Genomic DNA, 57,671 nt, shown 5'->3' with positions numbered 1-57,671 from the left:
ATCGTCGTCGCGGGCAGCAGAATTGCAGCGCTGGGCGACGGCCCGCCCCCCGCCGGCGACTTCGATGAGCGAATCGATCTGTCCAGCTCGGTGGCAATGCCTGGACTGGTGAATGCCCACCATCATTTCTTCCAGACTCTGACGCGCGCCCTGCCGCGGGCTCAGCGCGGTCACCTGCTCGACTGGCTATCGGTGCTCTACCCCGTCTGGGGCCTGATGCAGCCGGAGGATCTCGCTGCAGTGGCTTCAGCCAGCGCAGCTGAGCTGCTGCTCACCGGTGCGACCACCACCGTCGATCACTTCTATCTCGTTCCGCGCTGCGAGGACGCGTATCTAGAGACCGAAGTCGAGGCGCTGGGCCGCATGGGCATCCGACTCCATCTCGTGCGCGGCAGCATGACGACGATCGAAAGCGATCTGGAGGCACGCCTCAGCATTACGCTCGGCCCACGCGCCGGCGGTATTATCGATGACCCAGCACCGGTACTCGCCTCGATGCGCCGGGCAGTGGAACGCTGGCACGACGCATCGGCGGGTTCGATGCTCACCGTCGCGCTCGGCCCGACGACACCGACCTGGGGCGATCCGGATTTCATGCGAGCAGTAGCGCAGCTGAGCGACGAGCTCGCCGTCGGGATCCATATGCACGTGCATCCGCAGAGTACCGACCGGATGCTGTGCCGGGATCAGTTTGAAAAAGGTCCGGTCGAATGGCTTGATAGCCTCGGCATGCTGGGACCGCGAACCTGGTTCGCCCATGCCACGCGGATGAACGATAGCGAGATCGCTCTGCTGGGCGAGCGCGGCGTCGGTGTCGCCCATTGCCCGCGCATGATCATGCGCCTGGGCGCCCGTATTCCTTATATTCACCGCATGCGTGCGGCCGGCATGCCGGTCGGCATCGGTGTCGATGGCGCCGCCAGCAATGATAGCGGCTCAATGCTCAATGAACTGCGATTGGCCTTGCTGTTGCACCGTCTCGCCGATGGTGGCGGCGAGGTCGCGCCGGAGTTTTGGATGACGCCACAGGACGTGCTCGGAATGGCCACGCGCACCGGGGCCGCATTGATCGGCCGCAGCGACATCGGTGCGATCGCGCCCGGCATGCAGGCCGATATCACCGCCTTTGACATGCGCGGCGTCGGTTTCGCCGGCGCGCGCGCCGACCTTCTGTCCGGACTGCTTCTTGCCGGAGACAATACCACGAGTTCGCTCACCATGGTCGGAGGGACGCCGCTGGTGGTGGACGGCAATCTGCTTCGGCAGGACGAAGAGGCACTGCGAGCTGCTGCGGATCGCGCAGCCGAGCGGGTTATCGAACGCGCGGCCCGCCTCACCGGCATCGACTATCTCGCATTCACGGACGGCCGCGCCTGATTGGGCCGCCCTTTCCAGGGTCATCAACACATGCGTGCACTCGTAGTCACGGCTCATCCTCTTGAAGAGAGCTTCAATTGCGCTCTACGCAGGACGATCGTCCAGGCTCTCAATGAGGCTGGACACGAAGTCGATGTGTGCGATCTCTACGCGGAGAACTTCCAGCCCGTTCTCGATGCGGGCATGCGCAGCCGCTATTTCGATCCTGCGGTCAATCGTACCGGCGTCGAGCACTATGTCGAGCGCCTGTTCGCGGCCGAGGCGCTGATCCTTTGCTTTCCGGTGTGGTGCTTCGGGCCACCGGCCATCCTAAAAGGATTCATGGATCGGGTCCTGATCCCGGGCGTCTCCTTCGCGCTCGGGGATGACGGTCGCATGCATCCCAATCTACGTCACATCCGCCATCTCGTCGGCGTGACGACGTATGGCCGTTCGCGTCTCGACGCATGGTATATCGGCGATCCGCCGCGACGCATCATCACGCGCTATCTGCGCTGGTTCATGGCGAAGGATGTTCGCGTTCGTTACCTGCCGCTGTACAACCTGCATCGTAGCGACGCATTGCATGCGGCGCGGGATCACGCTCCGTTTCTGCAGCGGGTGAGCTCCGAGATGCGGAAACTCGGTTGAGGACATAACGTGAGCAGATCGACTGCGATAGATCGTCTCGGCAGACGCGTAAGCGTTCGCGGTGCCCTGTCCGACCGATACTTCCTCGGTGCCGAGCCAGCCCGGCTTTCCTGCCGATCGGCACAAACTCTATTGATCGCCGGACTCTCGCTTGCGTGCGGGTGCCGGCCGCCCCCTTCCGTTCCGCCCCCTGCAAGCCATCGGTTCTGGTTGAAGCTCGGAGATCAGGCGTGATCCGTATCGGCAACCGAAAAGGTCGAAGCCACGACTCGCCCGCCGAACAGTACGGTGCGCTCGCGTGCCCCACCGGCGACGAGGCTTTCGACGTCATCCGAGCGCGCAACGAGAAGATCAGCCCGCGCACCCACGCGCAAGCCAGCATCGAGCTCCATCAACCCGGCCGGGATGCGGCTTACCATATCGAAAGCTTGTCCGAGATCGTTGATGCCGAGATGACCGGCCAAAAGGGTCCAGCGCGCAATCTCGAGAAGATCGCCGGAGCCTGTCGGCACGAAAGCATCCTGGATATTGTCGGAAGCGGCTGCCACCGGCACGCCGCGCGCGATCAGTTCGCCAACACGCGTGAGCCCCCGCGGCGCCAATCGATCGGCGCTGCGCCCCTGCAGGAAGAGATTGGCCGCGGGCAACGTCACGACGGCAACCCCGGCCTCGTGCAGGAGGTCGATCGTGCGCAGCGCATCATCGCGCGGCATCGCGCCGAGAGCGGAAGAATGCCCCGCAACGACGCGCCCGGCGAGGCCGCGCTCACGCGTCATGCGGGCAAGTGCGTCGAACAGCACCCTGCCAGCATCAATATGCTCGTCGATATGCATGTCGAGCGGCCGGCCGGTACGCTCTGCCGTGTCGAAAAGCAGTTCCATGAAGGCCAGCGGCTCGCGAGAATAGGCTGGCACGCCGCCGATCACGTCGGCGCCGAGCGCCAGCGCAGCGGACAGCCACTCTTCGCTTTCAACGAGCATCGAGGGCGCCTCGCCGGTCAGATGCGCCACCACCTGGATGTGCATCCGATCGCGGCATCGCTCGCGCATGGCGACCATCGCCTCGATCCCGCGCAGTCCAGTCTGCGGATCGATATTGGTATGCGTGCGGATCGCAACCGTGCCGAGGGCGCTGCAGTTCTCGACGGTCCGCAGCGCGCGCGCGATCATGTCCTCCGCCGTGATCGTCGGCGCGATGCCCCTGTACGCCGCGATGGCGCCCTCCAGCGTTCCTGCCGGATTATTGATCAGCGCGCGGGTGCGAGACTTGTCGAGATGCTGGTGGATGTCGACGAGACCCGGCACCACGAGGCGGCCCTCAAGGGCCATCACCTCCGCGCCGTCCGCGGGCAGCCCTCGCCCTATTGCGGAGATGCGACCGTTCGTTCCGATCCGGATGTCGAGGAGCTCCGGCGCGCTTGCGCCTTCTCGGCAGATCCGTCCACCCCTGAGAAGGAGTTCGAGGCGCATTCGGACGAGCTCCCGGCGCTAAGGGTTTTCAAGAAAGAGGCCAGAATGTTCCGACCGCCGCACAAAGTGCAGGAAATCGGCGATGCCGTCGCTGAGCATGGCCAAGTGATTGCGCATCAGGGTACCGGCAGTGGCGGCATCATTGTCGATGATTGCCCGCAGCACCTGCTCGTGCTCAAGCTGGGAGGAGATCATCCGTCCGGGCTGGAAAGTAATCGTACGGCGGTACGGCGCGGTTTTGAGCGACAGCCTACGCAGTTCATCCTGCAGCACGCGATTATGGCACGCCTCAGCGATGGCATTGTGGAAATCGATATTGGCGTCATAGAAGGCATCGGCATCGCCGCTGATTGCCGCCTTACCGCAGGCTTCGTGCGCCTTGCGCAACACATCACGCTGCTCATGCGTGATCCGACGCGCCGCCTGCACGCAAGCCAGCGCCTCCAGTTCGGCAACCACGCTGAGCGCATCGAGCAGCTCCGCAACCGACATCTGCGCGACCTGAAGTCCCTGACGCCCACGCGCGACGGCAAGACCGCTCGCCGAGAGCCGCTGCAGTGCCTCGCGTACCGGCGTCCGGGAAACCTGGTAGCGATCGGACAGCTCGCGCTCGTCGAGCCGCGAGCCAGGACGGACACGCCCCCGCAGGATCTCCTCTTCCATCCGCTCGGCGATGTCGCTCGCCAGGGAGGAATCCTCGCCGCGCGACGGCTTCGGCGATTGTTTCGCAGGCGGATTGGTCTCGGCGACTGGCCGCGCGCGACGCGGACGGCTGGATTGGGCAGTGGTGCGTGCAGTCATGAGGCGCAGCAAGCCTTGCAATGAGGGATTCGAAGTAGAGCATGTTTGTACATCGCCGCAGCCAGAAAAACCACCTCGCACGCGATTGCATGCCAAAAACGCTTGTTGGCATGCACGTTTCAGCTTAAACAGAGCGAAAGTCGAGGCCCCGTCCCATGAAGCGCTTTGAGACCCGCAACGCCCATTTCGACCGGCTGGTGAACACCCCTGGCCTGAAATGGTTGGGCCAGAACACCAACCACATTCCCGCCCATCCGGCCGTCATCGACGCCATGGTCGCCTGCGCGCGGGACGAGCAGTTTCACGTCTATGCCCCGCCTGCCGGCCTCGAGGCGCTGCGCGCTGGCATCGTCGCCGATGTGGGGCTACCCGCGCAGGCCGCCCTCGTCTCGGATGGGGCCGTCGCCTCGCTCTATCACGTCTGCCACACCCTGCTGCGCGCCGGCGACGAATTCATCACAACCGACCCGACCTGGAACTGGCCGATGGCGTTTGCTCGTTCGGTCGGCGCCACGGTGACCCAGATCCCGATTTATGGCGCGGAGCACAATTACCGGCTCCATCCGGCTCGTCTGGCCGCGGCGATCACACCGCGCACGAAGATGATATACATCGTCGATCCGAACAATCCGCTCGGCGTAGCCTGCACGAAGGCTGAGATCGAGGAGATCGCTAAGATCGCGCGCACGGCCGGAGCATGGCTGGTGCATGACTGCACGTATCGCGACTTCGCGCACGAGCATCACCTCGCCGCTTCGATCTATCCGGAGCGTACGATCACAATCTACAGCTTTTCGAAATGGCTCGGTCTTGCCGGGCTCCGTGTCGGCGCAATCATTGCGGATCCCGAGGTCCTCGAGCAACTTGCAGCCGCCCCGCCCAACAATCTCGGCTCAAGCATTTTGTCGCAGCGGGCTGCCCTCGCCGGTCTTGCGATCAAGGCCGAGTGGTTTCCGCAGGTACTGGACATCACGCGCCGCAACCAGGCCATGATCTACGATGGCCTGCCCCGCGTGGAAGGCCTCTCGATGCCCGTATATCCCTCAAACGGCAACTTCATCGTGATTGAATGCAGCGCCAGCGGCGTACAGCCGGAGGCGCTGGCCGCCGCCTATGGCGAGCGCGGAATCATGATCCGCCAAGGCGCCTACCACACCCCGAATTTCGGCGACCGGTTTGTCAAGGTCTCGACATCGGTGCCGCAGATCTGGGTGGAGGAATTCGTTGAGCTGCTGCCTGCGATGATGGAGCGGGCGCGCGGAATCAACCTGGACACGCCGCTGTTCTGACAACCGTAGCTGAAGGGTCGGCGCGATGGATTTGCAATTGGGTGGCAAGAAGGTTCTGATCACGGGCGCCTCGCAGGGCATCGGCGAAGGTCTCGCCCATGCCTTCGCCACCGAGGGCTGCCATCTTCACCTCACGGCGCGTTCGGCCGAGAAGCTTGCCACGCTGGCGCGAGAAATTGGCGAGCATAACAACGTGACGATCACTTCGACCGCCCTCGACATGACGGAATCCGGCGCCCCCGAGCGCATCGTCGACGAAGCGGGGAACGTCGACATCCTGATCAACAATGCCGGCGTCATTCCCAGCGGCACGATCTTCGACATCGGGCCGGAGAAGTGGCGCGATGGCTGGGCTCTCAAAGGGTTCGGATATGCCGACATGATCCGCCTCGTCTATCCGCGCATGAAGGAGCGCGGCGGCGGCGTCATTCTCAACAATATTGGCAATGGTGGCGAGATCTGCGATCCGCAATATATTGAGGGTGCCGCCGGTAATGCCTCGATCATGGCGATGACGAGGGCTCTCGGTGGTCGCAGCCTCGACGACAATATCCGCGTCGTCGGCGTCAATCCAGGTCCGGTCGACACGACGCGGATCTACAACATGCTGCGGAAGTTCGCGGAGAATACGCTGGGCGATCCGGCACGGTATGGCGAATTGCTGGCAAAATATCCGCTCAAGCGCCCCGCGAAGATCCACGAAATCACGGACTTATTCCTCTTCCTGGCTTCCTTCCGCTCCGGCTACACCTCGGGCACCATCGTCACGGTCGACGGCGGGATCGCCTCACGGCGCTCGGTCGTTTGATTAAACTGAATAGCAGGACCCTGCCATGGCAATCGCGACAACATCCGATGGCGTGAAGTTGCACTACGAGAGCGCTGGATCAGGCACGCCAATCGTGTTCGTCCATGAGTTCGGCGGCAACCACTGGAGCTGGGAGCCGCAGATGAACTTCTTGACGCGGCGTCACCAGTGTCTAACCTTCGCGGCGCGCGGATTTCCGCCGTCTGAAATCCCTCAAGACGTAACGTCCTACTCACAGGCGCGCGCGGCGGATGACATTTTCGACATCATGGACTCCGCCGGCTTGGCCAGAGCTCATCTAGTCGGCCTGTCCATGGGCGGCTTCGCCGTTCTGCATGCTGGCCTGCGCCGGCCCGAGCGCGTCCTGTCGGTCTGCGCAGCCGGCGCCGGGTATGGCGCCGAAAAAGCCCATGAAGAGTACTTCAAGGGCATCTCCGAGCAGGTCGCCAAGAACTTTGAAAAGCAGGGCTCGGAGCTTTTCGCGAAAACCTATGCCGAGGGCGCCTCGCGCGTGCAGTTCCAGGAGAAGGACCCGCGCGGTTGGGCGTTGTTTGCCGAACGGCTGGGTAAACATTCATCCAAGGGCGCCGCCAACACCATGCGCGGCGTCCAGATGCATCGACCTTCGCTCTACGATCTAGAGCCGGAGTTCAGCAAGATGAAGCCGCCCGTGCTCGTAATGGTCGGCGATGAGGATGACCACTGCTTGCAACCTGGCATTTTCCTGAAGAAGACCGTGCCCGCCTGTGGCCTTGCCGTATTTCCGAAGAGCGGCCACACGCTTAATCTGGAGGAGCCAGCGCTGTTCAACCTTCTGCTATCAGAATTCCTCGCCCAGGTCGAAAGTGGTCGCTGGAACAAGCGCGACCCGCGCGCCAATCCGGCGCAGATCATGCGGACGGACTGAGGCGATGCGCCCGTCCGATCGCGTAGATTGCGCGCGGCTGTTGGGACGGCTGTCGGAGCTCGCCCGCTTTGGTGCGCGCGAGGATGGCGGCGTCGATCGCCAGGCACTCACAGCCGCTGAAATCCTTGCTCGCGCCGAGCTGGTGCGCTGGGGACGAGAACTCGGCCTTCGTCCCTACACTGACGCCGCCGCCAATCTCTTTCTTCGTCTGGAGGGCGCGGAGCCGTCACTGCCGCCGATCCTTACCGGCTCCCATATCGACAGCCAGCCGACTGGTGGCAAGTTCGACGGCGCCTACGGCGTGATCGCCGCGCTGGAGACGGTGCAAGCCATTCGCGACGCCGGCTTGCAGCCCCGACGCTCAATCGAGGTGGTGGCTTGGACCAACGAGGAAGGCTCTCGCTTCTCGCCCGGCATGACCGGCTCGGATCTCTTTACCGGCACGCGTCAGCTCACCATCATCGAAAGCGACACCGACGCCGCGGGGGTCCGGCTCGGCGACGCACTCGCCGGCGTTCTTGGTGCCGATGTGGATATCCCGCTCAGGCCGTTCCAATTTGAGGTCGCAGCTTTCATCGAGGCCCATATCGAACAGGGCCCCCTCCTCGAACGCGCCGGCATTCCGGTTGGCGTTGTCACGGGCATCCAGGGCACCCGGCGCTACCGCGTCCGCGTCCACGGTGAGCCGGCGCACGCGGGCACCGCCGACCGTGCTGAGCGCAAGGACGCGTTAATGGCTGCAGTCCGCATGATCGCCGCCATCGATGCGGCCGCATCGAGCCCTGCCGACACCAAGCTCACTGTCGGCCTGTTTGAGATCAAGCCCAATGCCCCCTCCGTAGTACCGGCGGACGCGTTGTTTTCAATCGACCTGCGTCATCCCGACAATGCAGTAGTCGACCGGCTCGATGCCGAGATCCGCAAGATCGTCGAGCGTGAGCGCGGCCCCTGTACCGTCGAGCTGAAACAGATCCAGCACTCGCCGTCGCTGACCTTCGATCCCGCGGTCCGTGGCACAATCGCGCGCTGCGCGCAGGTGCTCGGGATTCCGCATCAGGATATTCATTCGGCAGCCGGTCACGACGCGCGACAGCTGCATTATGTCTGCCCGACAGGCATGATCTTTGTGCCATGCCGCGACGGCATCAGCCACAACCCGGCCGAATGGAGCGAGCCAGACGACCTCACCGCCGGCACGCGTGTCCTTGCCGATACCGTGTGGACGCTCGCGAGCGAAGCATGACCAGCCCGCCTACCGGGTCATTGATCGGTACCCCCGTGCGGCGCCGGGAGGACCTTCGCTTCGTGACTGGGCGGGGCTGCTATACTGACGATCTGTGGCCCAAAGGGATGCTGCATGGCCTGGTCGTCCGCGCTCTCCGCGCACACGGTCGCGGCCTGTCAATCGATGCCTCTGCGGCGCGGACAATGTGCGGTGTGCATCTTGTCCTCACCGGGAGCGATCTCGCGAGCGCTGGCCTGGCACATGTTCCGGTTGACCTACCGCCGCCGGGCGCGACTTTCGAGACGTGGCACGCTCGCCCGCAACCGGTTCTGGCCATCGAGGAGGTACGCTACGTGGGCGACCCGCTTGCTTTCATTGTTGCCGAGAGCATAGCGGCGGCAAAAGACGCTGCCGAGGCGCTCATCATCGACATGGAAACATGCGACCCATTACCGAGCCTATCGGCCGGCGCATCGGACTTTTCGTACGAGGAAGGCGATGCCAACGCCGTGACAGCGCTGATGGCAGCTGCCCGTCGCATTGTAGAGCTCGATATTCCTGTGCACCGGGTCGACGCGCTACCGCTAGAGCCGCGCGGCTGCCTTGGCCATTTTCAGGATGATACCTTCACGCTGCACGTCTCGACACAACGCGTTCAAATCCTGCAGCGCTCATTGGCAGACCGGATCTTCCATGTGCCCCGCGAACGCATGCGCGTCGTCGCGCCGGACACTGGCGGCGGCTTCGGCCAGAAAAACGGCGTCTACCCTGAATACGTCTTGTGCCTTGAGGCTGCGCGCCGCCTCTCTCGTCCCGTGAAATGGATACCCGAGCGCAGCGAGGCGATCAGCTCCGGGTGTCACGCGCGCGACAATCACTTTCATCTTGCCGCTGCCCTCGACGATGAAGGCCGCATCCTGGCAATTGAGGCGACTCGACGAATGAATCTCGGCGCCTATGCATCGTCGCGATCGATGGTGCCGGTGCAGAACGGCCTGACGCACCTGACGGGCGTCTACCCTGTTTCTCAAGCCCACGTGCGTGTCGATGGTGTTTTCACCAGCACTGCGCCGACCTGCTCGTATCGCGGCGCTGGCCGCCCCGAGAATGTCTATGCCTGCGAGCGTCTTGTCGACGTCGTCGCAAGAACCTGCGGCAAGGATCCGATCGCATGGCGGCGTGCAAATTGCCTAAGCAGCAAGCAGCAGCCATTGACATCGCCGCTCGGTACCACTTTCGAGGGTCACGACTTCCACGGCCTGCTCGAAGCGGCGCTAGCGCGGCTGGATTACGATCACTTCCGCGCACGGCGGCGAACGAGCGCTAGCTCAGGGTGGTTGCGCGGGTTCGGTGTCGCGCTGTTCGCGGAAGATCTCCACGGCTCCAACGAGCCGATCCCCGCACGGCTTGAGTGGAGCGGCGAGCGACTGGAGCTAGTCGTCGGGACGGGCTCGGCCGGTCATGGACACGAAACGACGTTTCTCCAGATGACCGCGGAGCGTCTGGGACTGCCAATGGAGCGTCTCGGCTTCGTGCAGTCCGATACGGCACGCATGAGCGAAGGCGTCGGAACGGCCGCGTCCTGGTCCACTACCCTCGCCGGTTCATCCGTGCATTTGGCAGCGGCCGCAGCTATCGAGAATGCCTGCGAGATCGCCGGCGAACTCCTCGAGGTCTCGCCTAACGACATCGAATTTGCCGAGGGTCGATTTCGCGTGGCCGGCACGGATCGCTACGTCCGCTGGGACGATATCTTCGCTCACGCGCCGGACTTCACGGCAGGTGCGGCGTTCGCCGGGACAGGACATAATGTCACCGCCTCGTGCCATGCTTGCGAGATTGAGATCGAGAAGGAAACAGGGACGGCTCGCCTGCTCACCTATGCCATCGCGCAGAATTCGGGAGTTGTCATTAATCCGATGATCTTCATCGGCCAGCTTCATGGTGGTATGGCCCAGGGCCTAGGCCAGGTCCTGATGGAGCACATCGTCTATGACGAGGCCGACGGCCAGCTCCTCTCCGGTTCGCTCAGCGACTATGCGTTGCCCCGGGCCACTGACCTGCCATACATCGCGACGGACATCCAGCCGTCCCGGGCGCTCGATAATCCGCTCGGCGTCAAAGGCGTCGGGGAGGCCGCCGCGACCGGATCGCCGGCCGCAGTCGCCAATGCCATCATCGACGCGCTCGCCCCGCTCGGAATTTTACATCTCGATCCGCCATTCACCAGCGAAAAGCTTTGGAGAGCCATTCGCGATCATCGCAAGCGATAGCGTAAAGAGCTGCAGGTCTCATTGTTCCCTAGACGCTTACGCCGCTGAAACCGCAGTAACTTATCTGGCGGCTGGCGGACGCCACTCTCGCACGATAGCGTACCACAAACGCGCCGCTACCCTTGTTTGCTTCTGGCTCTTCTGCCAACTACCTAAAGCCCCCCCGAGGACGTCCACGCAAAGGCCGCGACTGATAAGCTTTTGGCAACAACCTTATCAGTCCGCCAACTGGGTCCGTTTTGCTCGAACGCTTATCGACCTCCAAACTGACTCATTTCGAAAGCCCCGTGAGTCGTCCTGGATGATCCTGTGCGTTCCGTAGCTCAATCCCGGGGCAATGGCAAAGCGAGTGGAATCTCCGAACGCAGTTAGTGCCTTCGCCTGTTTGAACTTTGAAGCCGCCCGTTGCTCTCGCGGCGATATCCCGCTCCACCTGGGCGATCCGCGACGAGCACCTCTGTTGTGGAACCCGCGTGGAAAGATTGTGCTAGCCTTCAGGGACAAAGCGCCCCTCAAGAGTGCCACACAACATTAGATCGCCGGGCCGAAACGTTCTATTAACTCAATAGGCCACGGGATCGTTGTAACAGTTTAATACTGACTGGCAGACGCTACCAGTGAGGATGATGCCCGCGATCCGCTGCATCTTGCCCTTGAACTCTAGGCCTGCTGACGGCGGAGCGAATGCCATCAAGCGAGTGGCCGTCTTATGTCCCTTTGCGGCAATATCAGCCGAGAGTGGAAAGGCTCCGAGGTCTCACATGGGTCAACAGCGGTCATAGGGGCGGCCATGACAGACTGCAAGGCACGCTCGACGTTCATTTCAACTGGAAAATATCTTTCAAGAACGCCTTAACGTCTTCGTGGGATTTGTTCGCCGCCGCTTCTTGGTAGTAGGCGCCCGTAAATCCTTTTTCAAAACAAGAATCGCTTGGCGAAAGCGGTCGCTTCGTCTCGTTGTTTAGAATTACGCCATTCTCGCCTTCTTCAAGACGGCATTGTCGGATGGTGAGCCCCTGCTCAACTCTGAGCGGTGTCCGGTACACCGGGGCGTCGAATTGGTGGTATGCGTCCGGGTATTCGATCATACTTGCGCTCTTGCCCGCTTTCGAAAGTCGCTCCGCGTACTCGCGGCACGGCGCTAGGGGAGTAAGATCGTCAGCTGTCCCGTGCAGCATGAGGATCGGTTTCTTCACGTCCTCCTCGTCGCGAAAGCGCGTATTGCAAATTGCGTAGGCGGATATGTGTCCGACAAACTGCAGGTCCGGGTTACCGTACATTTTCTGAAACCGAGACATGCTGGAATAGAGCGCGGCGGAAGCGCCCTGCGAGAAACCCATCACTGCAATCCGCGAGGGGTCGATCCTTGGCTCTTTGGCGACTACTTCGAGCGCGCGGTAAGCGTCGATAATCCTGGTCAGAAAGGAGATTTTGCCTGGGTCGGCCGGATAATTGACGAGTCCGCGACCGGCATAACTGTCAACTGCGAATGTGGCTATGCCTATTTCATTCAAGACTCGCGGCCATTCCTCGTAGGGCGCACCTTCTGTGATGGGGCCACTCGCTGAATGAAGCAGAATGACGACTGGTTGTCTCGCAGACCCCAATTTAGCAAACCGCAGTTGCCCGGCGAGTGCGATTGGCGTGCCTTTTTTGCCCATCAGAAAATCAGCGGCTGATACGGTTTCTGAGGGGATCGAATAGAACGCTTCCCGCGCGAATTGTGCTTCAGCTTTTTCGCAAATCAATGACAACAACAACAACGCTCCGGCGAGCGCAATGACCAGATTCATGACTACCTCCAAAACTATTCCAACAAAAAAAGCCACTAAGGATAGCACGGATGAGGAGCGCCTCAAGGGGGGCAAGAAGGTATGACGACGGCAACAAGCTGTCTCTGTTGAGTCACAAGCGGTCCTGCACCGGCTGATCGCGGCAGGTCAGCCATGAGCCGATAGCGGACGAACCGCGGACATTCCGGATCTGCAGCTTTGCGCCACAAAGAGACATCAGGCTCTATATCTCGGATTCCAGTTACCGCTCGACCCCCGGGACGATGACCATGTTGTCAGGTCCCCTGGCTGGCGTTGATTCTCAGTGGAAGAAGGGCTTGGTACTCCGGGGACTCATACCAAGTACGAGCGGCCACGACCGTGGGAAACTCTATGATAAGAAGACGCGTAGGATTCCACCCCTTAATCTGGAATCCCGGCAACTCGCATAGCTCTATCAAACTTCTCACGCATTTCTGGCGGTTGCACCACGAAAATGTCCGCCGCTCGGGAAAGACACATGCTGGGGTCAAACTTCAAAAACTCGCTCGCGGCGCTCTTTGCTTCAATCAGGTCTCCCGCCCCGACGCAGTTCACGATGTATGCTCCGAATGACTGATGATGCGGAAAGACCTGCATAATCTCCTTCGCGATCCGACTTCCCTCGTCGTAGCGGTCTAGAAAGAAAAGACCGAATGCAACTCCACTCAATGAGAATGGTCTTAAAGGATCGAGAGGACTTAATCTCAATACGTGTTCGAAGCTCTCAATGGCGCGTTCTGCTTTGCCCAGCATGATCGAAATCCACCCTCGCGCGAGCCAAGCGACAGACAAGTTTGGGTTCAGCGTAACGGCGCGGTCAGCGAGTGACGCAGCCCGGTCATATTGCTGGCACACATAGGCCATTGGGTGAGCACACCTGGCTAGAACAAAGGGGTCCTCGCTCGTGATACTGAGTGCGGTATTTGCATCTCGAAGCGCGTCGGCGCGAATTTCATCAGTGGCTATGACGCCTTTGCTCGCCTGTTCCGCACCATACGTGAAGGCTGACATGGCGTAAGCGGCGGCATACTCCCGGTCCTGTTCGGTCGCCTTCTTGAACAGGCCTCGAGCCTCGGAGAGCTGCCTACGATAAAACAATGCCATGCCGCGTAAGTATGTATCGTAACTGTCGCTCGTACTCGTCCCTTTCTGCTTGGCGCGTTCAATCTCCGCTCGTTCTATCGTTGGCGTAACTGAGGACACGACTTTCGCGGTTATGCGATCTTGCAAGTCGAATACGTCGCGCAACGCTCCGTCAATCTTTTCGGCCCAGAGATGAGTACCGGTGGACGCGTCGATCAACTGGCTAGTTACCCGAACACGGCCAGCCACCTTCCGAATGCTCCCTTCTAGGACGTATCGCACACCAAGGTCTCGCCCGACCTGCTTGATGTCTATTGCCTTGCCCTTATAGGTGAACGTCGAGTTGCGAGCGATAACGAAGAGTGACTTGAACGTAGAGAGCGCGGTGATTATGTCCTCAACCATGCCATCGGCGAAGTAGTCCTGCTCGGGATCACCACTCATGTTTTGAAACGGCAATACAGCGATGGAAGGCTTGTCGGGAAGGGCCAAGGTCGGAGAGTAGCCCGCATGGGAAGCCGGCTGCGCCGTCACAGACCTTTGCCCTCCAAGCCGGAGCCGCCACGTCCGCATGGGCTCAGCGATGTTCTTGAGAAACTGCGGTCCCAAATCGTCGCAGGCGAAGTCGATCTTGCCGCGGATTTGTCGATAGGCGTCATCCGAAAAGCAGACACCGCCGGGTTCGGCAATGCCCTCCAGTCGAGATGCAATGTTGACGCCATCGCCGAAGATGTCGTTGTCGTCGATCATTATGTCGCCGACATGTATGCCGATGCGGAATGTGATCCTGATATCTTGTGGTATGTTCGCGTTTTGGGCGGACACACTGTGCTGGATTTCAACAGCGCTTCGCGCTGCATCCACCGCACTTGCAAACTCAACCAGCATGCCGTCGCCGGTCGTCTTGACGACGCGGCCCCGGTGGGCGGCAATTGTGGGATCAATGACAGCCCTTCTCACCGCCTTGAGCCGCCCCAGTGTGCCTTCCTCGTCGGCACCCATCAGAAGACTATAACCAGCGACATCCGCCGCCAGCACCGCTGCGAGTCGTCGTTCTACCTGCTCGCCGGCCAAGGAGCACCCCCAGACCATTCCCTAACTCATCCCTAAATCAAAGCATAGCTGGCCACTCGCGAGCTAGACCGAACTTCTGCCTTGGGCCACAGCGCCGATCACGCCTAAGCTGGGATCTCAGCTTTGAATCTGTAAACCAACGTTTTGTGAGTACGCGTCGTAGGGCCCTGCTCACGTGTGGAGGGATGGAGCAGGCTCATGTGGAATCGGGGACATAAGTTTTTACTGCTCCTCAAGCTGCACCATGATACCGCGACTGCTCCATCAGTCTGGGCTGCGCCGGTGATGTCCCCTCAGGCGACAATTAGCCCATACGGCTTTACTTCAGGAACTTGAAAAACTACTGCGATAGAAAGCGGTCTATCTCCTCGAACATTGCTGGAAGCCCTGGGCTCTGCTCAAGAGGTATATGATCGCGCCCCGGTAGCCCCACAAAGCGGGCGTTGCGTATTCCCGCTGCTAACTCGCGGCCGAGAGCAATAGGCACGCGCTGATCTTCCCGCGTATGCAGCACAAGTGTGGGCGCCTCGATTGACGAAAGCAGAGGGCGAACGTCCAAGTTAGCTACAGCCTGCATGTAGCGCACTGCGCAGTCAGAGGATGCGCTTAGACGTTGCAGTTCGTTGAACGCGTCTTGTTGTTCCCGGGTGGCTGTGGGTGTCATTGAAGACGTAAAAAGCTGTCTGAAGGTCGGATCCTCCGTTCCCCAGCCGAGTTGCGTTAGCTTGATCATGGCGGCTAACCGTTCATGATCGGCGGCGGGCACATTGGAACGCTTGTTCGCTCCAGCGGCGAAACCTCCATAGAGAATCAGATGCGAGACGCGTTCCGGGTGTTTTGCGGCATAAGCAATGGAAACCGCGCATCCCTGCGAAAATCCAAAGAGTGCGAATCGCTCCAGACCGGCAGCGTCGACCACCGCTTCCATATCGGTGAGCCAGTGATCCAAAGTAATCCCACATCCCAATCTGACATCCCGTTTCCTCGAGCGTCATACCGGACGAACGTAGACCGCTTTGCGAGCCCTAAATACAGGTGGCGATGGACTGGCAGCTCCCACTCGTACTCCAAATGGCTCATCCAGTGAGCCGATCGCATTATGGTCGGGCCAGAACCGACGCTTGCGTAAGCGAGCCGCACTCCGTCAGGAGCCGTGCAATACCTGACTTCTTGCCGCAGCTCGCGGTCAGCCAAGAAACGATGGGAAGCGTCTGCCTCCTCATGCAGACCAATGCGGTAGACTTCTACAGGGCGCTTGATGTTTTTAAGCCGCTGCCGCCCAAGTTCACGGATCAAAATGTCGTCGAAACGCCCGTCTATCTGGTCGAGTACTGGTCGTGAAATGCAAACGCCGCCGTTTTCGGCGATGCTTTCGAGTCGTGCAGCTATATTGACGCCGTCGCCGAAAATGTCGTCGTCATCTACTATAATCTCACCGAGGTTGATGCCGACGCGAAAATCAATACGTTTGTCCGTTGGGCAATGGCTATTGCGCTCAGCCATTGTTCGTTGAATCTCAATCGCGCTGGAGACCGCATTCACCGCGCTCGCAAACTCGACGAGGAATCCGTCACCGGTCGTCTTTACAAGGCGACCTCGATACTTTCGTAACGTTTGATCCCAAACTTCAGTCCGAAGCATCTTAAGGCGGGAAAGCGTCCCGTCTTCATCATCGCCCATCAATCTGCTGTATCCTGCGATATCCGCCGCTAGGATGGCTGCAAGGCGTCGCTCGCCCGGGATTTGCATCGAAGGCCCTCAGTCGGATGAACCAGCAAACCATAGCTGTTAAAACAACCAAAGTAGATCAGGCTTCTTGGCTCGAAATTATGGATGATTGGAAATGCGCCTTATACGCAGAGGCCATGCCAACTTTCTGGCCTGCGGGCTCTCTTGAGCTTTTCGGTTTTGCAACTCGCAAAATAGACCCAAGTCGATTTCGACTTGGGTCTATGCTCATTGCTATTTTTTGCTGGGGTCATCCGCCGGGTTGACATAGGTGATCGCAAAGGGGCCTTGGCCGTGAACTTGGATAATGGCTGGCGTACTTGACCAGGCGAAGTGATTCATTTTTGCAGGTGCTTCGGCCCACCCGCCTGCAGCCAGCTTCACTCCCTTTTTTTCATCGAGCTTATCACCCATTCCCAGATTGAACGTTCCAGAAATAACCGTCACATATTCCGTTGTTGGATGATTGTGGGCCGGTATTTTATAGCCTGCTGGCACTTTCAACCGAACGGCATAAAGTCCATCTTTGGACGGATCGCCCGACAGAACAGTCATTTGTGCACCTTTAGGAAAGACCGGTGGTGCGGGTCCCCACTTAACTTCGCTTGGATTTACCGGCATCTTCATATCTTGTGCCAGGGCTGCAGTTGCAGCTACCGACGCGATCCCTAAAGCAATCAACCGAAACATCATCATTTTTCTCCCTTCAAAATGCGACGATCAAGCGAGCAAACGGTCGCCGCCGCTAAGATTAGCATAGTTGCTGAGTTTCGCGGGCGCCGAAAGCGGCAATCCAAGCCGAGGCACGTCCGGACGCCTGCTGCGGCAAGGACAAATTACCCCGCATTTACCGAGGGTGGGATGCCGGCGCTGCGGCCGGACGGTCGAGATCCAAAAGGCGAACGCCACTCGCCTGTACGGTCCGGACGCGGTCTGGAAGAACGTCGGACAGCGGCTGCTGGACGCCACCCGTTCGCAGCGGACATCCACCTGTGCGAGGAGCACGGTTGGGAGGGACCGCGGGGATCCGCATGCGTGGGAGCGCGCATTGGATCTCGCAAGGCAGGAGCCACCGGACGGCATTTCTCCAGAAGCGGCAGTCGCGGAGATCCGGAACGTGCTGGACGATCGGGGACACTTGCCCCGAGTGCCCGCCCGAGGATTGACGAGAATCGCAGCTCCAGCTTCGAAGGTTCAGCGCCCACGCGCGTCCTGGACGAGTTTGCCGGGCTGTCCTCAGTATCTGCACAAGGACCTGGTGGGACGCGCCCCCAAGAAGCATGCTAGGCTGCACGTCTTCTGCTCTCAGTTCATTGTCCTGAAAGGTTCATTATGCCCGCCTATTTCATTGTCCAAAATACCATCAAGGACGAAGCGCAGTACCAAAAATACGTGCAGGCCGTCGTCCCGTTCATAGCCAGCTTTGGCGGAAAGCTTGCAGCCAGACGAGCCAATGTGGAGGTGCTGGAAGGCGAACACGATCAGCGCCCCGTCGTCATGTTCGAGTTTCCGAGCATGGAGGCGATCCACGCGTTCTGGGATTCGCCGGACTACGTTCCGATCAAGAAACTGCGCGAGGGTATAGCCACCATGAACATCTGGGCTTTTCCCGGCGCCTGATCGGTCACGCTGGTGACGGCGAAGAGGCTAACCGGTGGCCGCGAACAGATCCCATTTGCCCGGCAACCCCTTCAATTCGTAAGAACCGCGCTCGCTGAACTTGAGTCCCGCCCCTGCGACGAGGTCGGTCACCACTCGCGAAACGAGCACCTCGTCCGGCCCAGATTGCGACATGACGCGTGCCGCCGCGTGAACGGCGATGCCCCCAATGTCGCTGCCCCGCATCTCTATCTCGCCAGTGTGCAGGCCAGCGCGTACCGGCAAGCCGATCTGACGAGCGGCACTGCTGAACGACAGCGCGCACCGGATCGCACGACCGGGCCCGTCGAAGGTGGCGAGCACGCCATCTCCGGTAGTCTTCACCAGATTGCCTCGATGCCGGTCGATGAACTGACGCGCAAGCGCGTCGTGCTCGTCGAGGCGGCCACGCCACCGCTGGTCGCCTATTTCGGCCGCCTGCCGCGTGGAGTCGACAATGTCGGTGAACATGACGGTCGCGAGAATGCGCTCGAGATCGGCGTCGCCCGCCTCGCGGTGGCCCGTCACGAACTCCTCGATGTCGCCGACCACCGTCTCAGTGTCCCCGGTCCAGAATGCGTGATCTCCTGATGGATACTCGACATACTTCGCTCCGGGTATTCCCGCCGCCATCTTGCGGCCCAGCGCTACCGGCACTTGCGCGTCGGTCGCCCGGTGAAGAATCAAGGTCGGGGCGCGGACGCACGGAAGGATGGCATTCACGTCTATCCGACGATTGGAAATTATGTAGGACCTGATGGCGCCGGGACTGCAGGCCAGCTTTTCGAACTTCGCAATGCGCGCGACCGCGTCCGGATTGGAGGCCTCGCTCGCGAATACGTTCGCAAGGAAGCTTCCGCTGCCCCAGCGCTTGACGAGGTTCGCCAGCCTTTCATCAGCCTCCGCAGGGGAAAAGCTCGGCGGAAACAGGTCGGCGATGCGGGCAAGCCCGCCGAAAAGAACCAGGTGGGAAACGCGGTCGGGATAGGTGGTCGCGAACAGAACGCTCATGGAAGCGCCCTCGGAGAAACCGACCAGCGCGGCACGCTGCGATCCGATCGCGTCCATCACCGCGCGGACGTCGTCGATGCGCTCCTCCAGCGAAGGCACATCCGCCAGCCTATCGGACAGGCCCTGTCCTCTCTTGTCGAAAGTGACGACCCTCGAGAACCTGGCCAGCCGGCGGAGGATTTGCGTGTAGCCCGGCAGCTCATGCTGGTAATCGATATGCGAGATGATGCCGGGGACCAGGATGATATCGACGGGGCCGCTGCCCATGACCTGGTAGGCGATGCTGAAATCGCCGCTCTGCGCATATTGCGTCTCGGGCAATGCAAGTTCAGCCATCGTCAGCCCCGCCGCCGCTACCTAGGTCGACGGAGTATTGGTCAAATCAGGGACGGGATCAACCTAGTCCCGACGGGCGACCCAAACCCCGAACAGGAACGCTACGCACAGCGACTGCCGAGGCGCCTTCGAGGTCGCCTCACGAAGTTGCTCGACCCAGCGCATCGCGGCATCCTGCGACGTCGGCCGCAGCGGGCGGCGGCTCGCTTCCGCCTCGGCGCGCAACCTCGCCGCGGACGCATGATCGACGCCGTCCTGCTCGTTCGTCAGTCCGGAGGCTTCCGTCATTTCCGAGGCTTCTTCATGTCCATGCGGCTCTCCTACTCTGTCAGGCGGACTTCCGCTGCGACTTGGCGGCCGGTTTTTTCGCTGCCGCCTCCTCGGGGGGCTTCTTGCCGGCAATCGGCATCAGCATCTCCTTCTGTCCGGTCCCCTCCTTCCGCGGCTTCTTGGCGACCTTGCTTGCCTTCGCCGGCGCGGCCTCCTGACCTACGCTCCGACGCAGCGCCTCCATCAGATTGACCACGTTGGTGGCCGCCGGCTTGTCCTTCGGCGTGATCGGCTAGCCGGCTCGCTTCTGGTTGATGAGCTCGATCAGCGCGGTCTCATAGTGGTCCTCGAACTTCTCCGGCTCGAAGCTGCCCGCTTTCTGGTTAACGATGTGCCTGGCGAGATCGAGCATATCCTTCGTGACCTTCACATCCTGAATCTCGTCGAAATACTCCTGCTCGCTGCGCACTTCGTACGGATAGCGGAGCAGCGTGCCGACAAGACCCTTGTCCATCGGCTCCAGCGCGATGATGTGCTCGCGGTTGGTCAGCACGACCCGGCCGATGGCGACCTTGTCCATTTCGCGAATGGTCTCGCGGATCACGGCAAAGGCGTCGTGGCCGACCTTGCCGTCCGGACGGATGTAGTAGGGCCTAATCAGATATCGCGGATCGATGTCGCTGCGGTCGACGAACTCGTCGATCTCGATGGTCCGGGTCGACTCCAGCGCGATCTCCTCGAGCTCCTCCTTGGAGACCTCAATGTACTGGCCCTTCTCGAGCTCGTAGCCCTTCACGATGTCCTCGTTGGGGACCTCGTCGCCGGTGTTGGCATCGACCTTCAGGTACTTGATTCGATGGCCGGTCTGCCCATTGAGCTGATTGAACGAGACCTTCTCGCTCTCGGACGTCGCGGGGTAGAGCGCCACCGGGCAGGTGACCAGAGACAGACGCAGGAAGCCTTTCCAGTTCGCGCGGGGGGCCATTGTTACGCAACTTACGGGACACGGACTCAAAACGAACGGCGCGGCTCGGTTCCGACAGCTCCGGCATCCACGCAATTCAAGCCGGCCCCCGCAGCAGCCGCCAGCGAAACACCGCGCGGACGCTTCACTCTTGCGAACAAAATAAGAACATAGTTCGATGACCGCAACCCCCGAGCCATCCAGACCGGCCCCTGACGACCTCGAGGCCGCCGCTGACCAGGCCATCGCGGCCTGCGGCGGCGACGCCCGGGAAGCGGTCAAGGCCCTGATCGTCGCGAACGGCTTCCTTGAGATGCGGGTCGAGGAGCTTCGGGCGTCGGTTTCCGCAGGCTATTCGCGCCGCCGGTTCGACCTCCCGCGCGATCGGAAGGATTGGTACGACTGAGATGTCCGAGGTCACCTACTACGTCGCCCTGCCCTTCGTGGCCGCCGACGACGGCATCGCCGCCGGCGAGGCGGTCGAGTGCTTCAATCCTAACGCTGCCGTGATGAAGGCCGAGGCGCTTTCGCGGAAGCCCGGCATTGTCGGCGCGGTGGCGTTCAGCCGCAGCGGGGATCCGGCGACGGGCGACTTCGGAGACGCAACCGTGATCCGAAAGTTCGGCGAGGTGCCGGACGATCTCAGCGCGCTATGAGCGCGCGCCTGCAGAGCCAGCTTTCCGTGGCCACGATCGCGACCTACTTGCCCCTGAGGGACAAGCTGATGCGGGTGACGACGTCGTCCCAGGCATGCTCTTCTTCGGCGGGATAGTTGATCAGCACGCAATGGACCAGCCGCCCCGAAAAGTTGCAGCGGTCGTAGAAAACCTTGTCGCCCTTGTAGCTGGACACCGCGAAGAAGCGCGGTGTCACTCGCTTGTACTGGATGCGGGAAGGCGGATGCTTCTTCGCCAGAAACGCGGCGGGGGAATCGTTCGCGACGTTCGGCGCGGCCTGGATCGTGATGTCGGCACGCCCGTCGGCGGTTCGGAACCGTTGCCCGTAGCCGTCGGGCCGACCAGCTTCTTCCGTGAAGATCAAAGATGGGAAATCCATCGAGGTGCCGGTCTGAGGAATGGTGTACCTGGTCCATCGCACCGGCTGCGCCGAGACCGTCGCTGTCGAGACGACAAGTGCCAATGCGAGAGCGCTCGTCGATTTCATCGCACTTCCCTCCGACTACCACGGAGCAAAAAGCCGGAACGTCAATTACGTTCCAGACGCCCCGGCCAAGACCGACTATTCAATCACCTCGTCTGCGCGTGATAGAAGGCTGGCTGGCAGCTCAAGACCAAGCGCTTTGGCTGTCTTGAGATTGATGACGAGATCGAAATCGGTTGGTTGCAAAACTGGAAGATCCGCCGGTCGCCCACCCTTTAGAATTCTGTCAACATAGGCTGCGGCTTGCCTCCATAGTGCCGGTCCGTTTGCACCATAGGCCATCAAGCCACCTGCGTGAGCGTAACTGACGACCATTGTAATCGAGGGAAGCCGATATTTCTCAGCAAGTTCAGCGATGCCAGGACGTATCAGCGTCGGTTGAACGATTAGGGCATCGACCTTGTCGTTACGAAACGACTGGAAATGCGGTTCTTGGTTGTCAGAGGGGCGTGCCATAATTGTTTCGAGATTGAGGGTGAGCGCCCTAGCTGCAGCTTCAATTTCCTTTAGAAACGGTTGTGTGAATGGGTCCGATGAGTTCGCTAAGACGCCGATCCGGGAGGCATTCGGTATCACCTCCTTTATCAACTCAACATTCTTGGACATAATCTCGGCCGCGATAGCTGATGTACCGGTAATGTTGCCCCCGGGTCGTGCGAGGCTTGCCACGAGGCCGGTCGCGACAGGATCACCTGCAGAGGCCACAACGATCGGGATGTCTTTTGTCGCGTCGCGTGCTGCAACGCTGGGGGGCGTCAGCCAAGTTATTAGGATATCGGCCGGGATGCTTACCAGTTCAGCTGCCAGTTCCGGCAACAGCTGCGGTTTTCCTCCAGCTGACCGGAACTCGTATCGGCAATTTTGACCTTCGACATAGCCGAGGTTTGAGAGTTCTTCTCTAATAACTCTGACAAACTCGGTAGGATTGGGAATACCTGCCACTAGAATGCCGATTACGCGCGGTCTTTGTTGCTGCCCGCGCGCCATGAGCGGCCACCCGGCTAGTACGCCGCCAAGCAGTGCGGTGAACTCTCGGCGCTTCAAGGACCATCCCTCCATGCTTTACGGCATAGATACCATTATCACGTTTGCCTCAAAATTCTCATTCACTGATGTCCGCTATGGGTCAAATTGCACCTCACCCCGCCAGTATGGCATGTCCGCTCCTCCCCCAGGAACGGACATGCGCGTGAACGACGGCTTTGCGCCACAACCGGCCAGTCTCAAATTGACTTGGCCTTCAATCGCGGACTTCGTGAGAGGTCATCGGCACGTCTCAACTGCCAAATGCGGAAGCGGCAAAACCTATTCGATCACCTCATCCGCGCTGGCGAGCAGCGTTGACGGAATGGTCAGTCCGAGCGTTTTGGCCGTCTTGACGTTGATGACGAGCTCGAACTTGATCGGCTGCATGATAGGCAAATTCGCCGGTTTAACGCCTTTGACGACTTGCCCGGCATAGATTCCGACCTGGCGATACATCTCGCTGAGATCAACGCCGTAGCTCATCAGGCCGCCGGCCGCGACGTATTCCCGAAACGGATACACGGTGGGCACGGCATGGCGCGTCGCCAGCGCCACCAGTCTGTCGCTTCGGGTATTGAAAAACGGATCGCTGGTGACGGCGAGGATGCGAATGCGTTGTTGGATGGCGTTTTCAAAGGCAGCTTCAATTTCCCCGTCGTTGCTGGCTCGCATCGCAAGGGTCCTCAGGCCAATGGTCCGCGCAGCTTCCTCAACTCCCTGGAGCTGGCTTGCAGCCGGCGGATAATTCGGATTGACGAGGACGCCGATGGTCGTCGCCTGCGGCACCAGTTCATGCAGCAGTCCAAGCCGCTTCGCCTCAAGGGCCGGATTGAAGTTGAAGACGCCGGTGGTGTTGCCTCCCGGCCGATTAAGGCTGGCGACGAGGCCGCTGGCGATGGGATCGTCAGCGAATATGCCAATGATCGGGATATTTTTCGTGGCCGCGATGGCAGCCCGCACCGAAGCTTCACCGCCAACGGTGACGATGGCTGCGACCGGGCGCTGAACGAGCTCCAATGCCATCGCAGGCAGGCGGTCGTATTCGCCCAGCGCCCATCGGTAATCGATCGCGACGTTCAGGCCCTCGACGGCTCCGTTTTCAGCCAGACCGCGTCGGAATGCCGCGAGCAAGCCGGCGCTCTCGACGGGCGATCGCGCACTGAGAAATCCGATCACAGGGGGCGTCGGCTGCGCCCGCGCGGTGAAGGTGCCGATGGCCGTCGCTCCCAGGGCCGCGATGAAATCGCGCCGTTTCATTTTAATGCCATTGTTTTGCTCAGACGACATCACTCGAACACTTCGTTGGCCAGCGCAAGCACGTTTGGTGGAATGGTGAGATTCAAGACTTTGGCTGTCGCCAGGTTGAAAACCAGCTCGATCTTGGTCGGCTGCTCGACTGGAATGTCTGCCGGCTTGGTGCCTTTGAGTATCTTGTCAACATAGTCGCCAGCCCGGCGGAACAAGTCGGCCTCATCCGCGCCGTAGGAAATGAACCCGTCTGCCTTGCAGAACGCCCGTGCGCCCCACATCGTAGCTAATCCAGCCTCCCGCGCCAGGCCGTTAATACGGACCAGATTGGCGACAACGAAAGAGTCCTGGCAAATATAAAGCGCCTTGGTCTTATCCCTCAGCGCTTCAATCGCCGGAGCAAGATCACTTGTGGATCTGATATCCAGGATATCAACTTCGAGTCCGAGCTGGCGCGCAGCCGCTTCAGCCGTAGCAGCTTCGTGCGCTGCACTGAGGTATCCCGCATTTGCCAGCACTGCCAGTCGCGCAAGAGATGGGATGATCTCACGAAGGAGCCCAACACGTTTGGAAACCATCTCATTTGGCTGTAGCGATAATCCCGTAACATTTCCTCCAGGTCGTGACAGACTTGCAACAAAGCCACTCGCCAGCGGATCGACGGCAACTGCAAATACGATCGGGATCGTTGAGGTTGCCTGCCTGAGCGCCGGAATCGCGCTCCCCGCGGTCAAAATAACATCAACGTTTCCCTGGACGAACTCGGCCGCGATCTCTGCGAACCGATCACTTCTCCCCTCGGCCCACCTTGTGACGATGGTTACCGTGCGGCCGTCGATCCAGCCCAACTCGCCGAGGCGCTGACGGAAGGCGGAGATCGAAGCCCCCCAGGAACGCTCGGCGCCAGCGCCCAAGATCCCGATGGTGGGCACCTTGACCTGCTCGGCGTGAGCATCGAGGGAACGCGACAGTGCCGCGCCGACAAAGGCCAAGAAATCGCGTCGCTTCATGGCAAGCCTCATTCCATCAACTCGTCTGCGGTCGCGAGCAACGTTGGCGGCACGTCGAGGCCAAGTGTCTTGGCGGTCTTAAGGTTGATGACCAGTTCGAATTTGACCGGCTGCACCACCGGGAGCTCGGCGGGCTTTGCGCCTTTGAGGATCTTGCCGACATACGAACCACCGTTGCGATAGCCATCGGCAAAATCAGGGCCATAGCTGATCAGGCCACCGCCGCGGATATATTCACGCTGCGGATAGATCGTGGGAATTGAATGTTGCGCCGCGAGCGTGACCAACCGTTCGCTGTGACTGTTGAAGAAGGGATCGGATGCGACCAGAATTGCACCCACTCCTTGCTGTTTGGCGCGGGCAAACGCGGCGGCAAGTTCATCTTCGTCGCTCGCGGCAAGCAGAATGGTTTTAAGTCCTAGACTGCTGCCAGTCTCCTGCACTTCTTCAATCTGGCCCTTAACGCCGGGATATTGCGGGTTGGTCAGTCCGGCAATCACAGACGCCTTGGGCACCAGTTCGTGCAGAAGCCCGAGCTTCTTTGCGTCGAGCGCCGAGGCGATCAGGCTGACGCCGGTCACATTGCCGCCCGGACGGTTGAGGCTGGCAACGAGACCGGTCTGGACCGGATCGGCGGCACTGACAAAGACGATCGGAATCGTCGACGTGGCCGCCCTGGCCGCACGCGCCGGATCGGTTCCACCCATTGCCATGACCACCGCGACCTGACGGCTGACCAGGTCGGCCGCCAGCGCGGATAACCGATCGTAGTGCCCTTCCGCCCAGCGATATTCGATCGCCACATTCTGTCCCTCGACAAATCCCGCTTCGCCCAAACCTGCGCGAAGCGCATCGAGGAATTGTTCGAGGTAGCTGCGCGACGCTCCGTGAAGAAATCCGACAATCGGCATTGCTGGCTGCGCCCGGGACGCGAACGGTACGCTCGCCGCGGCACTCCCAACCAGCATCATGAACTCTCGCCGCTTCATTTCAAGACCTGCTTTTCTTGCTTTGAACCCTAGGCACTTTTCCCATAAGTATCAGATGTCTGTTGCGGGGCAATCGCAACACTTTGGTCGGGTGCCCGTCACTTCCGCGCACAACTTCGGACATGGCACTGCACTGCAGTAAATGACGGTAAGTGCAAAAAGCTGACCCATGCCCCCGCATCAGACAGCGCTTTCACTCCATCACCTCATCGGCGCGGGCGAGAATAGCCGGCGGTATGATGAGGTCGATTGCTTTCGCTGTTTTAGCATTGATGATCAGTTCGACCTTCGTCGGCCCCTGCACCGGAAGGTCCGCGGGTTTTTCGCCCTTCAGGATACGATCGACGTAAGTTGCGGAGCTGCGATAGAGGTCAGCTGTATCCGGGCCGTACGACATCAGGCCGCCGGCAGCCACTTGGAAGCGATTCCAGTAGATCGCCGGCAATTTCCTGGTGTTGGCTAGATTTACGATCAGGGCGCGGTGGACGTTGGAGAAAGTTGCGGCCGTGATGATCAATCCGCCGCCGCCTTCAGCAGCAAACGAATCAACTCCGCGCTCGATGTCTTCTGCCTCGTGGACAGCAATCGAACTCGGTTCAATCGACAGCGACTGCGCGGCCGTCTCGAATGACGCCTTGAATCCCCTGAAGTTGTGATTGACGGGATCGCCGAGCATCGCAACCCGTGTCAGACGCGGCGACATCTCCTTGAGCAACCCGAGCCACTTTCCTCCGATATCGTACTCAAAGGGCGTAAAGCCGGTGATGTTACCCGACGGTCGCGCCAGACTGGCTACTAAACCTCCAGCAACAGGGTCCGTGACGTTGATGAATATGACCGGCACTGTCGCGGTTGTCTCGCGCAGGGCCAATGCCGGCTCCGTCCCGGTTGTCAGAATCAGAGCGGGAGAAGTGCTGACAAGCTCCTTCGCCAGGGTTCGCGCCCGTTCGATGTTGCCCCGGGCCCAGCGGTAATCGATGTCGATATTTTGACCTTCAATCCAGCCGAGTTGCCGCAGTCCGGAGCTGAACGCTACCAGATATTTCGTGATCTGGGGATCTCCCTCGGTCGCTCCGAACAGAACGCCGATCCGTCGCATCGATCCGTTTGTCTGAGCTTTTGCGATGAGCGGCCATGCCGCCGCACCGCCTGCAAGGCCAATAAATTTACGTCGCCGCATTCCAGTCCCCGCAATCAGTATAAGGCAATGTAACCGTCCAAACTTTGTACTTGAAGACGCGGGAGGGCGGTTGACCGAAAATTTGTTGAGGGCCGCCGTTGCCGCAGTTCACTTGCTGGCGAAAGGAACGTAGAGGTCAACTTCGGGTCAAGCCGATACCTTGACCCGACGATATGGAATGTCCGCTCCACCCTCAGCAGCGATCCCGTCCGGAAGCACGCTCGGGCCAGGTTCGTGCCAGATCCGGACGATCGTCGTCATTCGATCGTCTCGTCCGCCGTCGCCTCAAGTGTTGGCGGCATCTCGACCCCGAGTTGTCGCGCAGTCTTCATGTTGAGCACGAGTTCATAGCGGTCGGGCCGCTCGATCGGAATTTCGCCTGCCGTGGCGCCCTTCAGGATTCGGTCGGCCATCGACATTGCGCGTGGAAAATAAGCATCAAATAGGACAGGGCCGTATGTCATGAGACCGCCTGCCTTTGCGATGGGCTTCCAGATCGAAATGTTTGGCAACTTGTATCTAAGAGCAGACGTAGCGAAGAGCGGGGCGTTCCCCGTCAAAGCCGGTGACACCAGCAGCAAAACACCTGTCCCGCCTTCTAGCCGTGCGAAGGCGCCACTGAATTCTTCCGGGCTCGTCAACTCCAGCGTCCGGGTTTCGAATCCTGCGGCGCCCGCCGCATTTCGGGCAGCTTCCAGTTGGTCAGTCCTGTAATTCGGATCCCAAACCAGAGCAAGTTTCTTCAAGTCGGGCATCACCTCACGCATTAGCGCAACGAGTTTGCCGGTAAGACTTGCCTGGTCGAGATAAAGTCCCGTCAGATTGCGTCCGGGCTTTGCCCAGCTGTCGACCAGGCCTGCCTTGACGGGATCCGTTTCAAGATCGACGGCCACAACCGGGGTGTCGGGGGCTGCAGAGCGCGCGGCCATCGTGGCCGGCAGCCCCACGACGATCAAAACCCCGACGTCAAGACTTACGAGTTCGCGAACGAGTTCCGGGAGCCGCGAAAGATCGCCTCCGGCTGTCCGCAGGAGGATTGTCTCTCCCTCAAAGTAACCAAGCTCATGGCCGCGCCTGAGCAACGACGATAGAAATACCAAGTGAGTATCAATTGTTAAGGGGTGGAGATAGCCGATCTTTCGGGGTTTTCCTGCCGACTGGGATCTCGCCATTTGAACCGGCCAGACGACCATCGACCCGCCAACTAACCCAACGAATTCGCGTCTCCTCATTCCACATCGCTCCTAAGGTTCAGGAAGTATACTATCTTGTTCACCGAGTGTAAGGCCGACCACTTGCGGAAAATTGCATAGCCGGTTTGGGTCACACTGCACGGCGTCTAGACTCGGTCATCCCCCGACGGCGGACATACCAGACGCGCGACGGCAGGTCCGTTTCGTGCCAACCCCGGAAGTCGATGACCACCTATTCGATGATCTCGTCGGCGAGCGCCAGTACGGCTGGCGGTATCTCCAGGCGAAGCAGTTTTGCAGTTTTGAGATTGATGACGAGCTCAAACTTTGTTGGCTGTTCGACCGGCAGGTCAGTGGGGAGAGCGCCTCTCAGAATCTTGTCCACATAGTCCGCGACGCGACGGAAGCTGCGAGTTTGGCTTGAACCGTAGGCCATGAGACCGCCCGAGCGCACATATTCGATAAGGCCAGTCATCGTCGCAAACCCTAATCTGCTTGTTTGTTCGACGACATTTGCCCGAATGCTGCTGGCGAGTGGGTCCTCTATAATAAAGAGGCTTGTAGCACCGGACTCCGCAAGTGCATCCATCCGGGCAGCCGTAAACTCCGAAGGGCTTCTCACCTCGAGGAGTTCGAGCCGGACACGTTCTCGGTCCGCAGCCGCCTTCAATTCCTTCAAGGCTAACGCGCTGTAGGGCGTATCTGGATTCAAGAGCACGCCGACGGCTCGCTGGCCTGGAACGCAGGTCAGCATCATCTGAAGTTGTTTACCTTTTAAGTCGGTGGACTGGCCGCTCAAGCCGGTCACATTGCCGCCGGGCCGCCCCAGCGTTTGCACGAGCCCCGCCCCGATTGGGTCACCGACAGTCGCGAACACAATAGGGATCGTGGCGGTCGCTGTTTTGAGCGCTTTCGGCGCAAGCGTACCCCACCCACCGACAAGCACATCCGGCTTTGCCCACACGAGCTCTTCGGCCATTGCGGCAAGCCGCCCGGGGTCTCCATTGGCGGATCGATGCTCGAAGTTAAGGTTTTTTCCCTCGACGTAACCGAGGTCCCGCAGCGACACGAGGAGTTGGGAGGCAGCCTCACCGTTTTCCAGCGTCAGCAGCCCGACGCGATATGTTCTTGATTGTGCGTGTGCCGAAACAAGCGATGCACCCACCGTGCCGGCAACAAGACTGATAAATTCGCGCCGTTTCATGGACCCGCCTTGTACCGGAGTGGAGCAATCATAATGCCGGCTTGGCAACGGAGCGCCAATGTCCGAGTTGGGTCCAAAGCTGCCCCGACGCCCCCGAAGTTTGGCTTCCGCTTCCCCCTGCTCAGACCGACCGGGTCGGTCTTTTTCGTACGAAAATGGAAGTAGTATCGCACTATTCAATGACTTCGTCGGCACGCACGAAGACCGGAGGTGGTATTGCCACGCCGATACTGCGGGCAACCTTATTGTTGATGGCCATCTCAAAACGCGTCGGCTGTTCAAATGGCATTTCAGCAGGGTTGCCGCCGGAAAAGATACGCACAACAAAGTCTGCGGTTCGCAGCCGAAGCTCGGCAATATCGGGGCCGTATCCGATAAGGCAACCGTCGGAGGCCATCGCGCGCCATTCGCAGATCGTCGGGAGGCGTCGCTCCAACGCGAGGGCCGCCAGTTTGGGCGCGTCACGGTGGAAATTCGGCGAGGACTGTATGACAATTCCGTCGACGCCAGCATCGTGCATGGCACCAAAGGTCGTCTGATAATCCGCCGGACTTTTCACCTCGAACCGGAGGAGCTCAACGCCGACTTTTTCGGCGGTCTGCCGGTACTCCTCCTTCTGCTGCGTCATCGTGCGCTCGTCCACTAAAAGAGCAAACTTGCGAGCGCCCGGGATCGCATCATGCAAGAGCTCCATGCGCTTCTTATCGCCCTCGAATGTCAGCAAGGCTATGCCGGTGACCTGGCCGCCGGGCCGCGAAATGCTTGCAGCCTCGCCTTCAATGACCGGATCGGTCGTAAACGACGCAACGATGGGTATCTGAGGCGCAGCCTTCATCGCAGCAGAGATTGCCCTTGGGGCAACGGCGACGATCACGTCGGGTTTGGTCGCGGCGAGCTCTTGCGCCAGCCGGGCAAGTTGCTCCGGATCACCCCAACGCGGTAACACAACGAGATTCTTACCCTGGACGAAGCCACGCCGCGCCAGTTCCGGGATCATGACGCCATGCATCGTCGCGTCCGCCGGCCAATCAAAGGGCGTCAGTACGCCGAGCCGCCACACGCGCTCTTCAGCCGAGGCGGACTGTGAGAGTACGATTAAACTCAACAAGAGAAGAATTAGTCTCATTCGATTACCTCGTCGGCGACAGCAAGGATTGTTGGCGCGACCGTCAACCCGAGTGCGTTTGCAGTCTTCAGGTTAATAGCCAGGTCGAATTTTGTCGGCTGCATAACTGGCAACTCTGCGGGCTTTGCTCCCTTGAGTATTAGACCGACGTACTCCCCGGCTTGCCTGTAGGCTGCAAGAATGCTTGGGCCGTAACTGATCAACCCGCCCGCAACGACGAACTCACGCAGGTGAGACATCGTAGGCAGCTTGTTACCTAGTGCCAGACGTGCGAGCTGATCTCGTCGTGACAACAGAAACGGATCCGTGCCGACAATCATGGCATCGAACCTTTGCCGGGCGACGATGTCGAAGGCTCTCTCGATCTCGGTCTCTGTCGTGGCGGGCAGAACAGTTATCTTTATTCCAAGGGCCCGTGCACCCTCGTTTACCTCGTGGATCTCCGACGAGGTTTGCGGGAAATTTGGATTCACTAGAAAACAAATCGCCGAGGCCCCTGGAATAAGCTGCCGAATTAGCTCAAGTCGCTTGGGCCCCAGCTCCACACCCATAAGCGTCGCACCGGTGATGTTGGCGCCTGGTCGATTCAGGCTTGCCACTAAACCCGCACTAATCGGATCACCTCCCATCGTGAAAACGATGGGTATATTGGTTGACGCTGCCTTTGCCGCCAACGGAGATGGATCCCCACCGGTCGCCGCGATGATATCAACCCGACGGCTGACCAATTCGGCAGCCAGCTCCCGCAGTCGGTCGTATCGGCCCTCGGCCCATCGATACTCGAGTCCAACATTTCTGCCTTCTGCAAAGCCAGCTTGAGCCAGGCTCTCATGAAACGCACGCAGAGCGGGAACTGCCTCAGCGGGCGAACGGGCGCTCAGGAAACCAATCACAGGTATTGCCACCTGTTGCGCGCGGGTTGCAGCCGACCATGCCAACACCCCAGCACCGACAAGACCGACGAAGTCGCGTCGTCTCATTTCGTTTCCCCTTGCCGATCTTCCCACCCCGGATAATCTGCTCTCAAAACCTTGCCCGACGTCTGCTCGCCGTTGCTTGCGAGCGGCCATGTAGCCGTTACAGTCGCTACGAAGAAAAATGCACTGCGCATCATTCGATCACCTCGTCGGCGCGAATAAGGAGGGTCGGTGAGATCGAAATACCCAGCGCTTTAGCTGTCCTCAGATTGATCACCATCTCGAATTTTGTCGGACGTTCGACCGGTAGATCGGCAGGTTGCGCGCCGTGCAGCACTTTCCCAAGCATGGTGCCAGTCTGCCGAAACGTGCCCAGCAAATTTGGCCCATATGACATCAAGCTCCCTGCCCGGGCGATCTCGGAAAATAAAGTCGCGGTCGGGATGTGATGTTCGATGGTGAGGTCGGCGATCAGCTTGGGGTTCGTCCCAAATATCGGCGAAGACAGGATGATGATCGCATCGGGCCGATTTTTGCTGGCTATCTGAAAAGCGCGTTGAAGTTCGGTAATGGCGCGAATTTCCACGACCTCCAGTTTGACATTCAAGAGCCGTCCGGCGTTCTTGACCGCCTCCAATTGGGTATGACCGGTGGCGGGGTCCCAAAGCGCCGTGACGCTGGATAAGGCCGGAATTGCTTCCTTCAACAATTCCAGCCATTTCGTGCCGAAATCCGGGAAATCCGAAAACACGCCGGTGATGTTGCCGCCTGGGTGCGCGAGGCTGGTTACAAAGCGGCTTAAGACTGGATCGCTTTCGAGATCGTTGGCGATAATCGGAAGTGTCGAAGTCGCCGATTTTGCCGACCGGAGCGCTGACGGGCTAATGGCAACGATTGCGGCGACTTTTCGCTCGACAAGGTCCGCGGCCAACCCTTCAAGCCGGCTAGGATCGCCCTCCGAAGCACGCACCAGGACCTCTGCCCTGTCGGCGTCAGCATAACCAACCGCGCGCAATCCTTCGCGCAAGGCGGCTATCCGCGTCACCGTCACCGCTTCGAAGCCCGGATAGAGCAAACCGATTTGCGCAGACTTGGTCGCCGGCTGGGCCCGAGCTATCCGTGGCCAAACTGCCGCTCCAGCGGCAACCGCCATGAATCTACGACGCGTCATGGACGCTTGCGCACCGGCAAACAACTTTCTCATTCGATCACCTCATCGGCGCGGGCGAGAACAGTCTGCGGGACAGTCAACGTCATTGCCTTCGCCGTCGTCAGATTGAGGATCAACTCGTATCTGGTCGGCTCCTGCACTGGCAGTGCGCTTGGCTCTTCGCCGCGAAGGATACGGTCGACATAGGAGGCAGATTGGTGAAAAAGCCCGATGAAATCGGAACCATAGGAGACAAGTGCGCCGTTCTCCGCAAAGGAGCGAAGCGGCCCTACGGTCGGTAGCCACGCCTGCAGAGCCAACGCGAATAGCAGCTTACTGTTGTTGGTCATAAAGACGTCAGGGAGAGCGACAAGCCCTGCGTGCGGTCGGTGCGCGAGCGCCGCGACAGCACTCTCGATCTCCGCTTGATCGTTCACCGGCATGGGCTCGATCGCAATCCCCAGGCTGGGAGCAATCTCCTGCATGGTCGGCAGAAAGATCGAATACGGCGCTGTCTTGGGATTGTAGACGACACCGACGCGGCTTGTGGCGGGCGAGAGCTCCTTTACGAGCTCAAGCCACTTCCCGGCGATCGGCGCATTGAAACTGGTAAAGCCAGTGATGTTGCGCCCCGGCTTCGACAGGCTAACGACGATCCCGTCGCCAACCGGGTCACTTAGACCGGCAAACACGATCGGAACGGCATCGGTGGCGAGCTTGAGCGCGCGCGCCGTCGGCGTGTTGGTGGCGAGAATGACGTCTGGATTCAACTTCACAAGCTCTGCCGCATAGGTGCTAATCCGATCCGGGTCTGCACCGCCCCAGCGAACTTCAAAACCGATCTTTCCTTCACGCCAACCTGCCTCAGCGAGCCCCTTCTGAAACGCCACGACACGCGCGCGTGTGCCAGGCGTTTCGGGGCCGCCGTTCAGGACAGCGACGCGCTTGATTCCGTTGGGCTGCTGGGCGGCCGCGCGATGTGCCCCAACGGACGCCAAACCGGCGACAAGCGCAATGAACTCACGTCGATGCATTCCAGACATTGTTGCTACTCGATCACCTCGTCGGCGCGGGCGAGCACCGTCGGTAGCAGCGTAATGCCAAGTGCCCTGGCGGTTTTTATGTTGACGACAAGTTGGAACTTGGTTGGAAATTCAACCGGCAGGTCGGAGGGCTTGCCTCCCTTTATGATCTTATCGACGAAAATCGCGACCTTGCGATAGACGGACAGGATATCGGCCGAATAGGATAAGAGGCCGCCGGCACGGGTAAACTCGTCGCTCGGTGCGAACAGTGGCAGGCGGCTGTTGAGCGCCGCCTCAGTGGCTGGGTGGCGCGGCAAGCTTGGCTGAACGATCAACGCTCCAGCGCCGCTCATCACCATTTCTCCGAAAGCTCTTGGGAATTCATCGCTGCCCCGCACCAGGATAGGCTTGATCTCGAATTGAAGTGCCCTCGCGGCCAACACGATGCTTTCCAGGAACGGCTGGTGAAATGGATCGATGGCATTGCCGAGCACGGCAATCTTGCGCACCGTCGGCAATACCTCGCGGATTAAATCCAGGTTCTTGCCGGCTACATCGGCTGTCGCGGACGCCACGCCGGTAATGTTGCCCGCCGGGCGCGCAAAACTGGCGACAAACCCCGTTGCAATTGGATCGGCTGCGGGACTCATGACGATCGGGATTTTGGTGGTGGCTTGCTTTGCTGCCGCAACGGATGGGGTTTGATAGCCGACAATCACGTCCACTTTCAGGTCCACCAATTCGCGGGCCAGCGAAGGGAGACGTTCGGACAAGCCACTCGCCGATCGAGACTCCAAAGTCAGGTTCTGGCCTTCGATATAGCCCAGTTTCTGCAGTTCTTCACGGAACGTACTCAGGAAGAAAGCTGGATCAGGATTACCCAGCATCAGCACGCCGATGCGCGGTGATTTCGCTTGTTGCGCCCGCGCCGCAATCGGCCACAACGCCGCCGCACCGCCCAAAACACCAAGAAAATCCCGTCGTTGCATGGTCGCCCTTTGGCTCTGCGCGAAGCATTCTAACGGTGCAAATCGTGCCGTCATTCGATCACCTGGTCAGCACGCCCGAGCAGCGAAATCGGAACGTCAATACCCAGCGCCTTGGCGGTTTTGAGGTTCACGATCAACTCGACTTTAGTGCCTTGGATCACAGGCAGTTCGCCGGGCTTCTCGCCTTTCAGTATCCGCCCTACATAGCCGCCAGCGAGATAGTGTGTTTCGATGATGGTCCCGCTGTAGCTCATTAACCCGCCGACCGCAGCGAATTGCGGGTTCACGAAGATCGACGGTAGGGCGGCTTTTAGTGCCTGATCCGCGATCTCTTTGATACGGCTGTTGGCAAAGGGATCGGCCGCTATGATCAGCCCGCCGGCGCGCATCCCCTTTGCTTTTGCGAACGCAGCTTCTAGTTCGAGATCATTGCTCGCTTGCAGAACGGCAAGCTGAAGTCCGAGTTGAGGTGCAGCGGCCTGCAAGTCCTTGACCTGCCGTCCAACAACGTCGCCCCCAGCCGGATTCACCAGCACGGCAATCAGGCCGGCCGACGGCAGCAACTCATGAAGGATTGCGAGCCGCTTCGGACCCGTCTCAAAAGTCAGGGCCGCAACCCCAGTGATATTGCCACCAGGGTGCCTGAGGTTTGTCACGATACCGGCTTCGACCGGATCGGCACCCGTCTCAAAGACGATGGGAATCGTGGTGGTCGCCGCCTTGGCGGCAAGCGCGGCTGGCGCACTGCCCGGCGTGACAAGGACCGCGACGTTGCCCCCAACCAGTTCGCTCGCGAGTTTTGGCAGGCGATCGAGATTGCCCTCCGCCCACCGATATTCGACCGTAACATTGCGCCCGTCGTCGAAGCCGGCTTCGCTCAGTCCTTGTTGGAAGGCCTTCACCCGTGTCGCCCAAGCCATTGACGATGCGCTGCCGAGATAGCCAACCACAGGCACACCCTGTTGCGCCCGCGCTGTCAGCGGCCAAGCAGCCGTCGCGCCAAAAATCGCGATGAACTCCCGCCGCCTCATTCGATCACCTCATCAGCTTGCGAAAGCATGGTTGGAGGCACGGTGAGGGGCAAGTCGCCAGGCTTCTCGCGCTTCAGGATGCGGTCGACGTAAGACGCGGCCCCCAAGCTTTGCTCGATCTGATCGAATCCGTAGGAGACCAGGCCGCCAGTTGTGGCATAGAAACGGTACGGATAGATCGCCGGCAGACCTAGCCGGGCAGCCAAGGCGATAATCAGTTCGCGGTTGCTCAAATTGGTCGGGCTCGACACGACGATGAGACCGCCGTCCGGCTCTCGCGCAAATGCCGTGAGGGCGCTGTCGATGTGGGCGGCATCGCGGACACCGGCGGCCGTCATGGTCATCCCCAGCAAAGCGGCTGCCGTCTCGGCCGAGTGCAGGAACGCGACATTAGCGGCCACGTTCGGGTTGATGAGGACCGCAGCGCGACGCACTTGCGGCGCAATCCGCTTAAGGACTTCAAGCCATTTTCCGCCGATCGCGGTATCAAAATTTTGAAACCCGGCGATATTGCCAGCCGGACGCGCCAGGCTCGCCACAAAGCCGCTGGTGACCGGGTCGGAAACTTGTGCAAAGACAATCGGGATAACGAGCGTTGCCTGCCGTAGCACGGCCAAGGCCGAATTCGCGTAAACGACAATCACGTCCGGCGCGGCAGCGATCAGTTCTCCGGCCCGGATGCGGATGCTTTCGGGATCTTCGTCCGTGAAGCGGTGATCAATCCGAACGTTCCGGCAATCAGTCCAGCCGAGATCCTTGAGGCGCTGTTTGAGGGCCGTAAAGCGAGCCTGAATTTCTGGATTGTTCTCGCTAAAGCGCATCAGCACGGGCATCCGCCGAGCCCGTTCGGGTTGCTGCGCCTGTACCGCGAGGGGCCAAGCAGCCGTGCTACCCAAAGCACCGAGGAAGTTTCGCCGTTTCATTCGATAACCTCGTCGGCGCGCAGCAGCACCGCCGGCGGTATCTCGACGCCGAGCGCCTTGGCGGTCTTCAGGTTGATGCTCAGAACGTATTTGTCGGGTTGCTCCACCGGAAGATCGCTGGCGTTAGCGCCCGCCAGAATTTTGTCGACCAGGCGTGCACTTTGTCGGGCCAAAACACGCAGGTCGGGACCAAGGCTGATCAGTCCACCTTCGGCGACGGCCTCCCGAAAGCCGTGACAGGAAGGCAGTCCCTGCGCCAAGGCAAGGGCCGCAATAGCAGTGAGGCTTGAGTAGGTGAGCGAGCCCGACACCACGATCAGCCCCTCGCTCCGGGCGGCTTTCATTTCGTTGAACGCGTTGCCGAGGTCCCCGGCGGCGCTGAAGTGGATCGGATTGATGGAGACATGCAGAGCCGGAGCAGATTGTTCAAGCGACTGCATCGCAAATGGGAAATTTGGGTCATCCGACGCTCCGAGGACGGACACGCGGGAGAGACGAGGCCGTACCTCATTCAGCAATTGCAATCGTTTCGCGTAGGTTTCCGAAGTTGCCTCAAACGTTGTGCCGGTCATATTGCCGCCGGGATGGGCAAGGCTCTTCACAAGCCCGATATCCACCGGCGCCCCCACCGAAATGAACACCACGGGAATGTGAGCCGCGGCAGCTTTGGCGGCTATGCCACCAACAGTGCCACCAACGACCAGCAAGTCGATCTCCGATCGCATTTCAGCAATCGCATCCTGCATGGCCTGAACGGTTGGGGCGACAAACGTCCGCCGAACAAACGTTATGTTCTTGCCATCGACGTAACCCAGCTCGCCAAGCGCAGCCAGAAACTCGTCCATGTAAGGCGCACGCCGGCTGCCTTCGATATAGCCAACTCGGGGAGCGGTTCGGGCGCGGGCTGCGAGTGGGCAGCACGCCACGGCTCCAATCAGTGCGATAAACGAACGGCGCCTCATTCTGACCCCAAGCATTTAGACGCAGTATCCCAGCGCTTGCTACAAGAGCGAAGGTTAGCTGACCTTATTCGATCACCTCGTCGGCGCGCAGCAACACCGCCGGCGGAATCTCGATGCCGAGCGCCTTCGCGGCCTTCAGGTTGACGACCGTCTTGAGATTTGTCGGTTGCTCGATCGGGATGTCGGCCGGACTTGCGCCCTTCAATATCTTGCCGACAAAAACAGCGCTGCGGCGAAACATGGCGGTGAAGTCCACCCCGTAACCCACCATGACGGCCCCGTGAGAAGCGAGAACGGGTGCGGCAATCGATGGCACGCGGCACTTGTCAACAATCGCGGCGACTAAGGAAGAGTTGGTGATAAACGCATTGGCTTCCAGAATCAGGAGGCCGTCGATGGATGCAGAACCGACGATTGACAGCACGGTTTCGAGGTCGCCGGGGACGTCAACCTCGATCGGTCGCAGCTCCACCTTCAATGCCTGCGCTGTGGCCGCCATGGCGCTCATGGTACTATCTTTCAGGGGGTTTCCTCGTTGCAATAGCACCCCCGCGCGGGTCATCGAGGGAGCTAGGCTCGCGAGAAGCTCCAACCGCTTGGCCGCCAGTTCTGTAACGAATTGAGTTTGTCCCGTTATGTTGCCACCAGGATGAGCCATGCTGGCTGCGAAGCCCAAGGTCACCAGATCTGGACCCACGATCATCACGGTTGAAATCTTCGTCGTAGCGCGGTGAGCGGCAAGTATCCCGGGAGTTGTAGCCGTCACGAGAACGTCGACATCGAGGGCAACCAGTTCAGCCGCCAGCCCGGGCAGCCGGCTGTCGTCGCCGCCGGCGTCACGATATTCGACGTGAATGTTTTCGCCTTCAACCCAGCCGAGATCTCGAAGCCCGGCGAGGAAAGCATCCACCTCCAAATTTCGTGGCGGAGGGAGGAAGAGGCCGATGCGGGCAATTCGCTTCGCTTGCTGGGCGCGTGCCACCGAAGGCCACGCTAACGACCCACCAACCAGAGTAATGAATTCTCGTCGTTTCATTGCAACTCTCAATTTCGTACCCGCATCAGCTTCGACTGCCCGACGACCTCTAGGTTATTCCGGTGCTTGCAAGCTTGGCCCCCCGCGGCAGCACGATGGTGAACTCGGTGAATTGCCCAGGCTGCGTATCCACCTCTATCCTGCCGCCGTGTTGCTTCACGATGATGTCGTGGCTCATGGACAGACCGAGTCCAGTGCCCTCCCCCGCCGGTTTGGTCGTGAAGAACGGATTGAAAATTTTTTCCTTCACCTCCGGCGGGATGCCGCTACCGTTGTCGCGTATGCGTATCTCGATGTGATTACCGAGATTTCTGGTGACAGCGCTGAGCACCGGCTCGAAATTCGCATCGCCGTTGTCGGCTCGACGCTTGCTCGCGGCATAAAACCCGTTCGAGATCAGATTGAGCAAGGCGCGGGTGATTTCCTGCGGGAACAGCTCTATCACGCCGGCGTCCGGATCCAGGTCGCGCCGCAACGTGATATTGAAATCCGGTTTCTCGGCGCGGGCGCCGTGATAGGCGAGATTGAGGCTCTCGTCCAACAGCGCGTTGATATCGACCGCCCGGTGCTCGGCCGAACCTTCCCGGGAATGCAACAGCATGTTCTTGACAATGGAATCGGCGCGCTTGCCGTGCTGAACAACCTTTTCGAGGTTGCTTTTCAGCAGCTCGCGGATTTCATCCAGCTCCTTTCGCCGGCCCGCGTCGTCGAGCGCCGGATTCTCAAAAATATCGGTCATCTCGTCGATGAGTTCGACCGACAGCGCCGAGAAATTATTGACGAAATTAAGCGGGTTCTTGATCTCGTGCGCGATGCCGGCGGTGAGCTGGCCGAGCGACGCCAGCTTCTCGGTCTCCACCAAGCGGTCCTGCGCGGTGCGAAGCTCGTCGAGCGAAGCGGCAAGCTCCTTGGTGCGCTGCTGCACCTCATCGAACAGGCGGGCATTCTCGATCGCGATCACGGCCTGGTCGGCGAACGTTTCAATCAGTTGGATCTGTCGCGGCGTGAACGGCCCGGCGACGGGTCTGGCTAGGTCAAGAACGCCGAGCACCTCGTTATCGCGCAGAAGCGGCACGCCGATGATCGACTGCCAGCCTCCGAGCTTGATGGACTGGGGAAGCCCGTATTCGGTATCCGCGGCGATGTCGGGAATGTGGACCGTACGACGTTCGACCGCGGCGCGTCCGGCGACCGTCGTGCGATCGAGACGATGCGGATGGGTCGACAGATATTCGACGAATTCGGGCGTGCCGCCGTAACTCGCGCCTACATGAAGTAGGTCGCCATGCGACTGGAACAGAATGCAGATGGAAGCGTCGCAGAGACCGGCTGCGGATTCAAGAAGCGTCTGCAGGACCGTCTTGAGATCGAACACCGAACGGCTGATCACCTGCAGCACCTCCGACGTCGCGGTCTGCTGCTGCAGTGACTCTTCGAGGTCGCGGGTCCGCTCCTGAACCTGTCTGAACAGGTTCACATTGGAAATGGCGATCACGGCCTGGTCAGCGAAGGCCTTCAGCATTTCAACATGATGATCGGCGAACGAGCCCGGCTCGATCCGCGTCACGCCGATAACGCCGATAGCCATGCCATCGAGCAGCAGCGGGACCCACAACGCGCTGCGCCATCCCCGTTGGCGTACCATTGTCAACTGATCGGATTCAATACCAGGTTCTAGTTCGATGTCGATGATCCTGTGGATCTCTCCCCTGCGGATGGCGTCACTGTAGCTGAATCCCGACAGCGGGCGCGGATAGAAAGCTTTGAGCGCAGCATCGGCTGCGGGCGTCGTAAACGTAGATGCTGACATGTGAACGACATCATCGACAATGCTCACGACGGTCGTTGCAAATCCGCCGACAAGATGATTGGAGCGCTCGGCGATAGCCTGGAAGACGGGCTGGACGTCCTCGGGCGAACTGGCGATGACCTTCAGGATTTCCGCGGTCGCGGTTTGCCGCTCCAGCGCCTCCCTGGTCTCGTTGAACAGCCGCGCGTTCTGAATAGCGATCACCGCCTGATCGGCGAAGGTCGACAGCAGATTGATCTGCTTGTCGTTGAACGGACGCACCTCGGTACGGCGCAGCAGGATCGCGCCGATACTCTCCTCGCCACGCAGCAAGGGCACCGACAGAACGGTATGAATGGTCGCGCCCGTGCTTTGGCCCATGGCTCTGGCATCCGGAAACTGGGCACCCTCTGCGGATAGCATGTCGTGAACATGCACGGGGTTTTGATCCACAAAGGCCCGGCCAGCGGTCCAATTGCGGCTGATCGGCCATCTGTCGAGCGTTACGGGGATGGGACCAGAGTGCGCGCTAAAACGGAGATGTTCTGCGTCTTTCAACAGGACGACCGCATCATTGGCTTCGCAAAGCTCGCGCGCGCTCTCGACGATCTCTTTCAAAACCGGTTCGACATCGGTGGGTGAAGAGGCGATTACCCTCAGAACATTGCTGCTCCCGGTCTGGTAAGCCAGTGCCTGCTTGGTCTCGTTGAACAGTCTTGTGTTCTCGATGGCGATCACGGCCTGGTCGGCGAATGTTCGTACCAGATCGATCTGCCGCTGACTGAAGGGTTCCGGCTGCGTACGAGAGAGACTGAATACCCCAACAGTCTCCTGCTCGCGCAGGAGTGGGACCGCCAGCAGGCTGCGGTATTCGCCCAGACGCTGCACCTCGCTCAGGCGATAATCAGGATCAGCCAGCACGTCGGGGAAATGCACGACTGAGCCGGTCGAGAAAGCACGTCCAGCACCGCTACTCTGGTTCAGCGGGATCGGGTTGTCGTGAAAGTATTGCACAAGCTCCGGGCTGCAGCCGACCTGGGTAGCAAGGCGAAGCCCATCACCATCGCGTAGAAAGAACGTGCCGATCGGCGCGTTACACAGGTTGAGCGCCGACTTCACCAACGTCGTCAAGACCGCCTGCAAATCGAAGGCCGACCGGCTAATGACCTTGAGAACGTCAGCGGTCGCGATCTGCTGTTGCAGGGACTCTTCAAGGTCGCTGGTCTTGGCCTGGACTTCGTCAAACAGGCGGACATTCTCGATCGCGATGACCGCCTGGTCAGCAAAGGTTGCGACCAGCTCGATCTGTTTCTCGGTAAAGGCGCCGGGTTCGCTGCGATTCAGCGATAGCGCACCAACGAGCCGGCCTTCGCGCAACAGCGGCACCGCAAGCGTCGCGCGATAGCGCGCGCGGCTCTGCTCGCCGGTCAGGCCGTATGCCGGATCGGCCAGCACGTCCGGAATGCAGACGGGTTTCAGCGAGGCTCCGGCGCGCCCGATCGCGGAGGGATGACCGGGCATCAACGGGCGGCGTTCGAGCATTTCGTGAACTTCGGGCGGAAAATTCCAACTCGCGAGGATACGAAACACGCTGCCATCGTAGCGGAAGAACATCGTCTGCTCGGATCCGCACAGCCTCGCCGCGGTATCGGAAATGGCCTCAAGCACGGGATTGAGATCCGAAGGCGAGCGGCTGATCACCGCAAGGACTGCGCTGGTCGCGGTCTGCTGTTCCAGCGCCTCGCCGAGATCGCGGGTTTTGGCCTGCACCTCATCGAAGAGCCGCGCGTTCTCGATGGCAATCACGGCCTGGTCGGCGAAGGTCTGCACCAGTTCGACGTGCCGCGGCGAAAATTGGCCGATGCAGTCGCGCCCGAGGACGAAAAGGCCGATGCCCTGGCCTTCCCTCATCAAGGGAACGATGAGCAGCGACTTGAAGCCAAGCTTTTCCCGAAAGGCCTGCGTTGCCACCGAGCGATCGTTTTCGAAATCGCCGATATTGGCAATTTCCCCCGACGACAGAGCCCGGGTCGTGGCAAAATTGGGATCATGAGCCGGAATCCGCGCCTGCCGGACGAAGTCCTCCTGCTCTTTGCTGATCGTCGTGTAACCTCGACAGACCAGGAAGTCGTCCTCCCGGATATACAATCCGCACAGGCCCGCCGCACACAGTTCCCCGGCGGAGCGCGCGAGCGTATGCATTACGGAATCGAGATCGAAGGCTGAGCGGCTGATCACCTTCAACACGTCCGCGGTCGCAGTCTGCTGCTCCAGCGCCGCACCGAGATCGCGCGTCCTGGCTTCGACCTCGTTGAACAGCCGCGCGTTCTCGATTGCGATCAGGGCCTGGTCGGCGAAGCTTTGCAGCAGAGCGAGCTCATCACCGGTGAATGGCAAGAGCCGGTCACGAAAAACGATAAGGGCGCCGATGGCCCTGTCGTCGCGCCGGAGCGGCGTGCCGCAAACGGTGCGCGCGCCACCGGCCCGAGCGTGGGGCAAGCCGGGAAAGCCAGACATCGAGGGATCAAGGTGATCGAGGTCCGGAATATGAATCTGCCTGGACTCGGCCACCACCGTGCCCGGCAAGTTTCGGCCGCCGACCTTGATACTGGACGGGGGAAAGGCCGAACCAACACGCTTGGCGATGGCGCCGACGCGGTACTCCTGCGTGAACTCGCTGCCTTCGGCAAGCTGGATCGAGACGCTGGACGCCTTAAACAGGCGCGCGGTCGTCTCGGCGATCAACTGCAACGGCCCCGCGGCATCCCCCGATGCGTTGGCGACCGCGCGCAGGATTTCGGCGCTGGCCTCCTCTCGCATCCGCGCTGCTTTCAACTGCCGCTTCAGCTGTGCGATCTCCGACTGGAGGGAAGGCTTCTGCTTGCGGGGATCGGTCTTTGTCGATTTCGGCTTGCGCAAACCGGGCTTGTGAGATCTGGACACGCCGGATTTGCGCACCCGCAGCCCTTCGGGACCGGCCGTCGTGCGACGCTTTCCTGCTTTTTTCCTGGTCTCGGCATCCTTGGTCTGTTTCGTGCCAGACTTGGCATCGCGCCCCGTCATTCGATCACCTCGTCGGCCACCGTCAGCAGGCGGTCGGGCGCCGCGATTCCCAGGGATTTCGCTGTCTTGAGGTTGAGCACGAGCACGAACTTGCTGGCCTGTTCAATCGGCAGGTCGGCCGGTTTTTCACCACCGAGAATCTTAGCGGCATAGATGCCAGCGCGGCGGAAGTCGTCGATCAGATCGGCCGAATAGGACATCAGAAGGCCCGCTTGGCCCCACTCCGGATAGGTGCCGACCGTCGGCTTTCCCGGCGCTATGACCAAAGGCAGGACTCGCGGCATGTTGGTGTAGAGCAGCGGCTCGCCGGAGACGTAAAGGGCGCTAACGCCATCGCGGACGCTTGCCGAAACTGCACCCTCTACCTCGTCGAGACCCTGAAGTGGATGACGCACGACTTCAAAGCCGAATTGTCCAGCGACGCTTTGCAACGCCTTGAGCTCGGCTGCGGCAAGAATCGACGATGTGCTGCCTATGAAGCCGACTGCCTTCAGATTAGGCACCAGTTCCTTGAACAGGTTCATGCGCTTTTGGGTCAGCGCCTCCTCACCCCCAACCGCATTCATAACGTTGCCGGTCGCATGGCCACCCGGGTGGACATAGCTTTCTGCAAATCCGGCCTTGATGGGATCGGCGGCATAGGACGTGAAGATCAACGGTAACTCGGGCAGGACTTTGTGCGCGATCGGCGCCGCGGCGGCCGAAGCAATGATGAGGCGTGGCTTGAGAGCAGCGAGTTCGAGGGCAAGCGCAGGCAATCGATCGAAAACACCGTCGGCATAACGCCAAGCAAAAGTAAAGTTGATGCCCTCGGTGAGGCCTGCCTCCCGCAAGCCTTTGCGGATCGCCACGAGTCGATTCTCGGCCTGCTTTGCCGGTCCCGGCACAAGCACGGCGACAACGGGCAAGTCCTTTTGGGCGCGCGCCGCAATAGGAAAAGCTGCCGCGCCACCTAAAATACCAAGAAGCTCGCGCCGCCGCATGTCCCGCCCTCGGAGCTTCACTCGATCACCTGATCCGTCTGCACGAGCACCGTCGGAGGGATCGTCAGCCCGAGCGCCCGTGCAGTCTTCAGGTTGACAACCATTTCGAACTTGGTCGGCAACTGGATCGGCATCTCCGACGGCTTTTGGCCTTTGATGATTTGGTCGACATAGCCGGCCGCACGGCGCGAGAGGTCGCCGATGTCGGCGCCATAGCTGAATAAAGCGCCGGCTCGCGCAACCTCCGCTTGCTCGCCTACCACGGCCACCTTCATCTCAGCTCCGATGCGGCAGATGTCGTTGCTCATCGCGGCGGTCATGTAGTCGCGAATCACGATCATGGCCGTGCCGCCAGCCTCGGCAAGCTTCCTGATCTGCTCTGTCACCTGCGCCGGCGTCGGCGCAGTGAGCCCCGCGCGAATCGGCTCGATACCGAGCTTGCCGGTATCCGCCATGGTCTGGTCGCCCCACGCGCTGAAGGTGGGGTCGGTCGCGTTATGCATCACTCCAAGCTTTGTCAGGCCCGGCAGAATTTCCTTCAATATCGCGATACGCTTGGCCGACATCTCCTCACCGAACGCCGAGAAGCCTGTCACGGTGCCACCGGGCCGGGCGAGGCTCTGAAACAGTTCGGGATCCCTCTGCACGGCCGGCAGCGCGATCGCGACGACCGGGATTTTCGTCTTGCGCGCCGCGGCCCGCGCTGCGGCAGGACCGGGTGCGAACAGCACGTCCACCGGCATCGCGGCGAACTCGTCGATGATCGCGTGCCCGCGTTCGACGTCGCCGTTGGCGTTGCGGACTTCGACGGTGATAGTGCGCCCTCCGACATATCCGAGGTCGGCCAAGCCCTTACGGAAGGGCAGTAAAATCGCGACGTCAATCGCAGCGCTGGCGAAACCGAGAAAGCCTATGGTCGGGATGCGGGGGGACCCTTCCTGCTGCGCCCGCGCTGCAAGCGGCCAAGTCGCAGCACCACCCACCGCCAAGCCGATAAACTCACGCCTTCGCATGGCAGCCCCCAAGGCTGGAAATGCGGCAGTGTAACCGATCAAACCCAACATCCGAAAGGTGTCCGGGACCGATACGACGAAATCTTGTTAGGTATACCGAATGCCGCATATGGTGAAAGCAAGCCCGGGAGCCTGCACGCCATCTGCGTCACGGGCACGATGATCGAGCACCTCCCGCACGGAGAATTTAGCGCAGCCCGGAGACGGCGTCGGCCGATTAATTCAGCCCCGCCGGCATAACCAGCCAGACCTACTCCGGGACCGCGACGAGCCTTCGGAAAACTTTGCGTGTATCTCCGTCTCGCCCGAAGCACCAGGAGTGGCCGGGGGCGAAATCAACCGGATCCAGTGTCCCATTGGGTCATCCGCGGGAAGAGACAACGCCAAGTCTTCTTGCTAACTTGGCCGGGATGAGCATTTCCCTGCATCCGGATACGTCGGAAGGACGAACGCTGGCGGCTTCGTCCGCGGCGGTCGCACCGCCTGTCGAGGGGGCTTCGGGACCGAAGGTCCGTGCCCGCCTGTTTGCCAAATATGTTGCGCTGTTCGTCGCGGTGGTCGGTGTAGCGCTGCTTTCCAACGGGATTTTCGAGGTTTTCTTCTACTACCGCGAGCACAAGGCCGCACTGATCCGGATTCAACACGAACAGGCCGAAGCTGCCGCCGCCAAAATAGGCCAGTTCATCAAGGAAATCGAAAGCCAGCTTGGCTGGACCACGCAGCTGCCATGGTCGGCAGGCTCTCTGCAGGACCGCCGCTTTGACGCGCTCCGGTTGCTGCGTCAGGTGCCGGCCATTACCGAATTGTCGCAGATCGATTCGACCGGCAAGGAGCGCCTGCGGGTCTCGCGCCTCGCCATGGATGTCGTCGACTCCGGCCTCGACCTCTCCAAGGACCCTAAATTCACCGAAGCGGTCGCCAACAAGGTCTATTACGGGCCGGTCTATTTCCGCCGGGAGTCGGAGCCTTACATGACGCTGTCGCTGGCCGGCACGCGCAAGGATGCCGGCGTCAGCATCGCCGAGGTCAATCTGAAGCTGATCTGGGACGTGGTTTCGCAGATCAAGGTTGGCGAGCGCGGCCATGCCTATGTCGTGGGTTCGGGGGGACGGCTGATCGCCCATCCCGACATCAGCCTGGTGCTGCGCAACACCGACATGTCGAAGCTGGTGCAGGTTCAGGCCGCCCGCGCCGGTACCGCGAACGACGCCGATGCGCTGCAAGGTTCGCTGAACATCCAGGGCCAGGAGGTGCTGACGGCATCGGCGCCGATCGCGCCCTTGGGCTGGACCATGTTCGTCGAGCTGCCGGTCAAGGAGGCCTATGCGTCGCTGTACCTGGCGTTGCAGCGGCTGGCGATCGTGTTGGCAGGCGCGTCGATCTTCGCCGTGCTGGCGGGAATTTTCCTGGCCCGGCGGATGGTCGGCCCGATCAGGGCGCTGAGCGCCGGCGCGGATCGGATTGGCAGCGGCGATTTCGCCCAGCGAATCTCCATCAAAACCGGCGACGAACTGGAAGGCCTTGCCAATCAGTTCAACGAAATGGGCGCTCGATTGCAAGAGTCTTACGCCGACCTCGAGCAGAAGGTGGATCAGCGGACCGCGGCGCTCAGCGAATCGTTGGAGCGGCAAACCGCGACCGCGGATATTCTCAAAGTCATCGCCAGCTCGCCTGACGACGTACAGCCGGTATTCCAGGCGATCGCCGAGCGGTCGAACCAGCTTGTGCATGGGCTATCGACGACCGTTCTCAGTATCATCGAAGGAAACGTCCATTTGTCGGCTTTCACGCCGACAAATCCAGAAGCCGACGCCGCGCTGTCGGCGTATTTCCCCAGGTCGCTTTCCGATTTGCCGTTCGGGGAAGGCGTCCGTCGCGGCGGAGTCGTCCGCATTCCCGATACCGAACTTGAACCCGCGCTGCGCGAGCTGGCCCGTCTGCGCGGTTATCGCAGCATGTTGTTTATTCCCTTGCTCCATGACGGAACGCCGATCGGCATGATCGGGCAAACCAGAGTTGAGCCCGGTTCCTTTGACGAAAATCATATCGAGCTGTTAAAGACGTTTGCCGACCAAGCAGTCATCGCCATTTCCAACGTCCGGCTTTTCCAGGAGGTGCAGGCGCGCACGCGGGAGCTTTCCGCTTCGCTCGACGAATTGCGGACGGCCCAGGACCGCCTCGTTCAGACCGAGAAGCTGGCTTCGCTGGGCCAACTCACCGCCGGCATCGCGCACGAGATCAAGAACCCGCTCAACTTCGTCAACAATTTCGCGGCCTTGTCGGGGGAATTGATCAACGAGTTGAACGACGTTCTGAAGCCGGCGGCGCTCGATGACAAGACGCGCGAGGAGATCGAAGAGCTCACTCACATGCTCAAGGGCAACCTTGAAAAGGTCGTGCAGCACGGCAAGCGGGCCGACTCCATCGTCAAGAACATGCTGCTGCATTCGCGCGAAGGCTCGGGCGAGCATCGGCCCGCTGATATCAACGCGATCGTGGAGGAAAGCCTCAATCTCGCCTATCACGGCGCGCGCGCCGAAACGGCCGGCTTCAACATCACGCTCAAGCGCGAGTTCGATCCGGCTGCCGGCCAGGTCGATCTCTATCCGCAAGAGATTACCCGCGTCTTTCTCAACCTGATCTCGAACGGATTCTACGCCGCGACAAAGCGCAAGGAAGCCGGCGACGAGGGGTTCGAACCCGCTCTAAGTGCAGCCACCAAGAACCTGGGTAACAAGGTGGAAATCCGGATTCGCGATAACGGCACCGGGGTTCCGCCAGAGGTGAAGGAGAAGATGTTCAATCCCTTTTTCACCACCAAGCCGGCGGGCGAAGGCACCGGCCTCGGACTGTCGATGAGCCACGACATTATCGTGAAGCAACACGGCGGTACCATCGACGTCACGACCGAGCCCGGCGCATTTACCGAATTTATCATCACGCTGCCCCGAGGCGGGGCGGCACAAGCCAATATTGGAGGCAAGAATTGAGCGTTTACATACTCGTCGTGGACGACGAGCCCGACGTCGAAGCCCTATTTCGCCAGCAGTTCCGCCGGGATCTGAAATCCGGCCGCTTCACGATGGAGTTCGCTTCGTCGGCGCCAGCGGCGCTGGAGCGTGCCGCAGAGATCAGGGATCCGTCGCTGATCCTGATCCTGTCCGACATCAACATGCCCGGCATGAGCGGGCTCGAAATGCTGCCCAAGGTGCGCGCGGAGCGGCCGGACGTACCCGTGATCATGATAACCGCCTATGGCGACGCTGATACCCGCCGCAAGGCGATCGAGAGCGGAGCCGTCGGCCTTTTGACCAAGCCCATCGATTTCGCGCTGCTGCGCCTTGAGATCGATAACCGCCTCGGTCAGGCCGCATGACCGCGACCATCCTCGTCGTCGATGACGAGCCCGATCTGGAGGCCCTGGTGCTGCAGAAATTCCGGCGGCAGATCCGCGACGGCGCAGTGGCTTTCGTATTCGCCCATGACGGCATCGAGGCTCTCGCTTCGATCGAGCAGCACCCGCATGTCGACATGGTGGTATCCGACATCAACATGCCCCGGATGGACGGGCTGTCGCTGCTGGCCAAGCTACAGGAAGCCGAGGACAAGAAATCGACTATCATCGTCTCGGCCTACGGCGACATGAGTAACATCCGCACCGCCATGAACCGTGGCGCGTTCGACTTCCTGACCAAGCCAATCGATTTCGGCGATCTCGAAATGACGATCGACAAGACCATCCGTCATGTCGAGGCAATGCGGGAGACCCGGCGCCGCCAGGCGGAGGCCGAGCGCGCGCATGCCTCGCTGTCGCGTTATTTTTCGCCGCAGATCGCCAGCCGACTCGCGGCCATCGGTGACAGCGACGGCATGGAGGTGCACTGGCGCGAGATCGCGACCATCTTCACCGACATCACCGGCTTCACCTCGCTGGTGGAGACCGTAGCGCCCGAAGTGCTGGGTGCGTTGCTCAACGAATATGTCGGTGGCATGACCGACGTCGTCTTCGCCCACGAAGGGACGGTTGCTAAGATCATCGGCGACGCGATTCAGGTGCTCTTCAACGCACCCGGTGACCAGCCCGATTATGCCCGACGCGCCATTGCTTGTGCCCACGACCTCGACATCTGGGCGCAGGCGTTCCGCGAACGGTGGAAGGAGAAGAGCGTCAGTTTCGGCGCTACGCGGATCGGCGTTCATGCCGGGCCGGCGCTGGTCGGCAACTTTGGCGGCAGCCGTTTTTTTGACTACACCGCGTACGGCGACACCATCAACGCTGCTGCGAGGCTTGAGGCCGCTAACAAGCATCTCGGCACCCGCATTTGCGTGAGCGCCGCGGCGGCCGACAGCGCCGGCAATTTTCGAGGGCGACCCGTCGGCGATATCCTGCTGCGCGGCCGTAGCGAGCCGCTTCGCGCGTTCGAACCGCTGCAAGACGCCCGGTTCAAGGCGACCGCCAACGCGCAATATGGCGAAGCGTTCGCCAAGCTCGAAGCTGGTGACGCCGCGGCGATGCCAGCCTTCGCGGCGCTGGTGGGCTCGTACGCCGACGATGCGCTGGCAGGATTTCATCTGAAGCGGTTACTGAACGGTGCTAAAGGCGCCCAGATTCAGTTAGACTAGAACCGAAGACAGCGTTTACGTCTGCTGAGACATATCGGATGCGGCATGCTCGCCTATTGCATCATCCAAGTTGGCCGAAGTTGACGAAACGGCCCCATATCCCTTCGAGGTCCACGGGGCAAACTCAGAAAGCCCGGATGACCGACCCTGAAGTCGGCTTGGCTCCCATGAGCGGACATTCCTGCGAACGGCCGCTTTGTGCCGATTTTGTTGTAAAAGTCGGCTGCAATGGATTTAGCCGTTGGGCCTTTCGTTGAGCCGCGCTCTGAAGCGCTGGCCCTGACGCATTTTACGCAACTTCGACGCTACGCTACGCGATGTGGAGAGCCTGAGCCGGTGGCGGTCGTGCGACCAGCGATGCAAATCGCCTCAGATTCTGGGCGATGGCGGCTAGACCAAACTCATCCTGGGCACCTTGCGGGCTGCGCAATCGGAGCCGACCAAGCTTCAGGATGCGCTTCAAGTGTGCGAACCTCATCTCGATCTTCTTGCGCTGACGCCGAGAGAGCTCGAAGCCCTCGGTGCCAGCGAACGACCGGGCAACGTCTCGGGCATGCTCATGGATATCGCGCGGGATCTTGCGTGATGGTTGCTTTGGGCAGCACTGCGGCTTGAGCGGGCATACATCGCAGTCGAGCTTGCTTGCACGATACAGAAGGGTCTTGCCCTCGTGCACGGTACGGCTCGTCCCAAGCCGCTTACCACCCGGGCAGTGGTAAACGTCGCCGATCGGGTCATATCGAAAGTCGCTCCGCGAGAAAGTGTCATCATCCCGCTTCGACTTATCGAACACAGGGATATGTGGCGCGATGCCCTTCTCCTCGACCAGCCAGTTCAGCATTGGAGCCGCTCCGTAAGCGGTATCCCCCACAAGTCGCTCTGGCTTGAGACCGAAGCGCTCCTCGGTTCGTTCGATCATGGTCTTTGCTGCACCGACCTCGGCCTGGCGAATGGCGCGGGAGGCCTCGACATCAACGATGACGCCGAACTTCACGTCGATGAGATAGTTGTCGGAGTACGCGAAGAATGCCGGCCCCTTGTGAGCGCCGGTCCGCTGCGCTGCCGGATCGGATGGCGAGACAAATTTCGGGATGACATCGCTCGCGGCTCCCCACGCCGGATCGTCGAGGGTTGCCAATACTCCTTCACCGCGCGGCTAGACCTGGCCGGATCGCGATCCCCGCGCCAATCGTGACCTGCGATCGAGCGCTGCTTGTTCGCGTCGGCCGCAATCAGGCTCGCATCGACTGCAAATCCCTCGCCACCAACCAGACCGGCGGCAATGCATGTCTCGACAATTCGTTCGAACACGCGGCGGAGAACATCTCGATCGCGGAAGCGCTCGTTGCGGGCGCGCGAGAACGCCGAATGATCCGGGACAGCGTCCTCGATACCGAGCTTGCAGCACCCGCGATAGGCGAGGTTCACCTGCACTTCACGGCAGATCAGCCGTTCCGAGCGGATCGCAAAGACATACCCCGCGACCAGCATCCAGATCATCAGTTCCGGATCGATCGACGGGCGCCCCATCGACGAATAGTGAGATGCTAGTTCACCGCGAAGCCAGGACAGATCGAGAGCAGCATCGATCTTCCGCACCAAATGATCTTCAGGAACCGCGTCGCCAAGACAAAACTCGTAGAACAGTTGACCTTGGTCACTCTTCAGACGGCCCATCATGGATCGACCTCGCCGAGATTCGCGTCAACACAACGGAATCACGCTTCGTGACTTGTCTCAACCGACTTTTGCAACAAAATCGGCCAAAAGCAGAAGTGCACAATCCTATTCCACCACCTTGTCGGCGCTGGCCAACAGCGTCATTGGCACAGCGATTCTGAGCATGGCAGCCGTCCTGAGATTGATCGACAGTTCGAATTTGGAGGCCTGATAAAAGGGAATTTCACCTGGGTTGGCGCCGCGCAGGATGGCGTCGATGCTGGCGGCGGCCCGCTTGTTGAGCTCGACGAGATCGAACGAGTAAGCCATCAAGCCGCCGATCTCGACCAGTTCGCGAAATGGAAGCATGGCCGGAAGGCGGGTCTGCTCGATCAAATCCACGATCAGCGTGCGGTTCGACAAGGCATCCGGACTGTCCCCGACCATTATCGCATTGGCGCCTTCGCTCGCGGCTCTGGCGATGGCGGCGCGATAACCGGCCTCGCTGGTCGGCAGATCGAGCAGGAGACTGACGACCGGGACGCCGGTCATCTCGGAAGCGGCCATCACCGCAGCGCCCTGGATGCCTTCCCACTGCGGGCGCAGGGTGAGGTAAGCCAGTTTGGTCAACGGCGGAAACACCTCACGCAACAGCGCGATCCGCTTGCCCTGAATGGAGGGACCCGTATCGACACTGACACCGGTAATGTTGCCGCCGGGCCGGGCGAGGCTCTGGATCAATCCCTGCGCGATCGGGTCGCCGGTCAATCCGACGATCGGAATCGTCGAAGTCTCGCGTTTGAACAGCGACGTACCGAATCCGACGGCGTAGATGACATCCGGCTGGCTACGCACCACCTCGGCAACAAGGGCAGCAGGACCCGACGTATTGTTTTCCTTCCCGTAGCGCTCGATCGCGAGGTTCTCTCCGACGATATGTCCGAGCCGGCGGAGTTCGTTCAGCAAGGTTCGATAGTAGCGATTTTCGCCACGCTCGACCATCAGCGCCGAGGATTCGGTAACGCTGAAAATGGCGAGCCTTCGAGCCTTCGCCGCGGGTTGCGCCGAACCTCGCGTCGCGGCGGCTACCGATAAAGCGCCCGCGATGAATTCCCGACGCTTCATGCCGCCCCCTGAATCATCCGCTGCATCGTAGGATGCCGATCGACGACTTGATAGGGGGATAGCTGCGACACGACGTCCGCCGAAGGCCGGCTCCGGCGAGAAGGTAGCGGGGGCGATGGCCTTGTGGCCTGATTTGTCGTAACCACGGTCGCTGGGGGGTGGCCGGGGCATGGGGCAAGACAACACGAGGATAGAACGAAGGCTGGCGGCGATATTGGCCGCCGACGTCGCGGGCTATTCGCGCCTTATGGGGATCGATGAGGTGGGCACGGCGCGAAGCCTGCGCGGACATCGCGCCGTCGCCGATGCGCTGATCGCCCGGCATGGCGGCCGTATCGTCAAGACCACCGGTGACGGCCTGTTGCTCGAATTTGCCTCGGTGGTCGATGCGGTGGAATGCGCAGTGGCGGTGCAAGCGGTCATAGCCGAGCGCAACCTCGGCGTCCCCAAGGATGCGCGAATGCTGTTTCGGATCGGGATCAACCTCGGCGACGTCCTGATCGAAGGTGCCGACATTCTCGGTGACGGCGTCAATGTCGCCGCACGGCTTGAAGGCATTGCCGAGCCCGGCGGCATCTGCCTTTCGGGTGCCGCCTACGATCAGGTGCGCGAGAAGGTCGCCATCGCGTTTTCGGATATGGGCGAGCAAAGCCTCAAAAACATCGCCCGTCCGGTGCGCGCCTATTCCGTGGTCCGGGACGGATCGGGCGCGGACAAGCAGGTTGGCCAAGCCATATCGGGCACGCCTCCGACCCCTCGTCTTTCGATCTTGGTGCTGCCCTTCCTCAACATTGGCGGCGATGCCGAGCAGGACTATTTCGCCGACGGCGTGACCGAGAGCCTCATCACGGACCTGTCGCGCATCAGCGGTTCGTTCGTGATCGCCCGCAACACCGCCTTTACATTCAAAGGCAAGGCGGTGGACGTCAAGCAGGTGGGGCGCGAGTTGAATGTGCGCTACGTTCTTGAAGGATCGGTGCAGCGTGGCGGCAACCGGCTTCGAGTTAATGTGCAGCTGATCGACGCCGAAGCCGGCCATCACCTCTGGGCTGAGCGTTTCGACAAGACCGTCGCCGACCTGTTCGACATGCAGGACGAAATCGTATCGAGGCTTGCAAATGCGCTGGATGCCCAGCTCGTCGCAATCGAAGCGCAGCGCGCCGAGCGGTCGCTGAATCCCGGCGCCATGGATCTAAATTTCCAGGGTAGAGCGTGGTACAACAAGGGGCCGACACCTGAATGCATGACAAGGGCGCGGACGTTCTTTCAGCGAAGCCTGACGCTGGATCCAGGGAACAGCGAGGCCATGCTCGGTCTGGCGATGGTCGACGCGACAATTGGTGCGGCGGATATGACCGACGACAGGCTGGCGTCTTTTGCCGCGGCCGAAGCAAACCTGACCAAAGTGCTGTCGCTCGCGCCGAACAACGCATCGGCCCACAGGTACCTTGGACTGGTCTTGATGTTGACGGGACGCCCGGCTCAGGGCATCGCCGAGTGCGAACGGGCCTTGGCGATCGATCGAAATTCAGCTAGTGCTCACGGCATTATAGGCTACGCCAAGTATCTGGTTGGTCGCGGCGCAGAAACCGAAGGCCACATCAACGAGGCGCTTCGCCTTTCTCCGCTGGACACAGTTGCCCACATCTGGATGCTATGGACCGGCTTGGCAAAGTCGCAGCTCAACGCCGGCGTAGAGGCGGTTGCCTGGATGCGCCGAGGACTAGAGCTCAACCGGAATTTTTCCGTCGCGCATTTCCATCTCGCTGCCGAGCTGGCCCTTCTCGGTGAGCTGGATCAGTCGAGGGCAGCGGCGCAAGCGGGCCTTGCCCTCGACCCGGACTTTACGATCCTGCGTTTCCGCGCCGGCACAGCGACTGACGATCCAGTTTATCTCGCCGGCCGCGACCGCAGCTACGAAGGCTTGCGCATCGCCGGGATTCCCCAGGGTTGAGCGGCCGGCAAGACGCGAACAGCCCGGCTCATTCGACCACATTGTCGGCAATGGCGAGCAGCGTGGCCGGCACGGCGAGGCCCAGCACTGCCGCCGTCTTCAGGTTGATTGACATTTCAAATTTGGCAGCCTGCCAATAGGGGATGTTGCCGGCATTTTGGCCGCGCAGGATCGCGTCGATGACGTTGGCCACGCGCTTGTTCAGTTCCACCAGATCGTACGAATAGGCAATCAGGCCGCCGGCGTCGACGAAATCTGGAAACGGATAGATCGCCGGAAGACCGGCCGCGCCGATCAGGCCCGCGATCAAACGGCGGTTGATCATGGCGTCGGGACTATCCCCGACCATCACGGCGTTGGCGCCCTCTCGCGCCGCTTGTGCGACGGCGTCGCGATAGGCCGCCTCACTGGTGGGGAGTTCGACCGGTATGACCGTGAGATCGAGTCCGGCCAGCTCCGCCGCCGTGCGGATGGGATCGTGAAGCTTTTCCCAATCAGCCTTCGAGCTAACCCCCTTCAACGTGATGAAAGCCAATTTCGACAGCGCCGGAAAGATTTCGCGCAACAGCTCGATGCGTTTGCCATAGATCGACGGGCCAGTATCGACGCTGACCCCGGTGATATTGCCTCCGGGTCGCGCCAGGCTCTGCACCAGCCCCATCGAAACGGGGTCGCCCGTCATGGCAACGATCGGAAGCGTCGTGGTTTCGCGTTTGAAGAGCAAGCTGCCGGGTCCAAGAGCATACACCACATCCGGATTTTGGCGCACCACCTCGGCGACCAGGGCCGCCGGCCCCGATACATTCTTCTCCCGACCATAGCGCTCGATGATGAGGTTTTCGCTCTCGACATGCCCGAGGCGCCGCAACTCCGCGAACAGGGCGCGGTAGTAGCGGTTCTCGCTTTTTTCAATCATCAGCGCCGCCGGTTCGAACAGGCTGAAAATGGCAAGGCGCCGCGAGGCGGCCGGCTGCGCTGCGGCGCGTGACATGCCGGCGGCGGAATGGCGTCGCTCATCGCCAGGTACATCTCCTGCGTAAGCGTGTTCTTCTTTTCCGGCCGCCGCATCGTGATCGTGCGGGTGGCGCCTTCGTCGGTGACGATGATTTGCTCGACCATGACGCTCCTCGCGGTGCTGGAAAATGATCCTCGGCTCGCGGTGCCCTAGTTTTTCTTTTTTGGCGGCTTTGCCGGATCGGTGGCGCGGGCGCCGCCCCAGGGATCGTATTTCTCGTCAGGCACCGTAATCCTGTCAAGCGCGGCCTTGTAAGCCTTCTCGTCGACCTTTGGGTGATTTTCGACGGGCGGACCTGAGCTCCCGTGGCTAAGGCCAATACCTTGCGCGTTGGCTGCGAAAGCGGAGGCCAACACGGCCGCGACGGCAACAACGAGCGCCTGCAGTGCGCGTCGTCTACGGATCATGTTCATCCCTCCTGCGCCGCAAACGTCTATTGTCCGGATGGTGTCCGGACGCCGTGCCAGGCGTCACGCACCTGGTGATAGTGGACCTCCGGCAGATAATCCGGCGTATTGAGATTAAGTGTACGGACATCCAGCCGGCCCACGGCACTCAGCAGCGTGTAGGACGCGATCACGCGGTCACGCTGCGCCGCGATTTGTCGAGACCGGGCGCTGGTCAGGTCCTGCTGGGCGTTGAGAACGTCGATCGTGGTGCGCTGGCCGCCGGCCGCCTCGCGGCGAACGCCCTGCAACGCAACGTCCGCCGCCTTGACCTCCGATTCGGCCGCGCTCAGCGCGACCTTGGTTCCTTCGTTGGAGACCCAGGCACTGACGACTGCTGTGCGCGCCTGGTTTCTCACCTGCTCGAGCACCAGGCGGCTTTGCGAGGCGAGTTCCTTGGCCTGCCGCGTTTGCGATGCGGCTGTACCGCCGTCATAGATCGGCACGTTAACCTGGCCCAGGATCGAGGCCTGATCGGTGCCGAACGTTCCAAGGGTCGAGTCCGACTGCTTGGAGCGGCTGGCGCTGGCCTGGACGGCGACCGTCGGCAGCAGGCTGCCTTCCGCCACCTTGATCGTGGTCTGGGTCGTGTCGACGTCATAGCCCGCGCCAAGCACGGCGGGATGCTCGTGATTGGCCGTCTCGATCGATCCCGGCATTGTCGGCGGAGAGAAGCGATCGACGGGTGTTGCCGGCGCAAGCTGTCCAGGTGGCCCACCGATCACCTGGACATACGTTGCCTTGCTGATGGCGAGCGCAACCTCAGCAGCATTGAGATCGGCGAGCCCGCGGTTGAGCCGCGCTTCGGCCTGCGCGGTATCTGTGGGCGTCACGTCACCGGCATCGAGCCGCTTCTTGGTGGTCGCCTGAATTTCCCAGAGCACGTTGACATTGGTGCGTTGCGACTCGACCAGGGCCTGATTGGCCATCACGTTCATGTAAGCAGTGACGGCGTCGAGCAGGACGCCCTGCCCGGTGTTGCGTAGCGCTTCGCGCCCCGAGAGCACCTGAAACTCCGCAACGCGGACGCTGTTAGCGGTCCTGAAGCCGTTGAAAAGGACCTGGCTGACGGTCACGCCGATGGTCCACGGACGCAGCGTCGCGCCCTGGATCGTATTGTCGGGCAGCGTGTTC

The 57,671-nt window shown here is 60.7% G+C and carries 48 protein-coding genes and 4 pseudogenes (2 of these 52 cut by a window edge); 15 read left to right on the top strand and 37 right to left on the bottom strand.

The genetic code is table 11. From position 1 onward, the window contains the following. Positions 1–1,377, top strand: partial view of an amidohydrolase family protein gene (locus AC0L3S_RS20135; RefSeq protein ID WP_473280811.1) — the 3' portion only. Its footprint begins 75 nt before the window's first position; the window shows 1,377 of its 1,452 coding nt (coding positions 76–1,452); the start codon falls outside the window, past its left edge; it ends in the stop codon at positions 1,375–1,377. Beyond that, complete coding sequence (locus AC0L3S_RS20130) at positions 1,378–2,007, top strand: NAD(P)H-dependent oxidoreductase (RefSeq protein ID WP_473280808.1); 630 nt, start codon at positions 1,378–1,380, stop codon at positions 2,005–2,007. It abuts the gene before it with no gap. A 224-nt stretch (positions 2,008–2,231) separates the two neighbouring features. On the opposite strand, the gene AC0L3S_RS20125 is transcribed toward AC0L3S_RS20130, so the two are convergent. Both AC0L3S_RS20125 and AC0L3S_RS20120 read right to left on the bottom strand, forming a co-directional pair. After that, positions 2,232–3,476 carry an amidohydrolase family protein gene (locus tag AC0L3S_RS20125; protein ID WP_473280805.1) on the bottom strand — a complete coding sequence of 415 codons (1,245 nt, stop codon included), beginning with the start codon at positions 3,474–3,476 and terminating at the stop codon, positions 2,232–2,234. Between the two features lie 18 nt (positions 3,477–3,494). Beyond that, a complete protein-coding gene (locus AC0L3S_RS20120; RefSeq protein ID WP_473280802.1) occupies positions 3,495–4,277 on the bottom strand; it encodes a GntR family transcriptional regulator in 783 nt (260 codons plus the stop codon). 149 nt (positions 4,278–4,426) lie between these two features. Here AC0L3S_RS20120 and AC0L3S_RS20115 point away from each other — a divergent pair. The 5 genes and pseudogenes from AC0L3S_RS20115 to AC0L3S_RS20095 all read left to right on the top strand — a co-directional run. Then, positions 4,427–5,566: pseudogene (locus tag AC0L3S_RS20115) on the top strand (pyridoxal phosphate-dependent aminotransferase); the annotation flags it as partial. A 25-nt stretch (positions 5,567–5,591) separates the two neighbouring features. Next, a complete protein-coding gene (locus AC0L3S_RS20110; protein ID WP_473280800.1) occupies positions 5,592–6,374 on the top strand; it encodes an SDR family oxidoreductase in 783 nt (260 codons plus the stop codon). 94 nt (positions 6,375–6,468) lie between these two features. Next, the gene (locus tag AC0L3S_RS20105) at positions 6,469–7,281 is read left to right on the top strand and encodes an alpha/beta fold hydrolase (protein WP_473280798.1); all 813 of its coding nucleotides are present in this window, start codon (positions 6,469–6,471) and stop codon (positions 7,279–7,281) included. Between the two features lie 4 nt (positions 7,282–7,285). Beyond that, positions 7,286–8,524 carry a M20 family metallo-hydrolase gene (locus AC0L3S_RS20100; RefSeq protein ID WP_473280796.1) on the top strand — a complete coding sequence of 413 codons (1,239 nt, stop codon included), beginning with the start codon at positions 7,286–7,288 and terminating at the stop codon, positions 8,522–8,524. After that, a complete protein-coding gene (locus AC0L3S_RS20095) occupies positions 8,521–10,779 on the top strand; it encodes a xanthine dehydrogenase family protein molybdopterin-binding subunit (protein WP_473280794.1) in 2,259 nt (752 codons plus the stop codon). The genes AC0L3S_RS20100 and AC0L3S_RS20095 overlap by 4 nt, the downstream gene beginning before the upstream one ends. 818 nt (positions 10,780–11,597) lie before the next feature. Here AC0L3S_RS20095 and AC0L3S_RS20090 read toward each other — a convergent pair. The 6 genes from AC0L3S_RS20090 to AC0L3S_RS20065 form a co-directional block, all read right to left on the bottom strand. After that, positions 11,598–12,572, bottom strand: a complete 975-nt coding sequence (locus tag AC0L3S_RS20090; RefSeq protein WP_473280791.1) for a dienelactone hydrolase family protein — start codon at positions 12,570–12,572, stop codon at positions 11,598–11,600. A 275-nt stretch (positions 12,573–12,847) separates the two neighbouring features. Then, positions 12,848–12,928: a DUF1330 domain-containing protein gene (locus tag AC0L3S_RS20085; protein ID WP_473280836.1), complete on the bottom strand. Its 81-nt coding sequence runs from the start codon at positions 12,926–12,928 to the stop codon at positions 12,848–12,850. Positions 12,929–12,974: 46 nt separating this feature from the next. Next, positions 12,975–14,750: an adenylate/guanylate cyclase domain-containing protein gene (locus AC0L3S_RS20080; protein ID WP_473280788.1), complete on the bottom strand. Its 1,776-nt coding sequence runs from the start codon at positions 14,748–14,750 to the stop codon at positions 12,975–12,977. A 340-nt stretch (positions 14,751–15,090) separates the two neighbouring features. Continuing rightward, the gene (locus AC0L3S_RS20075; protein WP_473280786.1) at positions 15,091–15,678 is read right to left on the bottom strand and encodes an alpha/beta fold hydrolase; all 588 of its coding nucleotides are present in this window, start codon (positions 15,676–15,678) and stop codon (positions 15,091–15,093) included. Further along, positions 15,561–16,499: an adenylate/guanylate cyclase domain-containing protein gene (locus AC0L3S_RS20070; RefSeq protein ID WP_473280783.1), complete on the bottom strand. Its 939-nt coding sequence runs from the start codon at positions 16,497–16,499 to the stop codon at positions 15,561–15,563. Before AC0L3S_RS20070 ends, AC0L3S_RS20075 begins: the two co-directional genes overlap by 118 nt. A 213-nt stretch (positions 16,500–16,712) precedes the next feature. Then, positions 16,713–17,174, bottom strand: coding sequence for a cupin domain-containing protein (locus tag AC0L3S_RS20065; protein WP_473280780.1), 462 nt, complete (start codon positions 17,172–17,174; stop codon positions 16,713–16,715). 636 nt (positions 17,175–17,810) lie between these two features. On the opposite strand from AC0L3S_RS20065, the gene AC0L3S_RS20060 reads away from it, so the two are divergent. Further along, a complete protein-coding gene (locus tag AC0L3S_RS20060; protein WP_473280777.1) occupies positions 17,811–18,098 on the top strand; it encodes a DUF1330 domain-containing protein in 288 nt (95 codons plus the stop codon). Positions 18,099–18,125: 27 nt separating this feature from the next. Here AC0L3S_RS20060 and AC0L3S_RS20055 read toward each other — a convergent pair whose 3' ends face one another. The 3 genes and pseudogenes from AC0L3S_RS20055 to ku form a co-directional block, all read right to left on the bottom strand. After that, entirely contained in the window at positions 18,126–19,463 is a 1,338-nt protein-coding gene (locus AC0L3S_RS20055; RefSeq protein WP_473280775.1) for an adenylate/guanylate cyclase domain-containing protein, read from the bottom strand. A 63-nt stretch (positions 19,464–19,526) separates the two neighbouring features. Then, positions 19,527–19,751: a hypothetical protein gene (locus AC0L3S_RS20050; protein WP_473280773.1), complete on the bottom strand. Its 225-nt coding sequence runs from the start codon at positions 19,749–19,751 to the stop codon at positions 19,527–19,529. A gap of 40 nt (positions 19,752–19,791) precedes the next feature. Further along, a pseudogene (gene ku / locus AC0L3S_RS20045) lies at positions 19,792–20,718 on the bottom strand (non-homologous end joining protein Ku). Between the two features lie 157 nt (positions 20,719–20,875). On the opposite strand from ku, the gene AC0L3S_RS20040 reads away from it, so the two are divergent. Beyond that, entirely contained in the window at positions 20,876–21,103 is a 228-nt protein-coding gene (locus AC0L3S_RS20040; protein WP_473280770.1) for a hypothetical protein, read from the top strand. Position 21,104: 1 nt separating this feature from the next. Beyond that, complete coding sequence (locus AC0L3S_RS20035) at positions 21,105–21,353, top strand: hypothetical protein (RefSeq protein ID WP_473280768.1); 249 nt, start codon at positions 21,105–21,107, stop codon at positions 21,351–21,353. Positions 21,354–21,396: 43 nt separating this feature from the next. Here the strand turns inward: AC0L3S_RS20035 and AC0L3S_RS20030 are convergent, their stop codons facing one another. The 21 genes and pseudogenes from AC0L3S_RS20030 to AC0L3S_RS19930 form a co-directional block, all read right to left on the bottom strand. Beyond that, positions 21,397–21,861, bottom strand: coding sequence for a hypothetical protein (locus AC0L3S_RS20030; protein WP_473280765.1), 465 nt, complete (start codon positions 21,859–21,861; stop codon positions 21,397–21,399). 75 nt (positions 21,862–21,936) lie between these two features. After that, positions 21,937–22,902: an ABC transporter substrate-binding protein gene (locus AC0L3S_RS20025; RefSeq protein WP_473280763.1), complete on the bottom strand. Its 966-nt coding sequence runs from the start codon at positions 22,900–22,902 to the stop codon at positions 21,937–21,939. 261 nt (positions 22,903–23,163) lie between these two features. Next, positions 23,164–24,171, bottom strand: a complete 1,008-nt coding sequence (locus tag AC0L3S_RS20020; RefSeq protein WP_473280761.1) for an ABC transporter substrate-binding protein — start codon at positions 24,169–24,171, stop codon at positions 23,164–23,166. Next, positions 24,171–25,142, bottom strand: a complete 972-nt coding sequence (locus AC0L3S_RS20015; protein ID WP_473280758.1) for an ABC transporter substrate-binding protein — start codon at positions 25,140–25,142, stop codon at positions 24,171–24,173. Before AC0L3S_RS20015 ends, AC0L3S_RS20020 begins: the two co-directional genes overlap by 1 nt. 8 nt (positions 25,143–25,150) lie before the next feature. Beyond that, positions 25,151–26,113, bottom strand: a complete 963-nt coding sequence (locus tag AC0L3S_RS20010) for an ABC transporter substrate-binding protein (RefSeq protein ID WP_473280755.1) — start codon at positions 26,111–26,113, stop codon at positions 25,151–25,153. A 211-nt stretch (positions 26,114–26,324) separates the two neighbouring features. Then, positions 26,325–27,311 carry an ABC transporter substrate-binding protein gene (locus tag AC0L3S_RS20005; RefSeq protein ID WP_473280752.1) on the bottom strand — a complete coding sequence of 329 codons (987 nt, stop codon included), beginning with the start codon at positions 27,309–27,311 and terminating at the stop codon, positions 26,325–26,327. Between the two features lie 257 nt (positions 27,312–27,568). Then, the gene (locus AC0L3S_RS20000) at positions 27,569–28,543 is read right to left on the bottom strand and encodes an ABC transporter substrate-binding protein (protein ID WP_473280749.1); all 975 of its coding nucleotides are present in this window, start codon (positions 28,541–28,543) and stop codon (positions 27,569–27,571) included. A gap of 193 nt (positions 28,544–28,736) precedes the next feature. Beyond that, complete coding sequence (locus tag AC0L3S_RS19995) at positions 28,737–29,708, bottom strand: ABC transporter substrate-binding protein (RefSeq protein ID WP_473280746.1); 972 nt, start codon at positions 29,706–29,708, stop codon at positions 28,737–28,739. A gap of 172 nt (positions 29,709–29,880) precedes the next feature. Then, the gene (locus AC0L3S_RS19990) at positions 29,881–30,834 is read right to left on the bottom strand and encodes an ABC transporter substrate-binding protein (protein WP_473280743.1); all 954 of its coding nucleotides are present in this window, start codon (positions 30,832–30,834) and stop codon (positions 29,881–29,883) included. Then, on the bottom strand, positions 30,831–31,814 hold the full coding sequence (locus AC0L3S_RS19985) for an ABC transporter substrate-binding protein (protein WP_473280741.1): 984 nt from the start codon (positions 31,812–31,814) through the stop codon (positions 30,831–30,833). Before AC0L3S_RS19985 ends, AC0L3S_RS19990 begins: the two co-directional genes overlap by 4 nt. 130 nt (positions 31,815–31,944) lie before the next feature. After that, the gene (locus tag AC0L3S_RS19980) at positions 31,945–32,955 is read right to left on the bottom strand and encodes an ABC transporter substrate-binding protein (protein ID WP_473280739.1); all 1,011 of its coding nucleotides are present in this window, start codon (positions 32,953–32,955) and stop codon (positions 31,945–31,947) included. Then, a complete protein-coding gene (locus AC0L3S_RS19975; protein WP_473280737.1) occupies positions 32,952–33,944 on the bottom strand; it encodes an ABC transporter substrate-binding protein in 993 nt (330 codons plus the stop codon). Before AC0L3S_RS19975 ends, AC0L3S_RS19980 begins: the two co-directional genes overlap by 4 nt. 5 nt (positions 33,945–33,949) lie before the next feature. Next, on the bottom strand, positions 33,950–34,969 hold the full coding sequence (locus AC0L3S_RS19970; protein WP_473280735.1) for an ABC transporter substrate-binding protein: 1,020 nt from the start codon (positions 34,967–34,969) through the stop codon (positions 33,950–33,952). Further along, positions 34,966–35,946 (bottom strand): ABC transporter substrate-binding protein, encoded by a 981-nt coding sequence (locus AC0L3S_RS19965; protein ID WP_473280733.1) that lies wholly within the window; start codon positions 35,944–35,946, stop codon positions 34,966–34,968. Before AC0L3S_RS19965 ends, AC0L3S_RS19970 begins: the two co-directional genes overlap by 4 nt. Beyond that, positions 35,943–36,869 carry an ABC transporter substrate-binding protein gene (locus AC0L3S_RS19960; protein WP_473280731.1) on the bottom strand — a complete coding sequence of 309 codons (927 nt, stop codon included), beginning with the start codon at positions 36,867–36,869 and terminating at the stop codon, positions 35,943–35,945. Before AC0L3S_RS19960 ends, AC0L3S_RS19965 begins: the two co-directional genes overlap by 4 nt. Next, entirely contained in the window at positions 36,866–37,831 is a 966-nt protein-coding gene (locus AC0L3S_RS19955) for an ABC transporter substrate-binding protein (RefSeq protein WP_473280728.1), read from the bottom strand. The genes AC0L3S_RS19960 and AC0L3S_RS19955 overlap by 4 nt, the downstream gene beginning before the upstream one ends. Positions 37,832–37,895: 64 nt before the next feature. Further along, positions 37,896–38,867: an ABC transporter substrate-binding protein gene (locus AC0L3S_RS19950; protein ID WP_473280725.1), complete on the bottom strand. Its 972-nt coding sequence runs from the start codon at positions 38,865–38,867 to the stop codon at positions 37,896–37,898. A 49-nt stretch (positions 38,868–38,916) separates the two neighbouring features. Next, positions 38,917–40,881, bottom strand: a complete 1,965-nt coding sequence (locus tag AC0L3S_RS19945) for a GAF domain-containing sensor histidine kinase (protein ID WP_473280834.1) — start codon at positions 40,879–40,881, stop codon at positions 38,917–38,919. Further along, a pseudogene (locus tag AC0L3S_RS19940) lies at positions 40,876–43,476 on the bottom strand (GAF domain-containing protein); the annotation flags it as partial. The pseudogene AC0L3S_RS19940 and the gene AC0L3S_RS19945, both read right to left, overlap by 6 nt. Positions 43,477–43,715: 239 nt before the next feature. Next, positions 43,716–44,702: an ABC transporter substrate-binding protein gene (locus AC0L3S_RS19935; RefSeq protein WP_473280723.1), complete on the bottom strand. Its 987-nt coding sequence runs from the start codon at positions 44,700–44,702 to the stop codon at positions 43,716–43,718. Positions 44,703–44,719: 17 nt separating this feature from the next. Then, the gene (locus AC0L3S_RS19930) at positions 44,720–45,715 is read right to left on the bottom strand and encodes an ABC transporter substrate-binding protein (RefSeq protein WP_473280720.1); all 996 of its coding nucleotides are present in this window, start codon (positions 45,713–45,715) and stop codon (positions 44,720–44,722) included. A 410-nt stretch (positions 45,716–46,125) separates the two neighbouring features. On the opposite strand from AC0L3S_RS19930, the gene AC0L3S_RS19925 reads away from it, so the two are divergent. From AC0L3S_RS19925 to AC0L3S_RS19915, 3 genes are read left to right on the top strand one after another with little or no spacing between them, the layout of a single operon-like run. Next, complete coding sequence (locus AC0L3S_RS19925) at positions 46,126–48,705, top strand: sensor histidine kinase (protein WP_473280832.1); 2,580 nt, start codon at positions 46,126–46,128, stop codon at positions 48,703–48,705. After that, positions 48,702–49,091: a response regulator gene (locus AC0L3S_RS19920; RefSeq protein ID WP_473280717.1), complete on the top strand. Its 390-nt coding sequence runs from the start codon at positions 48,702–48,704 to the stop codon at positions 49,089–49,091. The genes AC0L3S_RS19925 and AC0L3S_RS19920 overlap by 4 nt, the downstream gene beginning before the upstream one ends. Then, positions 49,088–50,338: an adenylate/guanylate cyclase domain-containing protein gene (locus tag AC0L3S_RS19915; RefSeq protein WP_473280714.1), complete on the top strand. Its 1,251-nt coding sequence runs from the start codon at positions 49,088–49,090 to the stop codon at positions 50,336–50,338. The genes AC0L3S_RS19920 and AC0L3S_RS19915 overlap by 4 nt, the downstream gene beginning before the upstream one ends. 310 nt (positions 50,339–50,648) lie before the next feature. Here the strand turns inward: AC0L3S_RS19915 and AC0L3S_RS19910 are convergent. Together AC0L3S_RS19910 and AC0L3S_RS19905 are read right to left on the bottom strand one after the other, a co-directional pair. Next, positions 50,649–52,018: pseudogene (locus AC0L3S_RS19910) on the bottom strand (transposase). A 105-nt stretch (positions 52,019–52,123) separates the two neighbouring features. Continuing rightward, positions 52,124–53,122 carry an ABC transporter substrate-binding protein gene (locus AC0L3S_RS19905; RefSeq protein WP_473280712.1) on the bottom strand — a complete coding sequence of 333 codons (999 nt, stop codon included), beginning with the start codon at positions 53,120–53,122 and terminating at the stop codon, positions 52,124–52,126. Between the two features lie 169 nt (positions 53,123–53,291). Between AC0L3S_RS19905 and AC0L3S_RS19900 the strand changes: the two genes are divergently transcribed. Beyond that, a complete protein-coding gene (locus tag AC0L3S_RS19900; RefSeq protein WP_473280710.1) occupies positions 53,292–55,076 on the top strand; it encodes a tetratricopeptide repeat protein in 1,785 nt (594 codons plus the stop codon). A gap of 28 nt (positions 55,077–55,104) precedes the next feature. On the opposite strand, the gene AC0L3S_RS19895 is transcribed toward AC0L3S_RS19900, so the two are convergent. Then, positions 55,105–56,067 (bottom strand): ABC transporter substrate-binding protein, encoded by a 963-nt coding sequence (locus AC0L3S_RS19895; RefSeq protein WP_473280708.1) that lies wholly within the window; start codon positions 56,065–56,067, stop codon positions 55,105–55,107. A gap of 12 nt (positions 56,068–56,079) precedes the next feature. On the opposite strand from AC0L3S_RS19895, the gene AC0L3S_RS19890 reads away from it, so the two are divergent. After that, complete coding sequence (locus AC0L3S_RS19890) at positions 56,080–56,244, top strand: hypothetical protein (RefSeq protein ID WP_473280705.1); 165 nt, start codon at positions 56,080–56,082, stop codon at positions 56,242–56,244. On the opposite strand, the gene AC0L3S_RS19885 is transcribed toward AC0L3S_RS19890, so the two are convergent. After that, the gene (locus AC0L3S_RS19885) at positions 56,241–56,498 is read right to left on the bottom strand and encodes a hypothetical protein (protein WP_473280702.1); all 258 of its coding nucleotides are present in this window, start codon (positions 56,496–56,498) and stop codon (positions 56,241–56,243) included. The genes AC0L3S_RS19890 and AC0L3S_RS19885 overlap by 4 nt on opposite strands. A 26-nt stretch (positions 56,499–56,524) precedes the next feature. Further along, positions 56,525–57,671 carry the 3' portion of a TolC family outer membrane protein gene (locus AC0L3S_RS19880; RefSeq protein ID WP_473280700.1) on the bottom strand. Its footprint extends 200 nt past the window's final position, so only the last 1,147 of its 1,347 coding nucleotides appear in the window; its start codon lies beyond the right edge, outside the window — the gene reads right to left on this strand; its stop codon occupies positions 56,525–56,527.

This window comes from Bradyrhizobium sp. Ken01 (genome assembly GCF_055807355.1).
The sequence above is the reverse complement of the archived record's forward strand: the minus strand, read 5'-3'. Positions and strand labels throughout refer to the sequence as shown.

Coding starts and splice junctions, on each gene's coding strand:
- AC0L3S_RS20125 (WP_473280805.1), bottom strand. CDS start 3,476: ATGCGCCTCGAACTCCTTCTCAGGGGTGGACGGATCTGCCGAGAAGGC.
- AC0L3S_RS20120 (WP_473280802.1), bottom strand. CDS start 4,277: ATGACTGCACGCACCACTGCCCAATCCAGCCGTCCGCGTCGCGCGCGG.
- AC0L3S_RS20110 (WP_473280800.1), top strand. CDS start 5,592: ATGGATTTGCAATTGGGTGGCAAGAAGGTTCTGATCACGGGCGCCTCG.
- AC0L3S_RS20100 (WP_473280796.1), top strand. CDS start 7,286: ATGCGCCCGTCCGATCGCGTAGATTGCGCGCGGCTGTTGGGACGGCTG.
- AC0L3S_RS20095 (WP_473280794.1), top strand. CDS start 8,521: ATGACCAGCCCGCCTACCGGGTCATTGATCGGTACCCCCGTGCGGCGC.
- AC0L3S_RS20090 (WP_473280791.1), bottom strand. CDS start 12,572: ATGAATCTGGTCATTGCGCTCGCCGGAGCGTTGTTGTTGTTGTCATTG.
- AC0L3S_RS20075 (WP_473280786.1), bottom strand. CDS start 15,678: ATGGAAGCGGTGGTCGACGCTGCCGGTCTGGAGCGATTCGCACTCTTT.
- AC0L3S_RS20070 (WP_473280783.1), bottom strand. CDS start 16,499: ATGCAAATCCCGGGCGAGCGACGCCTTGCAGCCATCCTAGCGGCGGAT.
- AC0L3S_RS20065 (WP_473280780.1), bottom strand. CDS start 17,174: ATGATGATGTTTCGGTTGATTGCTTTAGGGATCGCGTCGGTAGCTGCA.
- AC0L3S_RS20060 (WP_473280777.1), top strand. CDS start 17,811: ATGCCCGCCTATTTCATTGTCCAAAATACCATCAAGGACGAAGCGCAG.
- AC0L3S_RS20055 (WP_473280775.1), bottom strand. CDS start 19,463: ATGGCTGAACTTGCATTGCCCGAGACGCAATATGCGCAGAGCGGCGAT.
- AC0L3S_RS20050 (WP_473280773.1), bottom strand. CDS start 19,751: ATGACGGAAGCCTCCGGACTGACGAACGAGCAGGACGGCGTCGATCAT.
- AC0L3S_RS20040 (WP_473280770.1), top strand. CDS start 20,876: ATGACCGCAACCCCCGAGCCATCCAGACCGGCCCCTGACGACCTCGAG.
- AC0L3S_RS20035 (WP_473280768.1), top strand. CDS start 21,105: ATGTCCGAGGTCACCTACTACGTCGCCCTGCCCTTCGTGGCCGCCGAC.
- AC0L3S_RS20030 (WP_473280765.1), bottom strand. CDS start 21,861: ATGAAATCGACGAGCGCTCTCGCATTGGCACTTGTCGTCTCGACAGCG.
- AC0L3S_RS20020 (WP_473280761.1), bottom strand. CDS start 24,171: ATGTCGTCTGAGCAAAACAATGGCATTAAAATGAAACGGCGCGATTTC.
- AC0L3S_RS20015 (WP_473280758.1), bottom strand. CDS start 25,142: ATGAAGCGACGCGATTTCTTGGCCTTTGTCGGCGCGGCACTGTCGCGT.
- AC0L3S_RS20010 (WP_473280755.1), bottom strand. CDS start 26,113: ATGATGCTGGTTGGGAGTGCCGCGGCGAGCGTACCGTTCGCGTCCCGG.
- AC0L3S_RS20005 (WP_473280752.1), bottom strand. CDS start 27,311: ATGCGGCGACGTAAATTTATTGGCCTTGCAGGCGGTGCGGCGGCATGG.
- AC0L3S_RS20000 (WP_473280749.1), bottom strand. CDS start 28,543: ATGAGGAGACGCGAATTCGTTGGGTTAGTTGGCGGGTCGATGGTCGTC.
- AC0L3S_RS19995 (WP_473280746.1), bottom strand. CDS start 29,708: ATGAAACGGCGCGAATTTATCAGTCTTGTTGCCGGCACGGTGGGTGCA.
- AC0L3S_RS19990 (WP_473280743.1), bottom strand. CDS start 30,834: ATGAGACTAATTCTTCTCTTGTTGAGTTTAATCGTACTCTCACAGTCC.
- AC0L3S_RS19985 (WP_473280741.1), bottom strand. CDS start 31,814: ATGAGACGACGCGACTTCGTCGGTCTTGTCGGTGCTGGGGTGTTGGCA.
- AC0L3S_RS19980 (WP_473280739.1), bottom strand. CDS start 32,955: ATGAGAAAGTTGTTTGCCGGTGCGCAAGCGTCCATGACGCGTCGTAGA.
- AC0L3S_RS19975 (WP_473280737.1), bottom strand. CDS start 33,944: ATGTCTGGAATGCATCGACGTGAGTTCATTGCGCTTGTCGCCGGTTTG.
- AC0L3S_RS19970 (WP_473280735.1), bottom strand. CDS start 34,969: ATGACGGCACGATTTGCACCGTTAGAATGCTTCGCGCAGAGCCAAAGG.
- AC0L3S_RS19965 (WP_473280733.1), bottom strand. CDS start 35,946: ATGAGGCGGCGGGAGTTCATCGCGATTTTTGGCGCGACGGCTGCTTGG.
- AC0L3S_RS19960 (WP_473280731.1), bottom strand. CDS start 36,869: ATGAAACGGCGAAACTTCCTCGGTGCTTTGGGTAGCACGGCTGCTTGG.
- AC0L3S_RS19955 (WP_473280728.1), bottom strand. CDS start 37,831: ATGAGGCGCCGTTCGTTTATCGCACTGATTGGAGCCGTGGCGTGCTGC.
- AC0L3S_RS19950 (WP_473280725.1), bottom strand. CDS start 38,867: ATGAAACGACGAGAATTCATTACTCTGGTTGGTGGGTCGTTAGCGTGG.
- AC0L3S_RS19935 (WP_473280723.1), bottom strand. CDS start 44,702: ATGCGGCGGCGCGAGCTTCTTGGTATTTTAGGTGGCGCGGCAGCTTTT.
- AC0L3S_RS19930 (WP_473280720.1), bottom strand. CDS start 45,715: ATGCGAAGGCGTGAGTTTATCGGCTTGGCGGTGGGTGGTGCTGCGACT.
- AC0L3S_RS19925 (WP_473280832.1), top strand. CDS start 46,126: ATGAGCATTTCCCTGCATCCGGATACGTCGGAAGGACGAACGCTGGCG.
- AC0L3S_RS19915 (WP_473280714.1), top strand. CDS start 49,088: ATGACCGCGACCATCCTCGTCGTCGATGACGAGCCCGATCTGGAGGCC.
- AC0L3S_RS19905 (WP_473280712.1), bottom strand. CDS start 53,122: ATGAAGCGTCGGGAATTCATCGCGGGCGCTTTATCGGTAGCCGCCGCG.
- AC0L3S_RS19900 (WP_473280710.1), top strand. CDS start 53,292: ATGGGGCAAGACAACACGAGGATAGAACGAAGGCTGGCGGCGATATTG.
- AC0L3S_RS19895 (WP_473280708.1), bottom strand. CDS start 56,067: ATGTCACGCGCCGCAGCGCAGCCGGCCGCCTCGCGGCGCCTTGCCATT.
- AC0L3S_RS19890 (WP_473280705.1), top strand. CDS start 56,080: ATGGCGTCGCTCATCGCCAGGTACATCTCCTGCGTAAGCGTGTTCTTC.
- AC0L3S_RS19885 (WP_473280702.1), bottom strand. CDS start 56,498: ATGATCCGTAGACGACGCGCACTGCAGGCGCTCGTTGTTGCCGTCGCG.